At 43.0% G+C, this 57,671-nt stretch carries 47 protein-coding genes and 2 pseudogenes (2 of these 49 cut by a window edge); 36 read left to right on the forward strand and 13 right to left on the reverse strand.

The window, feature by feature from the left end; translation table 11 throughout:
* The 3 genes from BXY41_RS06245 to BXY41_RS06255 form a co-directional block, all read left to right on the forward strand.
* Positions 1–5, forward strand: partial view of a DUF6449 domain-containing protein gene (locus BXY41_RS06245; protein ID WP_104435926.1) — the 3' portion only. Its footprint begins 2,161 nt before the window's first position; 5 of the gene's 2,166 nt are visible here — the last part of the coding sequence; its start codon lies off the left edge, out of view; its stop codon occupies positions 3–5.
* Positions 6–92: 87 nt separating this feature from the next.
* Positions 93–575 (forward strand): zinc ribbon domain-containing protein, encoded by a 483-nt coding sequence (locus tag BXY41_RS06250; protein WP_104435928.1) that lies wholly within the window; start codon positions 93–95, stop codon positions 573–575.
* A gap of 157 nt (positions 576–732) precedes the next feature.
* Entirely contained in the window at positions 733–2,649 is a 1,917-nt protein-coding gene (locus tag BXY41_RS06255; protein WP_104435931.1) for an LTA synthase family protein, read from the forward strand.
* Positions 2,650–2,692: 43 nt separating this feature from the next.
* Here the strand turns inward: BXY41_RS06255 and BXY41_RS06260 are convergent, their stop codons facing one another.
* The gene (locus tag BXY41_RS06260; protein ID WP_104435934.1) at positions 2,693–3,799 is read right to left on the reverse strand and encodes a DUF362 domain-containing protein; all 1,107 of its coding nucleotides are present in this window, start codon (positions 3,797–3,799) and stop codon (positions 2,693–2,695) included.
* Positions 3,800–3,974: 175 nt separating this feature from the next.
* Between BXY41_RS06260 and cls the strand changes: the two genes are divergently transcribed.
* A complete protein-coding gene (gene cls, locus BXY41_RS06265) occupies positions 3,975–5,525 on the forward strand; it encodes a cardiolipin synthase (RefSeq protein ID WP_104436300.1) in 1,551 nt (516 codons plus the stop codon).
* Between the two features lie 50 nt (positions 5,526–5,575).
* On the opposite strand, the gene BXY41_RS06270 is transcribed toward cls, so the two are convergent.
* The 5 genes and pseudogenes from BXY41_RS06270 to BXY41_RS27445 form a co-directional block, all read right to left on the reverse strand.
* The gene (locus BXY41_RS06270; protein WP_104435937.1) at positions 5,576–7,006 is read right to left on the reverse strand and encodes a complement C1q domain-containing protein; all 1,431 of its coding nucleotides are present in this window, start codon (positions 7,004–7,006) and stop codon (positions 5,576–5,578) included.
* A 217-nt stretch (positions 7,007–7,223) separates the two neighbouring features.
* Positions 7,224–7,556 carry a hypothetical protein gene (locus BXY41_RS27430; RefSeq protein WP_242980113.1) on the reverse strand — a complete coding sequence of 111 codons (333 nt, stop codon included), beginning with the start codon at positions 7,554–7,556 and terminating at the stop codon, positions 7,224–7,226.
* Between the two features lie 384 nt (positions 7,557–7,940).
* Positions 7,941–8,531 (reverse strand): annotated as a pseudogene (locus tag BXY41_RS27435) (hypothetical protein); the annotation flags it as partial.
* Between the two features lie 1,607 nt (positions 8,532–10,138).
* Positions 10,139–10,264 carry a hypothetical protein gene (locus tag BXY41_RS27440; protein WP_278321414.1) on the reverse strand — a complete coding sequence of 42 codons (126 nt, stop codon included), beginning with the start codon at positions 10,262–10,264 and terminating at the stop codon, positions 10,139–10,141.
* 123 nt (positions 10,265–10,387) lie between these two features.
* Positions 10,388–10,609: a hypothetical protein gene (locus BXY41_RS27445; RefSeq protein ID WP_242980114.1), complete on the reverse strand. Its 222-nt coding sequence runs from the start codon at positions 10,607–10,609 to the stop codon at positions 10,388–10,390.
* Between BXY41_RS27445 and BXY41_RS27450 the strand changes: the two genes are divergently transcribed.
* Complete coding sequence (locus BXY41_RS27450; protein ID WP_242980115.1) at positions 10,594–12,339, forward strand: hypothetical protein; 1,746 nt, start codon at positions 10,594–10,596, stop codon at positions 12,337–12,339. The genes BXY41_RS27445 and BXY41_RS27450 overlap by 16 nt on opposite strands.
* A gap of 558 nt (positions 12,340–12,897) precedes the next feature.
* Here the strand turns inward: BXY41_RS27450 and BXY41_RS26635 are convergent.
* Both BXY41_RS26635 and BXY41_RS06280 read right to left on the reverse strand, forming a co-directional pair.
* A complete protein-coding gene (locus BXY41_RS26635) occupies positions 12,898–13,053 on the reverse strand; it encodes an OadG-related small transporter subunit (RefSeq protein WP_170072229.1) in 156 nt (51 codons plus the stop codon).
* Between the two features lie 17 nt (positions 13,054–13,070).
* A complete protein-coding gene (locus BXY41_RS06280) occupies positions 13,071–14,219 on the reverse strand; it encodes a sodium ion-translocating decarboxylase subunit beta (protein WP_104435942.1) in 1,149 nt (382 codons plus the stop codon).
* Between the two features lie 445 nt (positions 14,220–14,664).
* On the opposite strand from BXY41_RS06280, the gene BXY41_RS06285 reads away from it, so the two are divergent.
* Positions 14,665–16,797 (forward strand): sodium-translocating pyrophosphatase, encoded by a 2,133-nt coding sequence (locus BXY41_RS06285; RefSeq protein ID WP_278321415.1) that lies wholly within the window; start codon positions 14,665–14,667, stop codon positions 16,795–16,797.
* 60 nt (positions 16,798–16,857) lie between these two features.
* Here the strand turns inward: BXY41_RS06285 and BXY41_RS06290 are convergent, their stop codons facing one another.
* The 3 genes from BXY41_RS06290 to BXY41_RS06300 are packed head-to-tail and all read right to left on the reverse strand — an operon-like array spanning position 16,858 to position 22,130.
* Entirely contained in the window at positions 16,858–18,666 is a 1,809-nt protein-coding gene (locus tag BXY41_RS06290) for a heparinase II/III domain-containing protein (protein WP_104435948.1), read from the reverse strand.
* A 12-nt stretch (positions 18,667–18,678) separates the two neighbouring features.
* Positions 18,679–20,292 carry a response regulator gene (locus BXY41_RS06295; protein WP_104435951.1) on the reverse strand — a complete coding sequence of 538 codons (1,614 nt, stop codon included), beginning with the start codon at positions 20,290–20,292 and terminating at the stop codon, positions 18,679–18,681.
* Positions 20,293–20,297: 5 nt separating this feature from the next.
* Positions 20,298–22,130, reverse strand: a complete 1,833-nt coding sequence (locus tag BXY41_RS06300) for a sensor histidine kinase (RefSeq protein WP_242980066.1) — start codon at positions 22,128–22,130, stop codon at positions 20,298–20,300.
* A 363-nt stretch (positions 22,131–22,493) separates the two neighbouring features.
* On the opposite strand from BXY41_RS06300, the gene BXY41_RS06305 reads away from it, so the two are divergent.
* From BXY41_RS06305 to rlmD, 16 genes are all read left to right on the forward strand, one after another.
* The gene (locus BXY41_RS06305) at positions 22,494–23,843 is read left to right on the forward strand and encodes an ABC transporter substrate-binding protein (protein ID WP_104435955.1); all 1,350 of its coding nucleotides are present in this window, start codon (positions 22,494–22,496) and stop codon (positions 23,841–23,843) included.
* A 130-nt stretch (positions 23,844–23,973) separates the two neighbouring features.
* Complete coding sequence (locus tag BXY41_RS06310) at positions 23,974–25,041, forward strand: carbohydrate ABC transporter permease (RefSeq protein WP_207657055.1); 1,068 nt, start codon at positions 23,974–23,976, stop codon at positions 25,039–25,041.
* Between the two features lie 17 nt (positions 25,042–25,058).
* On the forward strand, positions 25,059–25,895 hold the full coding sequence (locus tag BXY41_RS06315; RefSeq protein WP_104435957.1) for a carbohydrate ABC transporter permease: 837 nt from the start codon (positions 25,059–25,061) through the stop codon (positions 25,893–25,895).
* A 3-nt stretch (positions 25,896–25,898) separates the two neighbouring features.
* Positions 25,899–27,728: a glycoside hydrolase family 2 protein gene (locus BXY41_RS06320; RefSeq protein ID WP_104435960.1), complete on the forward strand. Its 1,830-nt coding sequence runs from the start codon at positions 25,899–25,901 to the stop codon at positions 27,726–27,728.
* Positions 27,700–28,881 carry a glycoside hydrolase family 88 protein gene (locus tag BXY41_RS06325; protein WP_104435963.1) on the forward strand — a complete coding sequence of 394 codons (1,182 nt, stop codon included), beginning with the start codon at positions 27,700–27,702 and terminating at the stop codon, positions 28,879–28,881. Before BXY41_RS06320 ends, BXY41_RS06325 begins: the two co-directional genes overlap by 29 nt.
* A gap of 30 nt (positions 28,882–28,911) precedes the next feature.
* The gene (locus tag BXY41_RS06330; RefSeq protein ID WP_104435965.1) at positions 28,912–30,612 is read left to right on the forward strand and encodes a DUF2264 domain-containing protein; all 1,701 of its coding nucleotides are present in this window, start codon (positions 28,912–28,914) and stop codon (positions 30,610–30,612) included.
* 164 nt (positions 30,613–30,776) lie between these two features.
* Positions 30,777–33,836, forward strand: coding sequence for a beta-galactosidase, LacZ type (lacZ, locus tag BXY41_RS06335; RefSeq protein WP_104435968.1), 3,060 nt, complete (start codon positions 30,777–30,779; stop codon positions 33,834–33,836).
* Between the two features lie 79 nt (positions 33,837–33,915).
* On the forward strand, positions 33,916–34,329 hold the full coding sequence (locus BXY41_RS06340) for a DUF3788 domain-containing protein (protein ID WP_104435971.1): 414 nt from the start codon (positions 33,916–33,918) through the stop codon (positions 34,327–34,329).
* Between the two features lie 26 nt (positions 34,330–34,355).
* Positions 34,356–34,727, forward strand: a complete 372-nt coding sequence (locus BXY41_RS06345) for an MmcQ/YjbR family DNA-binding protein (RefSeq protein WP_104435973.1) — start codon at positions 34,356–34,358, stop codon at positions 34,725–34,727.
* 22 nt (positions 34,728–34,749) lie between these two features.
* Positions 34,750–35,445, forward strand: a complete 696-nt coding sequence (locus tag BXY41_RS06350; protein ID WP_104435975.1) for a DinB family protein — start codon at positions 34,750–34,752, stop codon at positions 35,443–35,445.
* A 402-nt stretch (positions 35,446–35,847) separates the two neighbouring features.
* Positions 35,848–37,575, forward strand: coding sequence for an ABC transporter ATP-binding protein (locus tag BXY41_RS06355; protein WP_104435977.1), 1,728 nt, complete (start codon positions 35,848–35,850; stop codon positions 37,573–37,575).
* Positions 37,566–39,341 carry an ABC transporter ATP-binding protein gene (locus tag BXY41_RS06360; protein ID WP_104435979.1) on the forward strand — a complete coding sequence of 592 codons (1,776 nt, stop codon included), beginning with the start codon at positions 37,566–37,568 and terminating at the stop codon, positions 39,339–39,341. Before BXY41_RS06355 ends, BXY41_RS06360 begins: the two co-directional genes overlap by 10 nt.
* Positions 39,342–39,847: 506 nt before the next feature.
* Entirely contained in the window at positions 39,848–40,705 is an 858-nt protein-coding gene (locus BXY41_RS06365; RefSeq protein ID WP_104435981.1) for a patatin-like phospholipase family protein, read from the forward strand.
* Positions 40,706–40,871: 166 nt separating this feature from the next.
* Positions 40,872–43,160 (forward strand): DNA helicase PcrA, encoded by a 2,289-nt coding sequence (gene pcrA / locus BXY41_RS06370; RefSeq protein ID WP_104436302.1) that lies wholly within the window; start codon positions 40,872–40,874, stop codon positions 43,158–43,160.
* 146 nt (positions 43,161–43,306) lie between these two features.
* Positions 43,307–43,600, forward strand: coding sequence for a DUF4366 domain-containing protein (locus BXY41_RS06375; protein WP_104435983.1), 294 nt, complete (start codon positions 43,307–43,309; stop codon positions 43,598–43,600).
* Between the two features lie 109 nt (positions 43,601–43,709).
* On the forward strand, positions 43,710–45,071 hold the full coding sequence (gene rlmD / locus BXY41_RS06380; RefSeq protein ID WP_185140344.1) for a 23S rRNA (uracil(1939)-C(5))-methyltransferase RlmD: 1,362 nt from the start codon (positions 43,710–43,712) through the stop codon (positions 45,069–45,071).
* A gap of 290 nt (positions 45,072–45,361) precedes the next feature.
* Here the strand turns inward: rlmD and BXY41_RS06385 are convergent, their stop codons facing one another.
* Both BXY41_RS06385 and BXY41_RS06390 read right to left on the reverse strand, forming a co-directional pair.
* The gene (locus BXY41_RS06385) at positions 45,362–45,601 is read right to left on the reverse strand and encodes a CsbD family protein (RefSeq protein ID WP_104435986.1); all 240 of its coding nucleotides are present in this window, start codon (positions 45,599–45,601) and stop codon (positions 45,362–45,364) included.
* A 23-nt stretch (positions 45,602–45,624) separates the two neighbouring features.
* Positions 45,625–45,873, reverse strand: coding sequence for a GlsB/YeaQ/YmgE family stress response membrane protein (locus tag BXY41_RS06390; protein ID WP_104435989.1), 249 nt, complete (start codon positions 45,871–45,873; stop codon positions 45,625–45,627).
* A gap of 567 nt (positions 45,874–46,440) precedes the next feature.
* Between BXY41_RS06390 and BXY41_RS27120 the strand changes: the two genes are divergently transcribed.
* From BXY41_RS27120 to BXY41_RS06460, 14 genes and pseudogenes are all read left to right on the forward strand, one after another.
* Entirely contained in the window at positions 46,441–47,436 is a 996-nt protein-coding gene (locus BXY41_RS27120; protein WP_242980073.1) for a GNAT family N-acetyltransferase, read from the forward strand.
* Positions 47,437–47,439: 3 nt separating this feature from the next.
* The gene (locus BXY41_RS06400) at positions 47,440–48,378 is read left to right on the forward strand and encodes an aminoglycoside phosphotransferase family protein (RefSeq protein WP_104435992.1); all 939 of its coding nucleotides are present in this window, start codon (positions 47,440–47,442) and stop codon (positions 48,376–48,378) included.
* 76 nt (positions 48,379–48,454) lie between these two features.
* Complete coding sequence (locus tag BXY41_RS06405; RefSeq protein WP_104435994.1) at positions 48,455–49,354, forward strand: MerR family transcriptional regulator; 900 nt, start codon at positions 48,455–48,457, stop codon at positions 49,352–49,354.
* A 319-nt stretch (positions 49,355–49,673) separates the two neighbouring features.
* Positions 49,674–49,769 (forward strand): annotated as a pseudogene (locus BXY41_RS06410) (transposase); the annotation flags it as partial.
* Positions 49,770–50,226: 457 nt separating this feature from the next.
* On the forward strand, positions 50,227–50,379 hold the full coding sequence (locus tag BXY41_RS27455; protein WP_104436305.1) for a transposase: 153 nt from the start codon (positions 50,227–50,229) through the stop codon (positions 50,377–50,379).
* Between the two features lie 338 nt (positions 50,380–50,717).
* Entirely contained in the window at positions 50,718–51,260 is a 543-nt protein-coding gene (locus BXY41_RS06420) for a hypothetical protein (RefSeq protein WP_054876213.1), read from the forward strand.
* Between the two features lie 40 nt (positions 51,261–51,300).
* Positions 51,301–51,417 carry a divergent PAP2 family protein gene (locus BXY41_RS06425; RefSeq protein ID WP_104435999.1) on the forward strand — a complete coding sequence of 39 codons (117 nt, stop codon included), beginning with the start codon at positions 51,301–51,303 and terminating at the stop codon, positions 51,415–51,417.
* 33 nt (positions 51,418–51,450) lie between these two features.
* Complete coding sequence (locus BXY41_RS06430; RefSeq protein ID WP_104436001.1) at positions 51,451–52,119, forward strand: response regulator transcription factor; 669 nt, start codon at positions 51,451–51,453, stop codon at positions 52,117–52,119.
* Positions 52,097–53,386: a sensor histidine kinase gene (locus BXY41_RS06435; protein ID WP_104436004.1), complete on the forward strand. Its 1,290-nt coding sequence runs from the start codon at positions 52,097–52,099 to the stop codon at positions 53,384–53,386. The genes BXY41_RS06430 and BXY41_RS06435 overlap by 23 nt, the downstream gene beginning before the upstream one ends.
* A 426-nt stretch (positions 53,387–53,812) precedes the next feature.
* Positions 53,813–54,784: a phosphotransferase enzyme family protein gene (locus BXY41_RS06445; RefSeq protein WP_104436006.1), complete on the forward strand. Its 972-nt coding sequence runs from the start codon at positions 53,813–53,815 to the stop codon at positions 54,782–54,784.
* 188 nt (positions 54,785–54,972) lie between these two features.
* Complete coding sequence (locus BXY41_RS27460) at positions 54,973–55,170, forward strand: DUF5780 domain-containing protein (protein ID WP_432765505.1); 198 nt, start codon at positions 54,973–54,975, stop codon at positions 55,168–55,170.
* A 68-nt stretch (positions 55,171–55,238) separates the two neighbouring features.
* A complete protein-coding gene (locus BXY41_RS06450; RefSeq protein WP_104436007.1) occupies positions 55,239–55,529 on the forward strand; it encodes a cupin domain-containing protein in 291 nt (96 codons plus the stop codon).
* A gap of 75 nt (positions 55,530–55,604) precedes the next feature.
* Positions 55,605–56,651 (forward strand): hypothetical protein, encoded by a 1,047-nt coding sequence (locus BXY41_RS06455; RefSeq protein WP_104436008.1) that lies wholly within the window; start codon positions 55,605–55,607, stop codon positions 56,649–56,651.
* A gap of 335 nt (positions 56,652–56,986) precedes the next feature.
* Positions 56,987–57,671, forward strand: the 5' portion of a protein-coding gene (locus tag BXY41_RS06460) for an AraC family transcriptional regulator (RefSeq protein ID WP_104436009.1). Its footprint extends 167 nt past the window's final position; 685 of the gene's 852 nt are visible here — the first part of the coding sequence; it begins with the start codon at positions 56,987–56,989; its stop codon lies off the right edge, out of view.

Genomic DNA, 57,671 nt, shown 5'->3' on the forward strand with positions numbered 1-57,671 from the left:
CATAAACAGGAACTGTGATAACAGTCTTTCATTGACTTTTTCTTCCAATAAAGTTACAATGGTAGGAGCAAAAGTCAAAGGAGGAATCACGGATGGCATTTTTTGAAGAGCTGGGAAAGACACTTAGTGATACCGGCAAAGAGGTTGCAACGAAGGCGAAAGCACTGACTGAGACGATACAGCTAAAGACACAGATCGGTGCAGAGAAAACCAAGCTGGAAGAAGCTTATGCAGTCATTGGAAAACTGTATTATGAAGACAACAGTGAGCCTAAGGAAGCTTATACCAAAGCTTATGAAGCTGTCAGAGCCAGCCGGGCAAGAATTGCCGCCCTGGAGATTGAATTGACCCAAAGCGAAGGCAGCCGTATCTGTGCGGAGTGCGGAGCAAAGGTTCCCAAAAGCTCTCTGTTTTGCGGCAAGTGCGGGGCACCTGTGAAAGAGGCAGCAGCTGATCCTGATTCAGAAGAGATGGATGAGAAGGAGCAGACTACCTCTGCAGAGGAAGTGAATGCAACTGCCGGCATTAACGCTGTGAATGATGATGTGTTTGAACCTACGGAAGAAAAGGAATGATTATTAAGGGCCGGATTTATTCCGGTCCTTTTTTAGTGTGCCCGCTATAGAAATTTCTTCCTACACGTTGCTAATTTAAAAAAAGGTATGTAAATTTGCCGTAAAATGTGGTAGACTAAACCCGGTTCGCAAATGTGCAAAGAAGATGAGGTATAAAATGAAAGTTTATGTCAGATGGCTTTGGAAGCTTTTAGCTCTTTCTGCAGGTATTAATATAGTGATTGAGCTGGCCAGCCGGAAGTCGCTGTTAAATCTGGGTTCTTATATAGGGAATAGTTTTTTAATCTTTCTGCTTAATACATTAATTATTTTTCTTCCCTTTACAATTATGTTCATTACCAGGCGAAAAGCATTTGCCTGTATTTTAATTACTTTTCTATGGATTTTTATGGGGATTGTAAACGGTATTCTTCTGATCTTCCGTACAACTCCCTTTACAGCAGCCGATCTGCGCCTGGTGAAGTATGCCATAAGCCTTGCTACCGTTTATTTTACCTGGATGCAGATTATCCTCATGGTATCAGGGGGTGTACTTGCATTAATCTTATTAGTGGGAGTCTGGAAAAAAGCACCAGTCAGTCAGGAGAAAACCAGGCTGAGTCATGGGGTGGCAATCATTCTTCTGAGTACTGCACTGGTACTTGGTATTACAACCGGTGCCATGAGGTACGGACTGGTAGCGGTTCATTTTGGCAACATCGGACAAGGCTTTCGATCATACGGATTCCCATACTGTTTTTCCAATTCCGTATTTAATACCGGCATAGCAAAGCCGGAAGGATACGGGTCTGAAACATTGGAAACCATTCAGTCGGAGGAACTGGTGCCTGAAAACACCTATGCAATTACAGAAAACACAAAACCCAATGTAATTTTTATTCAGCTGGAATCGTTCTTTGACCCGTCTTTGTGGAAAAACAATCCGGTAGACTATGATCCCATTCCCTTTTTCCACCAACTGCAAAAAAATTATCCAGGGGGATATTTAAGCGTTCCTTCTGTTGGAGCAGGTACTGCTAATACAGAGTTTGAAAACATAACCGGTATGAATCTGGACTTTTTCGGCCCGGGTGAATATCCATATAAGACAGTACTTAAAAAAACCTCCTGTGAAAGCACTGCTTTTGATTTGAAAAATCTGGGATACACGGCTCATACCATTCACAATAACGAAGCCACTTTTTATGACAGAAACCGGGTATTTGCCCAGCTTGGATTTGATACCTTTACTCCGATTGAATATATGAACAATATTGAGCGGAATCCAACTGGGTGGTGTAAGGATAAAATTTTAACTGGCGAGATTATTAAGACACTGGATTCCACACCAGGACCGGATTATATTTACACCATATCGGTACAGGGTCATGGAAAGTATCCGAATTTCGAATATTACTGCCAGCAGATTAATGAGATGGATCAGTTTATTCGTTCCCTTGTCAATACATTAAGAACCCGAAAAGAACCTATCGTACTGGTGATGTATGGTGATCATCTTCCAGGTTTTGAATGGAGTGAGGATGAGATGAAGAATCACTCCCTGTTTCAGACAGAATATGTTATCTGGAATAACATGAATCTGCCTGTGGTTAAAAAGGATGTGGAGGCTTATCAGCTTTCTTCTCATGTTCTTAATATGCTGAATATTCATGAAGGAACCATGATCCGGTTTCATCAAAAATATTTAAATGGGGAAAATACCAATGAGGAAAGCTATCTGGAGGATATGAAAAATCTGGAGTATGATATTCTTTACGGAGAGCATAAAGTATATGGCGGAGATAGTCCATATCTGAAAACTGATTTAAAGATGGGAATTGATAAAATAAAAATTGATAAAGTGGTTTACAATGATTCAAACCTGCTGATTTACGGTGAGAATTTTACTCCTTATTCGAAAGTATGTCTTGATGGAAAAGAGGTGGACACCACCTATGTGTGGCCTCAGCTGATTATAGCCAAGGATGTTTCTGAAAAAAAGGTCAACAACAGTGAGATTTCAGTCTGGCAGATTGGAAGGGATAAAGTCCCCCTCAGTGAAGATGGAGTCTATCATATGGGGTGGTCTGATTAAAAGAGAAGAGAGAGGTTTTGAGAACCTCTCTCTTTTTGGATCCTTATATTGAAATTAATTCATATTCAGCATTTCCAAGTCCTATTTTCACCCCGTGTTCTATGGAAGATTTCCAGTTTGTAGTAGGGTGGGTATCTTTAAAATGGTCGTGGTGGTGGCTCCCGTGCTTTTCAAGAACGCTCCCTGCCATAACTGGCTGCTTATTTACTGCATCTGCACATGCAACATCCAGCGCCACAGGATCGAAGGAAGCGAACATTCCTACATCCGGAATGATCGGGATGTCATTTTCTGAGTGACAGTCGCAGTAAGGGGAAACATCCATTACAAGGCTGATATGAAAGTTGGGACGATCTTTTAGCACTGCATGTGTATATTCCGCTATTTTACAGTTTAAAATATCGTTTGATTCATCACAATCAGATTCGATGGCATCTACTGGGCAAACGCCAATGCAACGGCCGCAGCTGACACATCTGCTGCTGTTAATCATCGCTTTTTTATTTTCAAATGAAAAAGCATCATGAGCACAATTTTTCTCACAGGCATGACAGCCGATGCATGTCTCTTCGGTTACATGAGGTTTACCCGCATTATGCATCTCCATTTTTCCTGCTCTTGAACCGCATCCCATTCCGATATTTTTCAAAGTCCCTCCAAAACCTGTGCTTTCATGTCCTTTAAAATGCGTGAGAGATATGAAAATATCAGCGTCCATAACTGCCCGTCCGATTTTAGCTTCTTTAATGTATTCTCCGTCCATTGGAACCAGAATTTCATCCGTTCCTTTCAGACCATCGGCAATCAGAACATGGCAGCCAGTGGAAAATGGTGAAAATCCGTTTTCATAGGCAGTATCCAGATGATCCAGGGCATTCTTCCTGCTTCCCACATATAAGGTGTTGCAATCGGTTAAAAATGGTTTTCCGCCAGCTTCTTTAATTAAATCAACCACTACCTTTGCGTAATTAGGGCGTAAAAATGATAAGTTGCCCAGTTCTCCAAAATGGATTTTTACTGCGGCATATTTATTCTGGAAATCAATTTGCTCAGACATACCAGCTGTTTTAATGAGCCGGGCAAGTTTTTGAGGAAGGTTTTCACGGAAAGTGGTATGAAAATTTGTGTAATAAACCTTGGATTTTTCCATAGATGGTCTCCTTTTGATAATTTTTATTATTAAGCATTATACTGTAAATAAAAGGGAATTTCAATAAAACTTATTTGTTCCGTGAGCTGTTTGGCAAATACTTGCAAGATACCTGGTCAGGCGGTATAATATGAACCATGTAAAGAAACAAATTGGCGGAGTGGAGGTACAGAGGATGGGTCGTATCAAAAAGATGCTTAGGATTATCTTTGGAAGGTCTATGTTTGCAGTTATATCACTTATGATACAGATTCTGGTTATAGCAGCAGCATACCGCTTTCTGAGCTTTTATCTGGCGTATTTTTATGGTGCAGTTACATTGCTTAGCGCACTGGTTATTATTTATATCTTAAATAAAGAAGAGAATCCCAGCTTTAAAATGAGCTGGATGATACCTGTAACAGCAGTTCCTGTTTTTGGAACCTTTTTTTATATGCTGGTGGAATTACAGATTATTGAACGGTTTATGGAGAAGAAGTTAAAGTCCAGCATGGATGAGACGGAGTGCTATCTGGAGCAGAATCCCAGGGTTATGGAACGTTTATTAAAAGCCAGCAGGAGAAATGCAAATCTGGCACATTATATAAAAGAATATGGTCATTATCCAACCTATGGAAATACCAACGCACAGTACTATCCTTTGGGAGAAGCAATGTTTGAAGCTATGAAGCGGGAGATCGCTGATGCAAGGAGATTTATCTTTCTGGAATTTTTTATTATTGAAAGAGGGGAAATGTGGGATTCCTTACTGGAACTGCTGGAATCAAAAAGCAGAGAAGGGGTAGAAGTACGGATTATGTATGATGGGATGGGATCATTAACGGTGCTTCCTTATAATTATATTAAAATACTTCAGGAAAAGGGATTGAAGGCGAAAGTATTTTCACCAATCAAACCAGTGATATCCAGTTATCAGAATAACAGGGATCATCGAAAAATTCTTGTAATAGACGGACATACTGCGTTTACAGGCGGTATCAACCTGGCAGATGAATATATCAACAGAAAAGTAAGGTTTGGTCATTGGAAAGATACAGGAATTATGCTCAAGGGGGATGCTGTTACAAGCTTTACCATGATGTTTCTTCAAATGTGGAATATATCTGAGAAGGAACCGGAGAAATATGATCAATATTTAAGAGACCCGGAGTATTTTTACCCCCTGGAACTTAATATGGAGGGATTTGTGATTCCCTATGGAGACAGTCCTCTTGATAAGGAATCGGTTGGAGAAGAGGTTTACTTAGATATCATTAATAATGCCAGGTACTATGTTCATATTATGACTCCCTATCTGATTCTTGATTACGAGATGGTGAAAGCTCTGACATTTGCTGCAAAAAGAGGGGTGGATGTTTCCATTATCCTCCCACATATTCCGGATAAAAAATATGCTTTTCTGCTTGCTAAATCACACTATGGAGAGTTGATCCGGGCAGGCGTTAAAATATGGGAATATACTCCTGGGTTCATGCATGCAAAAGTCTTTACAAGTGATGATACAAAGGCAGCAGTTGGTACAATTAATTTGGACTTTCGAAGCCTGTATCTTCATTTTGAATGCGGAACATATTTGTATCGCAATGAAGTGATCCGGGATGTAGAACGGGATTATCAGGAAACACTGTCTTCGTGCAGAAGAATTGCGTTAGAAGATATACCAAATGATACGTGGTATGAAAGATTTGCGGGGCGGGCACTCAGGCTGTTTGCACCGCTAATGTGATAGAAAAAGCGCCGGTTTTTGCACCGGCGCTTTTTGTGGTTTAAGATCTATTACAATACAGAAACTTCAAGGATTATCATATGAGCGATAACCGGAGTTGTACCGTAGAATACATCCTGACCAGTTGTATTGATGATTTGTACGGTAGCAGGAACTGCACCTACTGTCACCAAAGCGGAACCATTAAGCTGACCAGTAACGATTGGTGAATCTGCAGGAATTCCTCCGCTGCCATTTATCTGAGTTGAGAATTCAACATAAGTGGAAGGTCCGGCACCATCTGTTGAGATCCACCAGGAAACATAATAGATACCTGTGGCTGTAATGGTTGCGACACCTGTAACTGTATTATAAGAAATATTTATACTTTGGTCATTTACAACTGTATTAAAGATGACAGGGCTGCCATTCGCAACAGTTTCTCCTGTAGTTAACAGTACCTCGATACCTCTTAGCTGAGCGCCAGGTCCAGCTGCACCAGTAGGTCCGGTAGGTCCGGTAGGTCCAGTATCTCCGGTAGGTCCGGTAGCACCGGTAGCACCAGTAGCACCAGTAGGTCCGGTAGGTCCGGTAGGTCCGGTAGGTCCAGTATCTCCGGTAGGTCCGGTAGCACCGGTAGCACCAGTAGCACCAGTAGGTCCGGTAGGTCCAGTAGCACCGGTAGCGCCAGTAGCGCCGGTAGGTCCGGTAGGTCCGGTAGCACCAGTAGCGCCAGTAGCACCGGTAGGTCCGGTAGGTCCGGTAGCACCGGTAGCGCCAGTAGCACCGGTAGGTCCGGTAGGTCCGGTAGCACCAGTAGCGCCAGTAGCACCGGTAGGTCCGGTAGGTCCGGTAGCACCAGTAGCACCAGTAGCACCAGTAGCACCAGTAGGTCCGGTAGGTCCGGCAGGTCCGGCAGGTCCGGTAGCGCCAGTAGCACCAGTAGCACCGGTAGGTCCGGTAGCACCAGTAGCACCAGTAGCACCAGTAGCACCAGTAGGTCCGGTAGGTCCGGTAGCGCCAGTAGCACCGGTAGCGCCAGTAGCGCCAGTAGGTCCGGTAGGTCCGGCAGGTCCGGCAGGTCCGGTAGCGCCAGTAGCACCAGTAGCGCCGGTAGCGCCAGTAGGTCCAGTAGCACCGGTAGCGCCAGTAGCGCCAGTAGCGCCGGTAGGTCCGGTAGGTCCGGTAGCGCCAGTAGCGCCAGTAGCACCAGTAGCACCAGTAGGTCCAGTAGGTCCAACTGGTCCCTGAATACCCTGCGGTCCTTGTGGTCCTACAGGACCCTGAGGACCACGTGGTCCGGTAGGTCCATCAGGACCTGGAATTCCTTGAGGTCCAGTAGGTCCGGTTGGACCCTGGAATCCTCTAGGTCCCTGTGGTCCGGTTGGGCCTGGGCAACCTCTTGGTCCCTGTGGTCCCTGTGGTCCGACTGGGCCTACACAGCCCCCGCCGCAACCACCACAACCACAGTGGTTTCTGTCCCAATCTCTACAATTACTCATTATAACTCCCTCCTGTCAAGGTGTAATTTTTTTACTTGTATGATGTCTTGTAGATGTGAATTGTATTATAAAGGGCTTTTTCAATCCTTTATAACATATCATATGTGATTAGTCTCAAGTTTGTTAGAGAAAACTTGATTCTCCATGGACACGATAAATATCTTAACTTGTAAAGTGCCGTATTTTGTTGATAATAGTACTTTTATATCAGATTCTGTTATTGAAATACGATTAAATTAAGATTTCTGTTAATCACACTTGCACTTGTGATATTTGTGGCAGCAGTATAAATTACTCTTAATTGATAGGTTGAAGTAGTAGTGGCTGGAGCAGTATCAACATAAGTGTTAGCAATTGCCGTATTTTGCGTAGCAGCAACTGAACCGCTGAAACTTGAAGTTCTTGTGTCTATTAAAGTTCCATCTCTGTATAATCTTAATTCGGCAGTATAACTGTAATCTGCAGTTGTTACATTCTGCAGATCAATTCCATAGTCAACTTTTACATTATTATCTGTAATAACTGAAGCTGTTGTAGATGCAACCGCCACCTCCGTGGCTAGAGGTGGAAAGACACCTACGGTTCCTGTTGCGTTAGTAAAAGCTAATGCACCACCAGCACCGGTTGGCCCAGTATCGCCGGTCGGTCCGGTCGGTCCGGTATCGCCAGTAGGTCCAGTGGGTCCGGTATCGCCGGTCGGTCCAGTGGGTCCGGTATCGCCGGTGGGTCCAGTCGGTCCAGTATCACCAGTCGGTCCAGTAGGTCCGGTATCGCCGGTCGGTCCAGTGTCGCCGGTAGGTCCAGTAGGTCCGGTATCGCCAGTAGGTCCAGTAGGTCCGGTATCGCCAGTAGGTCCAGTAGGTCCGGTATCGCCAGTAGGTCCAGTGGGTCCGGTATCGCCGGTTGGTCCAGTAGGTCCAGTGGGTCCGGTATCGCCGGTAGGTCCAGTAGGTCCGGTATCGCCAGTCGGTCCAGTGGGTCCGGTATCGCCGGTTGGTCCCGTAGGTCCAGTCGGTCCAGTATCGCCGGTAGGTCCAGTCGGTCCAGTATCACCAGTCGGTCCAGTATCACCCGTAGGCCCGGTATCGCCAGTCGGTCCAGTCGGTCCAGTATCGCCAGTCGGTCCCGTAGGTCCGGTATCGCCGGTAGGACCAGTCGGTCCGGTATCACCCGTAGGTCCAGTATCACCCGTAGGTCCGGTATCGCCAGTCGGTCCCGTAGGTCCGGTATCGCCGGTAGGACCAGTCGGTCCAGTATCACCCGTAGGTCCAGTATCACCCGTAGGCCCGGTATCGCCAGTCGGTCCCGTAGGTCCGGTATCGCCGGTAGGACCCGTAGGTCCAGTATCACCCGTAGGTCCGGTATCGCCGGTAGGACCAGTCGGTCCAGTATCGCCAGTCGGTCCCGTAGGTCCGGTATCGCCGGTAGGACCAGTCGGTCCAGTATCACCCGTAGGTCCAGTATCACCCGTAGGCCCGGTATCGCCGGTAGGACCAGTCGGTCCAGTATCACCCGTCGGTCCGGTATCGCCGGTAGGACCAGTCGGTCCAGTATCACCCGTAGGCCCGGTATCGCCAGTCGGTCCCGTAGGTCCGGTATCGCCGGTAGGACCAGTCGGTCCAGTATCACCCGTAGGTCCGGTATCGCCGGTCGGTCCAGTAGGTCCAGTATCGCCAGTCGGTCCCGTAGGTCCGGTATCGCCGGTAGGACCAGTCGGTCCAGTATCACCCGTAGGTCCAGTATCACCCGTAGGCCCGGTTGCACCAGTCGGTCCAGTATCACCCGTAGGCCCAGTATCGCCAGTCGGTCCAGTCGGTCCAGTATCACCCGTAGGCCCGGTATCGCCGGTAGGACCAGTCGGTCCAGTATCACCCGTAGGCCCGGTATTGCCAGTCGGTCCCGTAGGTCCGGTATCGCCAGTCGGTCCGGTATCGCCGGTAGGACCAGTCGGTCCAGTATCACCCGTAGGTCCAGTATCACCCGTAGGCCCAGTATCGCCAGTCGGTCCAGTAGGTCCAGTATCACCCGTAGGTCCGGTATCGCCAGTCGGTCCAGTAGGTCCAGTATCGCCAGTCGGTCCCGTAGGTCCGGTATCGCCGGTAGGACCAGTCGGTCCAGTATCACCCGTAGGTCCGGTATCACCAGTAGGCCCAGTGTCACCAGTAGGCCCAGTGTCACCAGTCGGTCCAGTAGGTCCGGTATCGCCAGTAGGTCCAGTAGGCCCGGTATCGCCAGTAGGTCCAGTAGGTCCGGTATCGCCAGTAGGTCCAGTCGGTCCGGTATTGCCAGTCGGTCCAGTAGGTCCGGTATCGCCGGTAGGTCCAGTCGGTCCAGTATCGCCAGTAGGTCCAGTAGGTCCGGTATCGCCGGTAGGTCCAGTCGGTCCAGTATCACCCGTAGGTCCAGTATCGCCAGTCGGTCCAGTAGGTCCAGTATCACCCGTAGGCCCGGTTGCACCAGTAGGTCCAGTATCACCCGTAGGCCCAGTATCGCCAGTAGGTCCAGTTGCGCCAGTAGGTCCAGTATCACCCGTCGGTCCGGTATCGCCGGTCGGTCCGGTTGCACCAGTAGGTCCGGTATCGCCAGTAGGCCCAGTGCCACCCGTCGGTCCAGTATCACCCGTAGGTCCAGTGTCACCAGTCGGTCCAGTAGGTCCGGTATCGCCAGTAGGTCCAGTAGGTCCAGTAGATCCAGTAGGTCCGGTATCGCCGGTAGGTCCAGTCGGTCCAGTAGGTCCGGTATCGCCAGTAGGTCCGGTTGCACCAGTAGGTCCGGTATCGCCAGTAGGTCCAGTATCACCCGTAGGCCCGGTATCGCCGGTAGGTCCAGTAGGTCCGGTATCACCAGTAGGTCCAGTGTCACCAGTAGGTCCAGTATCACCCGTAGGTCCGGTATCGCCAGTCGGTCCAGTAGGTCCGGTATCGCCCGTCGGTCCAGTAGGCCCGGTATCGCCAGTCGGTCCAGTAGGTCCGGTATCGCCCGTCGGTCCAGTCGGTCCGGTATTGCCAGTCGGTCCAGTAGGTCCGGTATCACCAGTCGGTCCAGTATCGCCAGTCGGTCCAGTATCACCCGTCGGTCCGGTATCACCCGTCGGTCCAGTATCACCTGTAGGCCCAGTATCGCCGGTCGGTCCTATAGGTCCAGTCGCGCCAGTAGGTCCAGTATCACCAGTCGGTCCAGTATCACCAGTCGGTCCGGTGTCACCAGTAGGTCCAGTATCGCCGGTCGGTCCGGTATCGCCGGTAGGCCCAGTATCACCAGTCGGTCCGGTATCGCCCGTAGGTCCAGTATCGCCAGTGGGTCCGGTAGCGCCGGTAGGCCCGGTATCGCCGGTGGGTCCTCCAGCCGGTCCAGTAGGCCCAGTATCGCCCGTAGGTCCGGTCACACCAGTTGGCCCAGTATCACCCGTAGGTCCGGTATCGCCCGTAGGTCCAGTATCGCCAGTCGGCCCAGTATCACCCGTCGGTCCAGTAACACCAGTCGGTCCGGTATCACCAGTAGGTCCAGTCGCGCCAGTAGGTCCAGTATCACCAGTGGGTCCAGTATCACCAGTGGGTCCGGTAGCCCCGGTCGGTCCAGTATCACCAGTGGGTCCAGCATCACCAGTGGGTCCGTTTGCGCCAGTTGGTCCAGTATCACCCGTAGGCCCGGTTACACCGGTAGGTCCAGTATCACCAGTTGGTCCAGTTGTGCCAGTAGGCCCGGTATTGCCAGTCGGTCCGGTATCGCCGGTAGGTCCAGTATCGCCAGCCGGTCCAGTATCACCAGTGGGTCCAGTAGCGCCAGTCGGTCCGGTTACGCCGGTAGGTCCAGTATCACCAGTCGGTCCAGTTGCACCGGTAGACCCGGTTGCACCAGTGGGTCCAGTATCACCAGTCGGTCCGGTATCGCCAGTCGGTCCAGTTGCACCGGTAGACCCGGTTGCACCAGTGGGTCCAGTATCACCAGTCGGTCCGGTATCGCCAGTCGGTCCGGTTGCCCCGGTCGGCCCAGTCGCGCCAGTTGGTCCGGTTACACCGGTAGGCCCAGTATCACCAGTCGGTCCAGTTGCACCGGTAGACCCGGTTGCACCAGTGGGTCCAGTATCACCAGTGGGTCCAGTATCACCAGTCGGTCCAGTAGCGCCAGTCGGTCCGGTTGCCCCGGTAGGTCCAGTATCACCAGTCGGTCCGGTAGCGCCAGTCGGTCCAGTAGCGCCAGTAGGCCCGGTATCGCCAGTAAGTCCAGTATCACCAGTCGGTCCAGTCGCGCCAGTCGGTCCGGTAGCGCCGGTCGGCCCAGTAGCGCCAGCCGGTCCAGTATCACCAGTCGGCCCAGTAGCGCCAGTAGGTCCGGTTACGCCGGTAGGCCCAGTATCACCAATTGGTCCAGTAGCACCGGTAGACCCGGTTGCACCAGTGGGTCCAGTATCACCAGTCGGTCCGGTAGCGCCAGTGGGTCCAGTTGCGCCGGTCGACCCAGTATCACCAGTCGGTCCGGTATCGCCAGTAGGTCCAGTAGCGCCAGTAGGTCCAGTTGCGCCAGTTGGCCCGGTAGCGCCAGTAAGTCCAGTATCACCAGTCGGCCCAGTCGCGCCAGTGGGTCCGGTAGCGCCGGTCGGCCCAGTATCACCAGTCGGCCCAGTCGCGCCAGTGGGTCCGGTAGCGCCGGTCGGCCCAGTATCACCAGTCGGTCCAGTTGCGCCAGTAGGTCCGGTTGCGCCGGTCGGTCCAGTATCACCAGTAGGTCCGGCTACACCAATAGGTCCAGTTGCGCCAGTAGGTCCAGTTGCGCCAGTAGGTCCAGTTGCGCCAGTAGGTCCAGTTGCGCCAGTAGGTCCGGTTGCGCCGGTCGGCCCAGTATCACCAGTGGGTCCAGTTGCGCCAGTAGGTCCAGTTGCGCCAGTAGGTCCGGTATCACCAGTAGATCCAGTCGCACCAGTCGGTCCAGTAGCCCCGGTAGATCCAGTATCACCAGTAGGTCCAGTAGCCCCGGTCGGTCCAGTCGCACCAGTAGGTCCGGTTACACCAATAGGTCCAGTTGCGCCAGTAGGTCCAGTAGCACCGGTAGATCCAGTATCACCAGTCGGTCCAGTAGCCCCAGTCGGTCCAGCAGCCCCGGTGGGTCCAGTAGCCCCAGTCGATCCGGTAGCCCCGGTCGGTCCGGTAGCCCCAGCAGATCCAGTAGACCCGGTCGGTCCAGTATCTCCAGTAGGTCCAGTAGCCCCGGTCGGTCCAGTAGGTCCCGCCGGCCCGGTCGGTCCAGTAGGTCCCGTCGGCCCAGTAGATCCATCACCTGTAACATTTTCCTGTACTATTACAATAGAACCCAGTAAAGGAACCTGTGGAGAGTAAAACACAGTTGCTGTGCTAATGTTTTCTAACGATAGAGTAACAGGAGCACTGACGACTTCAATAATTCCAGCTCCATATACTTCACCAGTTTTTAACGGAGAATTTCCTCTTAGAAAATCACCTTGTGAGGTAACAAGTGCAAATGAAGTTCCATTTGTAGATTGAGAAGATTGTGTTGCCAGCCACCAGTCAATAGAAAATCTTCCTGTTGCCAGAAAAGTGATGACACCTGTGGCAGGATCGTAAGCTATATTTCCTGAAGTGAAGACAATGCTGTCAAAAAGAACATTATTTCCAGCCTCTATGCTAACGGAATTGTTTAATTCCAATTGGAGAGCAATATCAGCCATAGTTATCCCCCTTGTTTAAATTGAGTTAAATAATGATACTGATTTTAATTAATCAGAAGTATCTATATATAGTATGTTAGCAGACGGATTTAGGGACATACGGCATAGGGATCTGGATACTGCAAACAATTTGTAAACCCGGATGGTATGAACACAAAAAAAGCTCCTCACAGCGTGAGAAGCCTTTTCTTTCAACAGAATAATAGGATCAGTCTTTTTCAGAGTTGTCCTGTTTCAATTTAGATGTATTTGTAATCTTAGAGAGCAGGACTACAATTGCTGTTAAGATTCCAATCACTATAAATATGGAAGCCATACCTTTTCCCATAATCTCTAAAGCGTAAATTATATTTTGTGTATTCATAATAAAGCTCCTTTCATCTAAGCCATATTCTTAAGAATCTGACTAACCAGATTTATAACGACGCCTCCTGCAACAACAGAACCAATCTGGCCTGCTACATTTGCGCTGATCGCATGCATCAGGAGATGATTGGTCGGATCTTCCTTAAGTCCCATTTTTTGAATGACACGGGCTGACATGGGGAAAGCAGAGATTCCTGCAGCGCCAACCATCGGATTGATTTTTTTCTTTAAAAACAGATTCAGGAATTTTGCAAATAAGACGCCGCCGATGGAGTCAAAAACAAATGCAACTAATCCAAGCAGCATAATAAGTAATGTATTCACATTTACAAATGCTTCCGCCTGCATACTAAAAGAAATTGTGATGCCAAGCAGCAAAGTGATGAGATTAGCAAGTGTGGTCTGAGCCGTATCAGATAAACTTCCCAGGCAGCCGCATTCTCTGATTAAATTTCCAAACATAAGGAAGCCTACCAGTGCAACAGACTGAGGTGCGATAAGCCCGGCAACTATGGTAACTATGATTGGAAACAGTATTCTGGTTAATTTTGTTACTGATGCCGGATTATAATCCATCCGGATCATACGTTCTTTTTTGGTAGTAACCAGTCTGATTGCAAAAGGTTGTACAATGGGTACCAGTGCCATATAAGAATATGCAGCAACCGCAATTGCTCCCATATAGTTTGAGTGCATAATTTGGGAAACCAGAATAGAGGTTGGACCATCCGCAGCACCGATAATACCAATTGCTGCAGCATCATTAAGATCAAAGTTAAAGATTACTGCCAGCAATATTGTAAAAAAGATACCAAACTGTGCAGCACCGCCGAATAAGAACATTTTTGGATTGGAAAGCAGTGGTCCGAAATCGATCATTGCTCCGATTCCAATAAACAAAAGAATTGGCAAAGCTTCAGAAGATTCAATGGTAGTCTCAAATAACCACTGGATTATTCCGTTTACATTCCCTACCCCTTCAATCGTCTGGTTTAGTACTCCTGACAAGGGAAGGTTAACGAGAATCGCTCCGAAACCCATAGGCAGCAAAAGTGAAGGTTCAAATCCTTTGACTATGGCAAGATAGATCAGTAATCCACCAATTCCATACATAACCAACTGCTGCCAAGTAATTGCTGTGACACCTGACAATAAAAACTCCATAATGAAAATCCTCCTTAGCTTGGTTTCCTTATTGTGTAAACTGCAACTATATTTAATAAATATAATATAAAATTTATGAAATAACAATAAAAATAAACATTTTTATTTTAAACTATGATCATTATTTGTGTCAATGCGTTCTTGAATTTTTATCTGTTAATTATTCGTTAATATTACAGATAAGTTTTATAATTCAAACGAATGGTTCATATCTAATTATTGTCATAAACTTTTGGAATATAATCCGTATTTAATAACAAAAATAGCGAAAAATATACATAATATACAAATAAATAACATAAAAATAGTTTAAGAACCAGTGCTATATGTGCATTATATCGAATTGTGTGATAGCATTTATTTGCTACTTGAACTTATTGCACTAAAATGCTAGTATTGGAGACAAAGCGAATTTTGCTTAATAAATGAAAGGGAGATGAGCTCTTTGGTACTTAATTTACAGTTTTTTCAGATCTTATCTATTATTATTTCAATGCTTGCTTTTGGCGTAGCATTCTGGCTTTACCGATGGGTTGAAGCACAGCCTTCCTCCAATCAAAGGATAGCAGAAATAAGTAAATTGATTCGCAATGGCGCAAACACATTTCTCACAAAAGAATACAAGACGTTATCACGCTTTTGTCTTGTAGCAGCAGTTGTTATTTTAATATTCCTTCCTTCACCCATATGGAAGGGCAATATTATTGGCAACATCATTATGGCAGTTTCGTATTTGTTCGGCACAGTTTTTTCCGCTATTGCGGGTAAGATTGGTATCAGTATTGCAACAATCGCCAATGTGAAGGCAGCTGAGGCTTCCACAAAGGGGATTAAACAGTCATTTATGTCAGGATTCCGAGGCGGCGCCGTTATGGGAATGGCAGTTGTGGGATCCAGCCTTCTGGGAGTGACCCTGGTTTTGCTTTTGACAAATAATACCACAGCACTTCTGGGATTCAGCTTCGGTGCAAGCTCCATGGCTCTTTTTGCAAAGGCAGGCGGCGGTATCTTTACAAAGACAGCAGATATCAGTGCGGATCTGGTTGGTAAGGTTGAACTTGGAATTCCCGAGGATGATCCCAGAAATCCTGCAGTTATTGCTGATAATGTAGGCGATAACGTAGGAGATGTGGCTGGAATGGGAGCGGATTTATTTGATTCCAATGTGGCTTCCATGGCAGCTGCGCTGGTTATGGCAGTATCCCTGGATGGTGCTTCTAAGGCAGCTGGTCAGACTGCCAACAATGCAGCCATGGTATTTTGCTATGCAGCAGTTGGTCTTCTGGCTTCCATGGTAGGTGTAATGACCGCAAGGATGAAGGAGGGCGGAGATCCCACTTTGGCATTAAACACAAATACATACGTAACAACGGGACTTTACGGTGTGCTGACTGCAGCCGCAACCTGGGCTTTTGGTTTTTCCTGGCGAATCTGGGGGGCCAGCGTGATTGGTCTTTTGGTAGGTGTTGTCATTGGTCTTGCCAGTGATTACTTTACAGATGACAAAAGGCCTCCGGTTCGTGCAGTGGCAAAGGCCTGTGAGTCCGGACCTGCATTTACTATCTTATCCGGAATCAGCTATGGTTTAATGAGCACCCTTCCGTCTATGATCGGAATTGGTGTGTCAGCACTTGCTGCCTACAAGCTTTGCTATCCAATGGGCGGAGGAAGTGTGGAATATGCCATGTTCGGAATCGCTATGGCTGCAGTTGGAATGCTTTCAATTGTAGGCATGATTATATCCAACGATGCGTATGGTCCAATCGTTGACAATGCAAGAGGTCTGGTCGAGATGGGTGATCTTGGCGATAAGGCGCTTGAAATAACCGATTCCCTGGACAGTGCAGGAAATACAGTAAAGGCAGTGACAAAAGGATTTGCCATCGGTGCTGCCGGTCTTACAGTAATCGCTTTGCTGGGAGCATTTATGAGTGAAGTGAACGGTGCGATTGATGAGCTTAATGCTGCTTCGGCAGGAGCGATTATGGATAAGATCACAGGCTTTGACGTGATTAATCCCAATGTATTTTTTGGATTATTAATTGGTGCAGCAATTCCTGCATTGTTTTCAGCCATGCTGATGCTTGGAGTTGACCGGAATGCACAGCGTATGGTTTCTGAAATTCACCGTCAGTTCAGAGAGATTGCCGGATTAAAAGAGGGAAAAGAAGGCGTTGTTCCGGAATACGACAAATGTATAGAAATTGCCACCGACGGCGCAATTAAGGAGCTGGTTCCAGCCGGACTTATGACCATCATTGCAACGTTGTTAGTTGGATTTATCGGAGGCGTACAGTCCATCGGCGGTTTCATTACTGGAAATATTGTCAGCGGATTATTATTCGCATTATTCATGTCCAATTCAGGAGGACTGTGGGATAATACAAAGAAATACATTGAGGCGGGGAATAACGGAGGCAAAAATTCACCGGCTCATAAGGCAGGAGTAGTAGGAGATACAGTAGGAGATCCATTTAAAGATACAGCAGGTCCGTCAATTAATACTCAGATTACGGTTGTATCCCTGGTGGCTTCTCTGACAGCTACTATTTTCCTTACCTTTAATCTGTTTGGATGATAATCATAAAATCAGGGCAGAAATCCTTTTGTATGGATTTCTGCCCCATTTTTTCTCAATCTATTCTATGGTTAATACTAAATCATTGAAATCCATTGATACTAAAACCCGGTAAATATCATGCTTCCAGGTTGTTTTCAGCCGGTCATCTGTTATGGGAAGGCATTCCTTTCTCATATGAGAGCTGCCGGTTACAGTTACTGTTCCAAGATCTCCGATTTTTATCTGATTCCCATCTAATGTTGGTTCCTCATAAAACATAAGGGATAATACCGGCTGTAACCCCTCCCCTTCGTAATGATCCGTTATAACAATCTGTTCGCCCTTTTTCATGACAGCCCTTCGCTCATAAGAATGAATCCGGTTGTCCGGATAAGCGCCGGCAATGTCCATTGAAATGCTGCACACAGCAGAACCAAGCTCATAAGAGACATTTCTGGCAGCAAAAGAAGCTCCGTCTTTCTGGATGATTTCTATATCTCCATCCAGGAAAGAGGGTAGGTTGTGATAACGGGACTGCATGGTCCATATATCATACCTTTCCGGAGAAAATGTCTTTTTGGTGTAGGTTTCCACACCAATATCGATCAGCAGCGGCCTGCCATCTTTATAAATGGTAAAGCTGCCGGTATCGTTGTGATTGTGGCTGTCATTGTTATCGCCTGCTTTGACGGCTAAGTACCGATGGTCATCCCTTGCAAGGAAGATTCCAACACTTTCATACCAGTAATCCTTATGTTTAATAGAAGGAGCTTTGTCAAAGGTAAGCATTTCCGAATATGTGAATACGGTCTGGAGCCGGTAAAATAAATTGTGCTCACTGACATCCAGTGGATCTTCCCCGTTCTGATAATCAGAAGCAGCAAATGCCATCAGTTCCTGGTTCCCTGTCCGTTTGCCAAATAAGAATTCTCTGGCGCCGCAGCGTCCGGCCACAGGAGAGCAGTCTGCAAAATTAACATAATAGATTCCATCAATATGAACGTTTAGAATATATGCTGCAATGTTCTTAACTTTCTTATTTGAGTATATGGTTTGAAAGGAATTATCTGTGATGCCGTTCAGTACCTCCAGACAATTAAACAGACATAATCCCGCATGACGATAATACTGGGCTCCCTCGTCACAGCATCCGTCGTCTCCGTATTCATCAAGAAAGTAATCGATGCTTTGGCATGCTTTCTCAAGAATCTGCTGTTTCCTGTCTTCATCAAGATCTCTTGTAAATGCAGAGAGAAGTACATTCTGTGTACACCATACCGTCCAGTTGTTCATGGGACTTTTGCCATCCCCCATCCACCAGAAATGTTCATTCAGATAAGGCTGAAAGATCCGTTCTTCCAGATTTTTATTGATCATTACCGACAGGAAAGGACTTACCTGAAGAAGCTCCTGCCTCAGAAGATACTCTGCGACAGACAGAACCGCTCCGGTTTCAGCAGCGAATAAATCAATAACAGGCCGGGTTACGTCAGGAAGGATGAACTGGGGTGTATCACGGATATACGAGTTGTGGGCAGGGAGCTGCCACGCATTTTCTTCGCAGATTAAATATAGGCCATTGATGATATCGTCCAGAAACCGCCCTTTATATTCGGCACATTCGGCAAGAACCAGAGAATTTAATACCGTCCTTCTTAAAAACATTTTATCCTGAAAATGACTCCTGTTTCCTGTTCTGGAGAATTCCATGAATTCAGTTGCAGGAAGGGAAGGGTAAGAAAAGCCAAGATATTGCTCCCCGTCCTGAATCAGACGTGATCGTAATTCTTCCGGCAGACCTTCCCAGGAATCCCGGTTTGAGGCAGGAAATAACGGGTTAAAGCTGGTAATGGGTTTCGTTAAATGCTGAAAAATTTCTGTAATCATGATGTGTTCTCCTTATTCTTCTTCCGGATCCATAGTGTTTTGCTGAATAAAGTCCCTGGGAGAGTATCCGGTGACTTTTTTAAATACCTTGCTGAAATAAAAAGCGCTTTCAAAGCCCAACTGGTCGGCTACTTCGTAAATCTTCATATCCTGTTCCAGGAGAAGGGTTTTTGCTTTATTGATTTTGGCCTGGGCGATGTATTCGGAAAATCCCAGGTGGCAGTTCTTTTTAAACAGAATGCTTAAATAATTAGGGCTTAGTCCGAATACACCGGCAACCTCATTTAAAGTGAGCTTTTCGGCGACGTGATTGTGAATATACTTTTGCACGTTTGTAATGACATGAGCCTTATAGGTTTTTCGTTTGGATTTTAAAATATCACACAAACCGTCCCGGAGTACGGTCATCCACTCAACAATCTGTTCCACATTGCTAAACCGGTAAATCGAACGGTAACCATCACTATAAGAAGAGAAAATCTCCGCCATATTTGCCTCTCCATCCGGCAGAAGAGACAATGCCAGATAAAGAATGTTGCAGGCGCCGTCTGCCGCCTGGGAAAAACGCAGCGGGTGAGCTTCAAACAGTTCTATAATTTCTGTTAAGGTGCGGGAGAGTACATCCGTATCAAATTCATTAAATGCCTTTGTAATTTCCCCTTTAAAGACTGAAATATTAAATGCATTCCGAATGGAATCCGTATCGCCGCTATTAAAAAATGCGATGGACTGGGAACGGTTCATCCGTCCAAATGCCTGACGTGCTTCCTGGTAGGATTCGCTGATTTTTAATGGCTGGGAGAAGGGGGACCCCACCCCGGTTAACACCGTTACATTAAAATAATTGTTTACCATTTCCGAAGCATTGAGAAAGGCATTTTTAATGGTATCTTCCTTAAATCCATCTAAGGATTCAAGGTGAAACACAACTGCAAAATGCTTCATATCCAGAGACACCACATAGGCGGGAAGATACCTGGTTATAATTTCCCGGTACATCTGCAGGGTACTGCTATATAGATTCATTAATTTACTGTATTCCATCTGAGTATGGTTGTTTTCTTGTATTTCGCAAAATGCTGCAAAGTAGCAGTGTTCTGCAAAACTCAGCTTTAAATCCTTTGACTGCAGATCAAACTGTTCTTCACTGTCAAATAAATTGTGTAAAAGCCGCATGAAAAATTTTTCATAATAGCTTTGAAGCAGAGGACGGCCTGATTCCTTATACTCGATGGAAACCCGAAGACTTTCTAAACGGGAGAGAGCTTTTTGAACGGATTCCAGTAAGGACTGGGCATTTAACTCCAGCTTGATTAAATAATCCACTGCTTCGTATGACATTGCTTCTTTGATCAGCTGAAATTCTTCATAACTTGTGAGAAATATAAACAGAGGGATTTTCCCGTATTTTTCCCGGCATGCCTTTGCAAGATCCAGACCGTTCATAATAGGCATGCGAATATCCGTAATGACGATTTCCGGCGAATATTCCTCAATTAAATCCAGAGCATTCTGACCATTTACTGCAGTGCCGCAGATTTCAATCCCGTAGTCTGTCCAGTTTAACATGGACTTTATTCCGATCTGAACCAGTGGTTCGTCATCCACGATCAATAATTTTGTCATATATATTACCTTTCTGCCAATTGTTTTTCTGTAAACAGTACGTAAGGCAGCCGAATAGTCATGGTAGTAAATTCACCTTGCCGGCTGGTAATTGTAATTCCGTATTCTGATCCGAAATCATACTGAATCCGCTTGTTTACATTACTAATGCCTACGTGCCGGAAGAACTCCGTTTTGTTATGAGAATCGGTATCTTCCCGAAGTACTTTCTCGATCATTTCCTCCGACATCCCGATTCCGTTATCTGTCACACGGATCATCAGTCCTTTTTCTCCAGCAATTTCTTCCGCTTCGGCTGATACAATGATCCTGCCTGCCGCTCCTTTTGGTTCGATTCCATGAAAGAGAGCGTTTTCAATAATGGGCTGAAGAGAAAACCGGTGAATCTGGCAGTTATAAAGTTCATCGGACTGAATCTGATATTCAATGGTTACACTGCCGCCGTAACGGTACTGCTGTATTAAAAAATAGTCCTTGATAAGATCCAGTTCTTCTCTCAGCGGAATCATGGAAGCAGTTCCTTTGGATACATTCTTTAAAAGCCGGGCCAGGGCAGTTGTCATGTCTGCGATGCCTCCCGCATTCTGAATGGTCGCCATCCACTTAATGGAATTCAGCGTGTTGTAGAGAAAATGAGGATTGATCTGGCTTTGAAGAATCTGATATTCCAGATCCTTTTTCTGTTTTTCATCGGAGACACGTTTTTCCATCAGCGTGATAATATTGCCGGACATGGTATTAATTCCTCTGCCGATCTGACCCAGCTCATGATTCCATTCAATGGTATTGTCTCTGGAAAAATCTCCGGTTGAAATACTGTCTATCTTATTACTCAGCTTATGAATTGGCTCCATAATAAAGCGGTTTAAAAAGAATGCAAGCAGGATGCCCATAGAAACAATAAAAAAGCAGATGCCGATAATCAGCAGTGTATATAAATTCTTTTGCTGTTTAAACTGCTGTTCAGATAAAATCTGAGATATACTCCAGTCGTTGACACCATCTATGGGACGCTCGATCAGAATTCGTTTTTCTCCGCCACTCATGGTTACAGAATGAACCTGGGTGCCTGCCAGGAAAGATTCCTTTCTGGCTGAATTTTCCGAAATCTCATAAGGCTTTTTTGTTTCCACCAGGGTATTGGACTGAAAACGATAGGTCTTATCCCCCATATTAATGAAAAAAAGACTGTCATCTGGAAGGGGATAGGTTGCCAGATAGTCCGTAAACAGTCTGGTTGAAATTTCAACATAAGTCCATCCGATGATCTCCGAATTAAATTTGTCATAGACAGGACGTACAATAGGAATGAATTCTCCCTGAGTGATGGAAGATAATGGGTCATGAATCAGCCCAATCCATAAAAAATCGTCAGCATGAAACAGAGGTTCAAAAAAATCGCTCTTCCTTATGAGTTTGGCAGCATAAGGAGAAGAGGTGCTGACGGAAGAGGTCATATGGAGAAAGTTATTTTCATTATTTGTAGAAACGATTGCACGAATATATTTGTAGGAACGGGTTTTATAATATTCTTCTTTCAGTCGGTTATGAGTGGAAAGAGCCATTGGCCGTAAATTGCTGGAATCATTGGAAGCCGTTGGAAGCTTGTTTACATCTTTAAATGCTTCCAGATAGTCCTGTATGACTCCATTGGAGCAGCACCATTTACTGAAATAAATGATATCCTTCATGTCTGTTGCTATGTTATTGCTCACAACCTGCAGACTGAATTCTGCAGACTGAACCTGATTTCTTCTGAGAAATAACTGAAAGACTGAGAAACAGACTGTGGTTGTAAGGACTGTGATAAGCAGCGTAACGGCTGCTGTCAAAATCATGATTTTGCCTCGGATGGTTTTTGGAATCAGTGTTTTCCACATGATATCAGACAAGTCCTTTCTATAATAGATGTATTGATACCCAACGCTGTCATTTTTTAAGTTAGCTTATTTCCTGTAAAATGTCAATGAAAAGAGCCGTGTTATTTTTATAAAAACAGGTCAATATGTATACAAAAGATAAATTTTACTGTTTATCATAAAATAATACATGTTTTAGTAATACAGAATTAATTTGTGAATAAATAGTGAATATTTTCTTAGATAATTTCCATTCTTAAATCCAATGGAAGCGGGTTATAATAGAGCCATGGTAAATCACAAGGGTTTACTGAAAACAATTTCAAATCAGGAGGGTATACAATGAAAAAAAGAGCACTTAGCCTTGCACTTGCCTGTACCATGGCAGTCACTGCACTTGCAGGCTGCGGCAGCAGTACCAAAGAAACCACAGCTGCATCAACAGAAGCAAGCAAAACAGAGACAAAGGCAGCAGAGACCACTGCATCAGCAGGCGGACAGACAACACTGAAATGGTCTGTTTGGGATATCAGTTCCACGACCTATTATCAGCCTCTGATCGACGCGTTTGAAAAAGCACATCCGGATGTTAAAATCGAGATGGTGGATCTTGGTTCTACCGATTATCAGACAGTTCTTGCAACAGAATTAACTGGCAGCGGTTCTGATTTTGATGTGGTAACAGTAAAGGATGTTCCAGGTTACATGACACTGGTAAACAAAGGTGTTTTAGAGCCTCTGGACAGCTACATCGAATCTTCCAAAGTGGATTTAACTCAGTATAAAGGCCTTACCGATCAGATTAAGGTAGAAAATAAATTATATGAGCTTCCATTCCGTAACGATTTCTGGGTACTGTTCTATAATAAGGACATCTTTGATAAAGCAGGTGTTGCTTACCCGACTAATGATATGACATTTGAACAGTATGATAAGCTGGCAAGAAGCTTAACAGTAGACACACCAGGACAGGAAGTATACGGAGCACATTATCATACATGGAGATCTGCAGTACAGTTATTTGGTGTGCTTGACGGAAAAAATACCATCATTGATGGAAAATATGATTTCTTAAAGCCTTACTATGATATGGTAATTAAAGAGCAGGAAGACGGCGTTTGCCAGGATTATGCTACATTAAAGACCAGCGGACTTCATTACTCAGGCGCATTTGCACAGGGCAACATTGCTATGATGAACATGGGTACCTGGTTTATCTCCACTTTAATGGATAAGATCCGTACAGGTGAATATACAGACTGCAAAAACTGGGGAATCGTGAAATATCCTCATGCAGAAGGCGTAGAGCCAGGTTCTACACTTGCTACCATTACTTCTCTTGCAATTCCTTCCAATGCACCTCATAAAGATCTTGCATGGGAATTCATTAACTTTGTAAGCGGAAAAGACGGAGCAGAGATTCTTGCTTCTACCGGAACCATTCCAGCTGTTATGAACAGCACAGTTGCTGATCTTGTATCCAGTGCAGACGGATTCCCAAAAGCAGATGGAACCAGTGTTGAAGCTTTAAACACTTCCAAGCTGTACTTAGAGATGCCTGTAAATCCAAAGAGCTCTGAGATCGAAACTGTATTAAATGAAGCACATGATGCAATCATGACAGGAAGTATGTCAGTTGATGACGGCATTGCTCAGATGAATGAAAAAATCGGTGCAATTCTTGGCAAATAAAGCAGCGTGGTAACAAAAACAGGCGGGCAGCATATAACGGCCCGCCTTATTTAAAAACTTCTGATTTGATTTTGACGGATAAGAACTGGAAAAGGAGGATAAGCCGTTTTACCGGGCTTTAAGACAGACTATGGCTAAGACAATAACAGAAGCGCAAAAACAGGAAAAAATCGCGGCTTTACATGAGAAACGGAATGCACTCAGTCTTTTGTTAAAAGACGCAAAACGTACTCATGAGCGCGACAGGCTGATTGCGAAAATCGAAACAATAGATGAGAAAATTAAGAAGGTGAGGACCGGAGAGATCCTTACCAGACAGGAAAAAAGAAATTTAGTCGCTTATTCTTTTATCGCTCCCAACTTTATCGGATTTGCCATATTTACGCTGGGACCCATTATCTTTGCGTTTGTACTGGCATTTATGAGCTGGGATGGCAACAGTCCCATGAAATTCGCAGGAATTAAAAACTTTATTGACATGTTTGGCAATGCAAGGTTTCATTCTGCCTTTATCAATACCATTGTATACTGTATCGCCACCGTACCTTTGACGTTAGTCAGTGCACTGGGACTGGCAATCGTTTTAAACCAGAAAATAAAGGGAAGGAATTTCTTCCGTACGGTAGGATTCTTCCCTTACGTAGCATCTCTGGTTGCAGTGGCAGCCGTGTGGAACATGCTTTTCAGTCCTCAGAAAAGCGGACCAGTCAATATGATTTTATATTATCTGGGAGTTCATGCAAAAAGCCTGCCTAAATGGTCGGCAGATCCTCACTGGGTTATGTTTACAATCGTGCTCTTTAGTGTATGGAAGAACATGGGTTACTACATGGTAATTTATCTTGCAGGACTTCAGGGAATCAATGCAGAGCTCTATGAGGCAGCTGGTCTTGACGGCTGTAATTCCTGGCAGCGGTTCCGCTATATTACCTGGCCCCAGCTTCAACCTACTACATTCTTTGTTACAATTATTCTGACCATTAACTGCTTTAAGGTTTACGATATTGTATATATGCTTGCAGGCGGCTCCAACGGTGTTGTAAGTTCCCAGGCTATGGTTTTGGTTTACCACATTTATGAAGAAGCATTCCGTAACTGGAATCTGGGCTATTCCAGTGCAGTTGCAATTGTGCTGTTCTTAATGGTTCTTGCAATCACCCTGGTTCAGTTCCGCGGTGAGAAAAAATATGCAAACTAGAAGAAGGAGGATATAACATGAAAGTAAAAAGCACAAATTATAAAATCAGCAGATCCCTCCTGTATGTGGTTTTGCTCATTCTTACAGCGGCTATGCTGATCCCGTTTGCATGGATGCTGTCAGCATCATTAAAACTTGATAAAGACGTATTTATCTTTCCCATTCAGTGGATTCCCAAAAATCCGCGGTGGATGAATTATGTTGATATCTGGACCAAAATCCCTCTGATGACCTTTGTGGGAAATACCATAAAGATCACTTTGATCGTAACATTTCTCCAGCTTTTAACCAGCAGCTTTGCTGCCTATGCATTTGCAAAGCTGAAATTTAAATACAAAGACACCCTTTTTATGGCGTATATTGCCACCATCGCTGTTCCATGGCAGGTTTACATGGTTCCCCAGTTCATGATGATGAGAAATTTCGGACTGAATGATTCCCATCTGGCGATTATTTTCCTTCAGGCGTTTTCAGCCTTCGGAGTATTCATGATGAGACAGTTCTATCAGGGAATTCCCGATGAATTGTGTGAAGCGGCAAGAATTGATGGTATGTCAGAGTATCAGATTTACTCTAAAATCATGCTTCCCTTGTCAAAACCAGCACTGTCTACACTGACAATCTTTACTTTTGTTAATACCTGGAATGACTTCTTAGGACCGTTAATTTATTTAAAGACGGAATCCAAGAAGACACTTCAGTTAGGACTTAAAATGTTTATCAGCCAGTACAGCTCAGAATTTGGTCTGATTATGGCAGCATCAGTACTTTCCTTAATACCCGTATTAATTGTATTTTTATCCCTTCAGAAATATTTCGTAGAAGGAATTGCAGCTACCGGCGTGAAAGGTTAAACAATGGAAATAATAAAAAATTTCGTGGACAATATTCATAACGGGGATTATAAAAGAAACTACAGAATCCCTGTTATACAAGAGGAAACCCTGATTTTCCCAGGAGGAAGAAGAACCCGGTCTTTAAACGGGGAATGGAACTTTTCTGTGGACCAGTACGATAACTGTTTAAGGGCAAAATGGTTTTTAGAACAGGAAATAAATGACGAAGGGCGCAGTGTCCCTCTTGATTACGCCTTTGACGACTGGGAAAAAATCAAAGTACCAGGAGTATGGAATCTTGCAAAACCGGAATATTTTTATTACGAAGGACCGGCGGTATACAGCCGCCGGTTTTCTTTGGAAGAAGAAAATAAAGGGCGTGTGTTTTTACAGTTTGGTGCCGTTTCCTATGAAGCCAGAATCTTTTTAAATGGAACATTCCTTGGAATCCACAAAGGAGGTTCTACACCGTTTTCCTTAGAAATTACAGCTCATTTAAAGGCTGAAAACAGATTAATTGTGGTGGCGGATAATACCAGAAGAAAAGAACAGATCCCCAGTGAAAATACGGACTGGTTCTTATATGGCGGTATTTACCGGGATGTTTCCCTCCTTTTTGTACCGAATGTCTACATTAAGAATATGAAAGTAAGTCTTGTTAACAGGGAAACCGGAGCGATTGAAGTGAAGGCTCTTATTGAGAGTGAGAAGAAACTGACAGATCATACGTTGACTTTTTTAATTCCGGAACTTAACATAGAAGAAACCGTTCCTGTAAGTGGAGACGGTACCTTTACAAAGATCGTCCATGCACAGAATTTATCCCTTTGGAGTCCTGAGAATCCCAAACGATATGATGTGATTCTGACATTGAAGGAAAAGGGAGAAGCAAAGGATGAGGTGACGGATGTCATCGGCTTACGTACCATAGAGACAAGAGACGGAAAGATATTGTTAAATGGCAGATCCATATTCTTACGGGGAGCCTGTCTCCATGAGGAAACCGAGAACCATGGGAAAGCGGTAACAAAGGAGGATATCCGGGAAGCATTTCAGAGAGCGAAAAAGATGAACTGTAATTTCCTGCGCCTCGCCCATTACCCCCATACCCAGTGGGTTTCTGAGATCGCAGATGAAGAAGGGATTCTACTTTGGGAGGAAATTCCGGTTTACTGGTGGATTGACTTTTCAAACCCGCAGACGCTAAATGATGCAAGAAACCAGCTTTCAGAATTAATCTCCCGGGATTTTAACCGCGCCAGTGTTATTATCTGGTCTGTTGGAAATGAAAATCCGGATACAGACGACAGGTATCACTTTATGAAGTATCTGGCAGAGACAGCCAAAGAAAAGGACCCTTCCCGTCTGATTTCAGCTGCGTGTCTGGTAGATTCCGTAAATTTAAGAATTGCTGACCGTTTGGAGAGCCATTTGGATGTCATCGGTTTTAATGAGTATTATGGCTGGTATGATCCCGATTATGAGAAGCTGACAGAAATTCTAAATGGTTCTAAGCCGGAAAAACCAGTGATAATCAGTGAGTTTGGTGCAGATGGGTACCATTCTGAAAATAAAACCGGTAAGAATGTCCGCGGCTCTGAAGAGGAACAGGAAGAAATCTATAAAAAGCAGGTAGAGATGTTTGGCAAAACAGAGTACATTCAGGGCACAGCGCCCTGGATCCTGTATGATTACCGGACGCCCAAGAGGCTTGGCGCATATCAGAAGGGATACAACATAAAGGGTCTGGTAACTGCGGATAGAAAGAGAGAAAAGCCTGCATTTGAAGTAATGAAGAAGTTTTATGAGGAGGTAAGGGAAAATGAAGGAAACGACGAAAGAATTGTTTGAAAGCAGACCGGAGCTGTCGGCAGACCAGTGCCGCAAAGCTTTGGACTTTGCTGTCAGACAGCTGAAGGATAATTTAGGGGAATTTACCCACTCTTTTAAAAAAGCTTATAGTGAAGACGGCTATTATAAGCCTACTCCCAATGTAAACTGGACCACCGGATTCTGGACTGGTCAGCTTTGGCTGGCGTATGAGTGGAGCAGGGATGACGCATTTGCCAAGGCTGGCAGCATTCAGGCAGAAAGCTTTTTAAAGAGAATTGAAGATAAGGTGGAAGTGGATCATCACGATATGGGATTTCTCTATTCCCCTTCCTGTGTGGCAGCCTATAAGCTGGTAGGAGATGAGACGGGAAAGAAGGCGGCAATCAAGGCAGCAGATCAGCTCATCAGCCGTTTTCAGCCAGTGGGGCAGTTTATTCAGGCATGGGGACCTATGAACCAGCCGGAGAATTACCGTTTTATCATTGACTGTCTTTTAAATCTGCCTCTTCTTTACTGGGCATCCGAAGAAACCAATGATACAAAGTACAGGGATATTGCTGAAAAGCACATTCATACTGCCATTGCCAATGTGATCAGAGAAGATTATTCCACCTGGCATACCTTCTTTATGAATATGGAGACTGGTGAGCCGGATCATGGTGCAACCTGCCAGGGATACCGGGACGGGTCTGCCTGGGCAAGAGGTCAGGCATGGGGAGTATATGGCTGTGCGTTAGCATACCGCTATACGAAACGAGAAGAATATGTAGAAGACTTTAAGCATGTGACTGGTTACTTCTTAGATCATCTCCCCGATGATTTAGTACCTTACTGGGATTTGGAATTTACAGATGGATCTGGGGAGCCAAAGGATTCTTCCTCCGCTTCCATTGCAGCCTGCGGAATGCTTGAAATGGCTAACTATCTGCCGGAAGCAGAAGCGGCTTACTATCGATCCATAGCGAAGAAGATTATGGAATCAGTAGTGTCTGGTTATGCGGTGAAAGAAGGAACCAAATCCAACGGACTGGTTCTTCACAGCACGTATTCCAAGAAATCTCCATACAATACCTGCACTCCCGAAGGTGTGGATGAATGCAACATCTGGGGAGATTATTTCTATTTAGAGGCGCTGATCCGTCTGTCCATAGACTGGAATCCATACTGGTAATAATCAATGATTGAAAAGAGGCGAATGTTCATGAAGCTTGAAACAAAAGAGGACTACAGACAGCTGATGTTTCAGCTGTTAGATCCATTAAAGCCATTATACAGTAACGGTTGTGCAAGACTGCATTTAGGAGACAGCGGTGTTACTTATCCTGCAGTCAGCATGGAAATGGAGGCTTTTTCAAGACCCCTGTGGGCTTTGGTGCCCTTATGGCTTGGAGGAGGAAAAGGCTATGAAGAAATCTATGTAAATGGTTTGAAAAATGGTACCGATCCACTCCATGGCGAATACTGGGGCGGCTTTAACGATTATGATCAGAGGTTTGTGGAGATGGCTGCAATTGCAAGCGGTCTGATCTTTACTCCGGAAAAACTATGGGAACCCTTAGAAGATCGGGAAAAAGACAACCTGGCTAAATGGCTTTACGGAATCAATGAGCACATTATACCGGACTGCAACTGGCAGTTTTTTATGATTCTTGTAAATGTTGCCCTGCAAAAGCTTGGCTATCCATACAGCAAAGAAAAGCTCTTATCAGGTCTTGATAAAATAGAAAGCTATTATATCGGTGACGGCTGGTACCGGGATGGCGGCTCCAGTCAGAAAGACTATTACATTTCTTTTGCCATGCATTATTACGGGCTTTTATACTCCGTAGCAATGGAAGAGGAAGATCCTAAGCGGTGCAGGGAATTTAGAGAACGGGCTAAGATTTTTGCCAGAGATTTTATTTACTGGTTTGATGAAAATGGAGCCGCACTGCCCTTTGGACGAAGTCTTTCTTACCGGTTCGGAGAAGCTGCATTCTGGTCTGCCTACTTATTTGCAGGGCTTGATGATATTTCCCCAGGCGTTGTAAAGGGAATTTTATCCCGTCATTTAAACTGGTGGCTGGATCAGAAAATCTTTGACCGGGACGGTGTTCTGACTATTGGATATGCGTATCCCAATCTGATTATGGCAGAGCGTTACAATGCGCCTGGATCTCCTTATTGGGGAATGAAGACGCTATTGTGTCTGGGACTGCCAGACAGCCATCCGTTCTGGTCTGCAAAAGCGGAACCATTGCCCAGTCTTGACAATATAAAGCTGTTAAAACAGGCGGATATGCTGATGCATCGGATCGGATCGGATGTAATCGCTTATCCAGCAGGTGTTTGTGAAAAATACGGTCATGGCCACGTACCGGAGAAATACTCCAAGTTTGCTTACTCCACCCGTTTTGGTTTCTCAGTCGCTAGGAGTCAGATTGTACTTCATGAAAATGCACCGGATTCTTCCCTTGCATTCGTCATTGATGGGGATGACTATGTCTTTGTAAGAAAATACAGTGACCAGTACGAAGTTTTAGAAGACCGTGTAATCAGTAGCTGGCATCCATTTCCCGGCATTGAGGTTACTACCACCATTGTGCCTCAGGAATATGGTCATTTAAGAATCCATGAGATAGTAAGCCAGTACGACTGTACTGCATACGATTGCGGATTTGCCGTAAAGAAGTTTGCGGAAGAATATGAACAGAAGGCAGCAGGGACAGCTGCTCTTGTATCAAACCGGGAGCAATGCTGTCAGGTAACAGGGGAAGGTCCTTGTGCAACTGGATTTGTTATTGAATCGGATCCTAACACCAACGTGCTATATCCCAATGCAGCGATTCCGTCAGTATCCTACCGGATTAAAAAAGGAGAAACCATTCGGATTGAAACCCAGGTGAAAAGCTCCATCCGCTAGCAGAGCCGGTTTTTACCACAGAGATTTTAAGGGCAAAGAAGATGTGGATCAATAACAGCTTCTTCGCCCTTATTTTTCATCCGGAAATCAAAAAATACAATGGATTCTTTTACCGTTGTCGCTTATAATAAATGTAATGTTCTTAAAAGAAGGAGGGGTTTTTAATGGAAGAAAAAACCGCAAAACTGGAATGGCTTAATGATCCTCAAGTATTTTCTGTAAACAGAATTTCTGCCCATTCCGATCATCAGTATTACGAGACAAAACAAGAGGCTGAAGAAGGTGATATGAGACTGCGCCAGATGCTTAATGGAAGCTGGCAGTTCTCCTTTGCAGAGAAACCGGAAGAACGGGTAAAGGATTTTTATGAGAAAGATTTTAATGCAGATAAATTTGATTCTATTATGGTGCCTGGACATATTGAATTACAGGGATTTGGCAGATGCCAGTATATCAATACCATGTATCCGTGGGATGGAATTTCATATTTAAGACCTCCCTTTACGGATCCGGAAAACAATCCGGTAGGAAGCTATCTTCGGGAATTTGAATTAGAAACTGAATTAAAGAATAAACGTCTCTTTCTTTCGTTTCAGGGGGTGGAAACTGCATTTTACGTATGGCTGAATGGAGTTTTTATCGGTTACTCGGAAGATTCCTTTACTCCGTCAGAATTTGAGATTACTCACGCAGTCTGTGATGGCGTTAACCGTCTTGCAGTGGAGGTTTATAAAAGAAGCAGCGCAAGCTGGATTGAGGATCAGGACTTTTTCCGGTTCTCCGGAATATTCCGTGATGTGTATTTATATGCAGTTCCTTCCTGCCATGTCAGAGACTTATTCGTGCATGCAGATGTTTCTGAAGATTACAAGGATGGACTTTTACGTGCGGAGTTAAGTCTTATGGGAGAAATCAAAGGAAGTGTCAGCGCTGTTTTAAAAGACAGGGAGGGAAAAGACGTTCTGTCCTTCGATGCTCAGACAGCCAAGGCTGATACTGTGTTTACCGGTTGTGTATCGGACGCCCGGTTATGGAATGGAGAGGATCCTTATCTTTATGAATTATGGATTTCCTTATTTGACGAGAATGGTCAGTTAAAAGAGGTAATTCCCCAGAAGCTGGGATTTCGCCGCTTTGAAATGGTGAATAACATTATGTGCCTCAACGGGAAACGAATTGTATTCCGGGGAGTCAACCGCCATGAGTTTAACGTCAGAAGAGGCCGTGCCATTACAAAAGAAGATATGCTGTGGGATATCCGTTTCATGAAACAGCATAACATCAATGCTGTTCGTACCTGCCACTATCCGGACCAGAGTCTGTGGTACAGGCTCTGTGATGAATACGGAATTTACTTAATTGATGAGGCGAATTTAGAAAGCCACGGTTCCTGGCAGAAGATGGGAGACTGTGAGCCTTCCTGGAATGTTCCCGGAAGCCTGCCTGAGTGGAAGGAATGTGTGGTAGACCGGGCAAAATCCATGCTGGAGAGAGACAAAAACCATCCCAGTATTCTGATCTGGTCCTGCGGGAATGAATCCTATGCAGGGGAGGATATTCTGGCCATGTCAGATTTTTTCAGGGAACGGGATCCGGACAGACTGGTTCATTACGAAGGTGTCTGCTGGAACAGGGAGTTTGACCGGACCAGTGATATGGAAAGCCGGATGTACGCAAAACCGGATGAGGTGGAGCGTTATCTGAGTGAGGACCCTAAAAAGCCATTTATTTTGTGTGAATATATGCATGCTATGGGCAATTCCCTTGGCGGTATGAATAAATATACGGATCTGGAAGACCGCTATGAGATGTATCAGGGTGGTTTTATCTGGGACTATATTGACCAGTCTCTGATGAAAAAAGATGCTTACGGAGAAGAGCATATGACATACGGCGGTGATTTTGAAGACCGTCCCACAGATTACAGCTTTTGCGGCGATGGAATTGTTTTCGCAGACCGCACCGCGTCTCCCAAGGCCCAGGAAGTGAAGTACCTTTATCAGGATCTTCGCCTGTTTCCCGATGAAAATGGAGTAAAAATTGAAAACCGCAGACTGTTTGAGAAAACTTCAGACTGTGAATTCATTTATACCGTATTAAAAAATGGGGAACCGATCTATCAGAAGCAGTTTGAGGCTGATGTGGAACCATTAAACAGCGCATATTTCGCGGTTGAAATCCCGGAATGGAACGAGGCAGGAGAGTACGTTCATCAGGTGTCTGCGGTTTTAAAGGAGGACACGTTATGGGCAGATTCTGGTTTTGAAACTGCGTTTGGCGAGATCGTCCGGGAGATTAAGGGGCAGCAGCAGCCTTGCGGTAAAAAGCCATTAAACATCGTTTATGGAGATGTCAATATTGGAGTATCAGGGGAAGGATTCCGAATTCTCTTTTCCAGACAGGAAGGAAGTATTGTTTCCATTGTTTATGACGGAAAAGAGTGGGTCGGAAGACCTCTCATGCCTGTATACTGGAGAGCGACTACTGATAATGATAAGGGTAACCGATTCTCCGTAAAAAGCTCTATGTGGTTTGGTGCAGGCAGATTTCCAGCTTACAGAAATGAAAACTGCAAAGTGGAAGAAGGTGATGGTTGCATTACAGTCACCTATACCTATCAGCTTTCAACGATACCCCAGACGGAAACTCAGGTTATCTATGAGGTAAATTCAACAGGAGCCATTCATGTGAAAGCGGTATATCATGGGAAAGAGGGACTGCCAGAGCTTCCCGCTTTTGGTATGAGACTCATAACTCCGGCTGCTGCAAAACAGTTTACCTGGTATGGCAGAGGACCAGAGGAAAATTACTGTGATCGTAAGGAAGGCGCCAGACTTGGAATCTATAAAGACACTCCGGAAGGAAATGTATCGCCTTATCTGGTTCCCCAGGAATGCGGTAACAGGACAGGTGTACGCTGGCTGAAAGTTTCTGACCGAAAGGGAAATTCCATCGGCTTTAGGTCTGTTAAAGCACCGTTTGAAGCATCCGTTCTCCCCTATACCGCTGAAGAACTGGAAGTTGCCACTCATAATGAAGAACTTCCTGCTCCACGATATACAGTCATCAGCATTTTTGGGGCAATGAGAGGAGTAGGCGGAGATGACAGCTGGGGGGCACCGGTTCATCCAGAATACTGCATTAGTGGAGAAGGGGAACTGGTAACGGAATTTACCATTGAACGAATGAGCATGGAAGAATACGATGAATATCATTTTTCATAAATATGACATACAGCTGTCGTGTTATGGGTGATATAATCTTTTAAACAGGTGACAGAGCAATCAACGAAAGGAGTTACTCATGCTGGAAAGGATCCCGGACCGGGAAGAAATGATCAGTTTGATTGGCGAGGAGGCTTTTCTTGCATGGGAAGCTCTCTGCAGTAAGATTGAAGAATCATATGACATGGACCGCCTTTGCAATAGCGGCGGTAAGGCGTGGAAGTACGAATACAAATACCGCAGAGGGGGGAAGACCCTCTGCGCACTCTATGCAAGAGAGGGCTGTTGTGGTTTCATGGTGATTCTGGGCAAAGCAGAACGGGACAAGTTTGAACTGGAAAGGCAAAACTTCTCCCCCCGGATACTGGAACTGTATGATACTTCAACCACATACCATGATGGAAAATGGATCATGTTCCCTGCGGATGATCTGTCTTTGTTTGATGATTATATGAATCTTCTGCAGATAAAGAGACGTCCTAACAGAAAATAGAGGATTTTGGGAGGTGCTATGATGCTATGAACTATCCGTGGATCGATGGCTTTTTAAAGGAAATGAATGGAGTTACCAGTGATTTTAAAGAGGAATGGAACTGGGACCGGTATATGATTGACGGTAAGATGTTTGCAGCTGTCTGCAGAGATGATCAGGGAAAGGAAAAGCTGATATCCATGAAGCTGGACCCTTTGGAAGGTGATTTTTTAAGGCAGCAGTACAAAGACATCGTACCGGGATATTATATGAACAAGGTTCATTGGAATTCAGTAATGGCAGACGGAGAAGTACCGGAAGATCTGTTAAAGGATATGCTGGAAAAGTCCTATTCTCTTATTTTTGCAAAGCTGCCTAAAAAAAGACAGAAAGAATTGCTGGACGAGAAAACCGTATAACAGAATCCTGTGGGGTGAGATTATGAAATATTTTGGTGAGGGATTAAGTGAAGAGCACAAGGCATTAAATAAGGTGATCCGGAAAAAGCAAAGTACCAAAGATGCGATTAATATTTTTCTGGACATTCATAAACAGCTGCATCGTACGAATATAAAAGATAGAGAAGAAAACGAAACCGACCGCCTGTTTGAAGATCTGGAACCACGGGAATATGCAATTATGCCAGGAAAAGATGATGAGACAATTGCCTGGGTAGTCTGGCATATTGCGAGAATTGAAGATCTGACCATGGGCATTCTGGCTGCAAGAGGAAACCAGCTTTTTGACGAGGACTGGAGCAGAAAAATTAATTCTCCAATAAAGGATACGGGAAATGCATTAACCGATGAGGAGATTATATCTTTCAGCAAACAGGTGAACTGTGAGGAACTGCTTAATTACCGCAGTGCTGTTGGAGAAAAAACCAGGGAAATCGTAAGCCGGTTTACCTATGAAGATATGATTCGGGATGTGAATGAAGCAGACCTTATGAAAATTAAAACAGAAGGCGGCGTAACCCCTCAAAAAGATTCTGAGTGGCTGCTGGAGTTTTGGGGAAACAAGGATGTGGCAGGACTTCTGCTGATGCCGCCAACCCGCCATGTGATGCTGCATCTCAATGACTGCTGTAAATGGAAAGAGAAAATTCGAACCAGAACTAAGTTTTTTCTGGAATAAGTGACTGCAATTTCCTATATTTCATAAAAGTTCAAAATTTGCTTGACAGAATAATAAATTGGCAGTATTCTTATAATTGTATATTAAATACAACAAAATTTAAGTAAAGGAGGCAGGAACTATGATGCGTAATCGTGGAATCAATGGACACAATCAAATAGTTAGAAATATATTACTAAATTCAGTCTGCCTCATGGAAAACTGTCTTTGCGTCTAAGGATGTCAGGGCAAATGCTGCTTCTTGATCGAAGCTTCTTTTTATGAGTCTATCCGCAGTCTGAATGACTGCGGTTATTTTTTTGCTTATTTACCGAAAAAGACCGCACTACGCAGTTTTTTTCGGTTTTTTTACATATATGGGAGAAAAGTCATGAAGTTTTTAAAAGAATAGGAGGAAATGGTATGAAAAATTTGTGGAAGTATGTAAGGAAATATAAGTTTCTTTACGTCCTTGCCCTTGCAGCGATGATTATCAGCATTTTGCTTGATGCATCAGCCCCCCAGATTACAAAACATATTATTGATGATGTAATTGTGGGTGGTGAAACAAAAATTCTTATGAAGCTGCTTTTAGGGCTTTTGGGAATTGGTTTCGGCAGAGCGATATTTCAGTATACAAAGGAATTTATCTTTGACTTTGCAGCTGCAAGGATCGCCTGTGGTTTAAGAAAGGATTTGTTTGATCATATTCAGACATTGTCCGTGGGTTATTTTGACAGCCATAATACGGGAGAGCTGATGGCCCGGATTAAGGATGATGCAGAGCGGATCTGGAATGCCTTTGGTTTTGTGGGAATGCTTGTGTTGGAATGCTCCATTCACACCATCATTGTTCTTGTGTGTATGCTTCGGTTAAGTCCTGTCCTGACACTGATTCCTATCGTCATCATGCCGATTATTGCCTGGTATGCGTTAAAGATGGAAAAAGGGCTGGGTGAGGTTTACGACAAGATCAGCGAACAGACTGCTGAGCTCAATACGGTTGCCCAGGAGAATCTGGCGGGAGTCAGGACAGTTAAGGCATTTGCCAGAGAAGACTATGAAATCAGTAAATTTAAGAAGCACAACAAGCAGTACTATGACTTAAACATGAGTCAGGCAAAGCTGCTGATCCGGTTCCAGCCAAACATCTCATTCCTGTCTAAATTCCTTATGATGTCAGTCATCGTCATCGGCGGAATTCTTGTAATTAAGGGAAAGATGTCCATTGGTGATTTGGGAGCATTTTCCGAATATGCAAACAATATCATCTGGCCCATGGAAATGGTGGGCTGGTTAAGCAATGATCTTGCGGCAGCCTTTGCTTCCAATAAGAAGATTAAAAAGATCATGGAAGAAAAACCGGTGATTGCAGATCCCGACAAACCAGTTCTTCCGGAAGTTGTGAAAGGGGAGCTTACCTTTCAGCATGTAGATTTTGAACTGGATGGAAAAGACATCTTAAATGATATTAATTTCACCCTGGAAAAAGGAAAGACACTGGGAATTATGGGCGTCACCGGTTCTGGAAAGACATCGATTGTCAATCTGATCGAGCGTTTCTATGATGTAACAGCGGGAGAGATTCTGCTTGACGGAATAAACATTAAAGATCTGCCGCTTCCCTTACTGAGAGGACAGATTTCGGTGGTTATGCAGGATGTATTTCTCTTTTCCGACAGCATTTCCGAGAATATCAAAACCGGAAATAAGGATGCTACGGAGTGGGAAAGCGTTCAGCAGGCAGCAATTTCCGCAGAGGCACACAGCTTCATTCAGAAGCTGTCAGAGCAGTATGATACGGTAATCGGGGAAAGAGGCGTAGGCTTATCCGGAGGTCAGAAACAGAGAATCAGTATAGCCAGAGCCATTGCAAAGGAAACGCCTATTTTAATTCTTGATGACTCCACCTCTGCTCTTGATATGGAAACCGAGAGGGAGATCGAATCTCATTTGTCAGAACTGAAAAACAGTTCTAAAATTGTCATTGCCCACAGAATATCAGCTGTGCGCAGAGCGGATGAGATTCTGATTCTGGAAGACGGAAAGATTATCGAGCGTGGAACTCATGAGGAGCTTATGGAGAAACGGGGACAGTATTACAGAACCTATGAGGTTCAGTATGGAGAGGAGGCTGCACTATGTCAGTAAATACCAGCAGAATCGATGAGGAACAGAAAGAGGTATTGAAAAAAGATACCATAATCCGTCTGTTTCGTTATCTGCTTGCTTATAAAAAGAAAATAGTGCTTGTTCTGTTTATTATGGGCGGCACCATTACCATCAGTATGCTGGCTCCTCTATTGATGGAGTATGCGGTAAACGTATGTGTGGCACAAAAGGATATCAATGGACTTTTATATGTGGGAATTGGAGCAATTGGATTATTTCTGCTGTTTTTAGTGGGTACCAAGGTTCGTATGCGTATCATGGCGGAAGTTTCAAACCGTGTGCTTTTAAACATCAGAGAGGAACTATATCAGCATATCCAGTCTCTGGGGTTTGGCTTCTTTGACAGCCGCCCCACAGGAAAAGTACTTGCAAGAATTATTGGTGATGTAAATTCACTAAAAGATGTATTATCGGATAGTGTTACCCAGCTGATTCCGGATTTCATTACGGTGATCTGTGTTCTCAGCATTATGCTGATTAAGAATTACCGTCTGGCGATGGCAGCTTTGCTGACAATTCCCATTCTGGCGGTCGGTATGTTTTTTATTCAGACCAATGTCCATAAAAGATGGCGGGTATACAGAAAGAAAACTTCTAATTTAAATGGCTACGTTCACGAAGACTTATCGGGAATCAGGATTATACAAAGCTATGCTGCTGAGGATGAGACAAAAGAGGTGTTTCATGATCTGGTAGACCAGCATTACCGTTCCTTTATTGATGCGGTAATCGTTGCTGATGCGTTCGGTCCTCTTGTTGAAATAACCTGGGGAATGGGTGGATTTTTGCTTTATTTTATCGGTATAAAAGTGGTGGGAGTGGAACAGATCGGAATTGGTACGTTTCTTGCATTTTCCACATACATCGCCATGTTCTGGAGTCCCATACGTAATCTTGCCAACTTCTATAATAAGCTGACTACCAATATCTCAGCTGCGGAGCGAATCTTTGATATCATAGATACGGAAGTTGAGATTAAGGATGAAGAGAATGCAGTAGAATTAAAGGAGTTAAAGGGTGAGGTACGGTTTGAAGAAGTTTCCTTCGCCTATGGAGATGAGCCGGACCGTCTGATCCTGGATCACGTAAGCTTTTCGGTAAAACCAGGTGAGACTATCGCTCTGGTAGGGCCGACAGGTGCAGGGAAAACGACCATTGTAAACCTGATCAGCCGTTTCTATGAAGTGACTGGCGGAGAGATCTTTATTGACGATCAGGAGATAAGAAGTGTGACATTAAAGAGTTTAAGAAGCCAGATGGGCATTATGACCCAGGACAATTTCCTCTTTTCCGGAACTATTCGGGATAACATTCGTTACGGCCGGTTAAATGCCACCGATGAAGAGATTGAAGAGGCTGCCAAAGCAGTTAACGCCCATGAGTTTATTATGAAGACGGAAAAAGGATATGATACGGAAATCAGTGAACGAGGAGCCGGCCTTTCCATCGGCCAGAGACAGCTTTTAGCCTTTGCAAGAACCATGGTATCAAAGCCCGGCATTCTTATTCTTGATGAGGCGACTTCCAGCATTGATACCCATACGGAACTGCTGGTTCAAAAGGGAATTGAAGTGCTTTTAAAGGAACGGACTTCCTTTATTATCGCCCACAGATTATCCACCATCCGCAAGGCAGACCGGATCTTCGTTATCGATCAGGGTACAATTAGGGAAGCAGGAAGCCATGACGAGTTAATGAAACTGGAAGGTGCTTATTATCAATTGTACCAAAGCCAGTTCGCGTAATGGCTGATTTTATTATGAACTTTTTTAAAAGAGTATAGATGTTCCGGTGGTTCTTGCTGTTCAGGGCAGTTTGGTTTTGAGTCCCTTAGGTGAGGGGCACTGAACAAGACCTATCTGCTACTATGCCTCAAGCAATATAAAAGTAGTTATAAGATTGAAGAAAAGGGGCAGGTGTAGGAAATAAATGCCATCTATGCCACGCAAACTCAGAATGGCGAGGCAAAAATATAGGATCGACTGCTAACCTGCCTAAAACGGGGATAGAGAAGGTCGGAATATCGGAGAGAAGGGGTAGAGGGCTGATAAAGAAGTTATCTATGCCCCTTCTCTTTCTATTGCTGTCAGAAGGAGTTATAAAGATATCATATATTATATAAAAGGGTGATTGTGAACTGTCTCCTGGGGCATGAAATTTGCTTTTTCAACTCTCAAGTTTGCCTGGCGATATCGAAAGGGATTGACCGGACCGGATAAATGAAATAAAATAGTAGGCGAGGTGATTTAAGATGACAGAAGGAGCTTTAGTTCTAGAAGGGGGATCCCTGCGGGGAGTATTTACTGCAGGAGTGTTGGATGTGTTCATGGAACAGGGGATTGAGATGTCCTATGTAAATGGTGTATCGGCCGGTTCCATGTCAGGTATGAGTTATGTCAGCAAGCAGATAGGCAGAACCATAAAAGTGGATTTGGATTATGTCAATGACAAACGTTTTTTAAGTTTCCGGAACTTAGTGGAAAAACGTTCGATCTTTAACTTTGACTTCCTGTTTGGGGAATTAAGCAATACATTGGTTCCCTTTGATTATGACACATTCTATAAGTCTGAACAGATTTTTGAAGTGGTTGCAACCCGTTGTAAGACGGGAAAGCCAGAATATTTTGAAAAGAGCAGATGTGATAATTTCATCGATGCGGTGAAAGCTTCCAGCAGCATTCCCATACTTTCCAGAATGATTACGGTGGAAGGAAAGAAGTACTTAGATGGCGGCTGCTCCATGCCAGTGGCTTATCAAAGAGCGATTGATCTGGGGTATGAAAAGGTTGTGCTGGTTCTCACCAGAGAACCGGGTTATCGGAAACCGCCCCTTGATAAATGGACGAAAAAAGGGTATGAGCGCTATTTCGCACCTCTTCCCAGATTTTTAAAGGCGCTGGAGGACGTTCCGGAGAGATATAACCGGATGCAGGAGGAGATTGACCGTCTGGAAAAAGAGGGCAGAATCTATGTAATCCGTCCGGATCATCACGTGACAGTTCAAAGAACAGAGCAGGACAAAAGGAAACTGGAGGCGCTGTATCAGGAGGGAAGACGGCTGGCACTGGAACATATGGATTCCCTGAAAGCCTATTTGAAGCTGAGCTGAAGCTATGGTGCCTGCGGCATCTCTCTATACCCTGAAAAGCGGGCAGGAACAAGGTGCCTGCGGCATCCCTCTATGCCTGAAAAACGGGCAGGAACAAGGTGCCTGCGGCATCCCTCTATGCCCTAAAAAGCGGGCAGGAACAAGGAAAGGAAAAAGCGTACAATTTATGAGTATTTATGATACATTAAATTCTATGCAGAAAGAGGCGGTACTTCAAACGGAGGGACCGCTTCTTGTGCTGGCAGGAGCGGGCTCTGGTAAAACCAGAGTTCTTACGCACCGGATTGCCTATTTAATAGAAGAAAAGGGTGTGAATCCCTGGAACATACTTGCTATAACATTTACCAATAAAGCTGCAGGAGAAATGAGAGAACGTGTGGATCGTCTGGTAGGATTTGGAGCTGACAGCATCTGGGTTTCCACATTTCATTCTTCCTGTGTGCGTATCTTAAGAAGGCATATAGAAAGTCTTGGATATACTACTAATTTTACCATATACGATTCAGATGACCAGAAGACTCTGATGCGGCATGTATTAAAAAAGCTGGACATAGATCCCAAGGTATACAAAGACCGTGCGATGCTGGGGCTGATTTCCACAGCCAAGAATGAGTTGATAAGTGCGGCGGAGTTTGAACTCAACTCTTCCGGCGATTTCCGCCAGAAGAAAGCAGCTTCTGTGTACAAAGAGTACCAAAGTGAGTTAAAGAAGAACAATGCACTGGACTTTGATGATCTGATTATGAAGACTGTGGAGTTGTTTCAGAATAACCCGGAAGTCTTAAACTACTATCAGGAGCGCTTCCGCTACATTATGGTGGACGAGTATCAGGACACCAATACGGCTCAGTTCCGTTTAATCAGCCTGCTTGCGGGAAAATATAAGAATCTTTGTGTTGTGGGTGATGATGATCAGTCCATTTATAAGTTCCGTGGTGCCAATATTGAGAACATTTTAAACTTTGAAAAATCTTATACTGGCGCAAAGGTAATTAAACTGGAACAGAATTACCGCTCAAGCCAGAATATTTTACAGGCTGCCAACGAGGTGATCCGTCACAACAGAGGCCGAAAGGATAAAACCTTATGGACTTCCAATGAAGAAGGCCCCATGGTTCAGTTTAAGCAGTTTGAAAATGCGACGGAGGAGGCGGATGCCATTGTCCGTGATATATTAAACAGTTCGTCTGATTATCAGGACTGTGCCGTTTTATACCGTACAAATGCCCAGTCCCGTCTGATCGAGGAAAAATGTCTTCAGCATAACGTCCCATACCGTATGGTGGGCGGCGTTAATTTCTATCAGAGAAAAGAGATCAAGGACATTTTAGCTTATTTAAAAACAATCGCAAACGGAAGAGATGACTTATCTGTCTTAAGAGTAATCAATGTCCCTAAAAGGGGAATTGGTACAACCAGTATCGGCAAGGTCCAGGCATTTGCTTCCGAACGTGGATTGGGTATCTACGATGCATTCTGCAGGGTAAAAGCTGTTCCGGGGCTTGGGAAGACAGCGGATAAAGTTCTTGGATTTACGGAAAAGATAGAAGATTTCAGAGACCGGCTGACAGAAGAAACCTATAGTATTCACGAATTGATTGAAGATATCCTTGATGAAACCGGCTATCAGAAAGAACTGGAAGCAGAGGGGGAAATCGAATATCAGACCCGACTGGAGAATATAGAAGAGTTGATCAACAAAGCAGTCAGCTTTGAAGGCGAGCATGAGCATCCGGAATTAAGTGAGTTTCTGGAGGAGGTTGCACTTGTTGCCGATGTAGACCGAATGGATGAATCAGAAAACCGTGTCACGCTGATGACGCTTCACAGCGCCAAGGGACTTGAGTTCCCAAGAGTCTATTTAAGCGGTATGGAAGATGGTTTATTCCCAAGTATGATGTCTATTTCTTCCGATAATAAAGAGGATGTGGAAGAAGAACGGAGACTTTGCTACGTTGGTATTACCAGAGCTCAGAAGTTTCTTATGATGACTGGTGCAAGACAGCGTATGGTAAATGGCGAAACCAGGTATTCTAAGATCAGCCGGTTTGTGGAAGAAATTCCAGCGGAATTATTGGACTCCAGCAGACTGGAGCAAAGACTTTCTTCCAGAGCCCAGTCCGATTTTGACGACAGCGGTCTTCCATGGGGCAATAGCGGGGCAGCAGGACGGACGGCTGGTGTCAGCAGCTTTGGACCAGGCAGCAACGCATATGCCTCAAAAACATCAAAGCCTGCAACGACTCCTGGATTCGGAAAAGCATTTACGATTGAAAAGCCGCTTTCTCTTGGTTACAAAGAGGGAGACCGGGTCAGCCATATCAAATTCGGTATCGGTGAGGTAAAGGAAATCAAAGATGGTGGAAGAGATTTCGAAGTAACGGTTCACTTTGACCAGGCAGGTGTGAAAAAAATGTTTGCTTCATTTGCAAAACTGAAGCTTGTGAGAGAATAATTTAAATTACTTAAAATTTTAAAAAAAACCAAAAACCATAGTAAAAAAGGCAATATAATGGTATAATAACTGCTACAGGCAAAGAGAGAAATCTATGCCGTAAAGGATATGAATGAAAGCAGGGCTCTCAGAAAGGACGTGGAGACATGAACAGATTTGATGCAATGAGCAAAGAAGCTATGAGCAAACTGGAAGATCTTATGAACTCAAGCAGAGTGAATGAATTGCTTCATAAAAGAGAACAGGAAGAAAAGAAGAAAAACTGTATCCTCTGGATACTCGCGATCATAGGCGCAGTAGCGGCAGTAGCTGGAATTGCTTACACCGTATATCGTTTCTTTACTCCGGATTATCTGGAAGATTTTGAAGACGATTTTGATGATGATTTCGACGATGATTTCTTTGAGGATGAGAAGTCGGAAGCTAGTTCCGAAGAATAAAATCTGGCATTAAAAGGAGAGCGTGCCTCAGAAAGTGAGACACGCTCTTTTACATGACAGAATATATAATTTAAATGAAAATTTAAGAGAATAAAAGGAGTCAGCATAAGTGAAAAAGGGTGAGATATATGAAGGTACAATCGGACGGTTTGAATTTCCGGATAAAGGCATGATAGAACTACCGGAAGGAAGAATTGGTGTAAAGCACGCACTTCCCGGACAGAAATTGAAAGTGATGATTAATAAAAAAAGAGGAGGCAAATGCGAAGGCCGGATTCTTGAAGTTTTAGAGAGGTCCCCTCTGGAATACGCAAAAGATCCCTGCCCTCATTTTGGAATCTGCGGGGGCTGCACCTATCAGACTATTCCTTACGAAGAACAGTTAAAGATTAAGGAACAGCAGGTGAAATCCCTGTTAGATGGTGTTGTGACAGGTGATTTTATATTTGAAGGAATTAAACCAAGCCCGACTGAAGATGAATATCGTAATAAGATGGAATTTTCCTTTGGAGATGAATATAAGGATGGTCCTCTTTCCCTGGGCATGCATAAAAGAGGAAGTTTTTATGATGTGGTGACGACGACAGAATGTAAGATTGTGGATACGGATTTTTGTGATATTTTAAAGGCGGCTAAGGATTATTTTGAAGACTTAGGGGTCGGATTTTATAAGAAGATGCAGCATACCGGATATCTGCGTCATCTTCTGGTGCGCAGAGCGGTGAAAACAGGAGAGATTCTGGTTGATCTTGTTACTACGACTCAGGAGGAACTTGATTTAAAGCCTTTTGCTGATGTGCTGCTTAACTTGAAACTGAATGGAAAAATTGTTGGAATTCTCCATACATTAAATGACAGTCTGGCAGATGTGGTAAAGAGTGACCGGACAGATATTTTATATGGACAGGATTATTTTTATGAGGAATTACTGGGACTGAAGTTTAAAATTTCACCGTTTTCTTTCTTTCAGACCAATTCTCTGGGGGCGGAAGTGCTGTATGAAACCACAAGAGGGTATGTAGGAGAAACAAAAGATAAGGTGGTATTTGATTTATATAGCGGTACTGGAACGATTGCCCAGATTATTGCACCTGTTGCAAAAAAAGTGGTGGGTGTGGAGATTGTAGAGGAGGCCGTGGAGGCGGCAAGAGAGAACGCTGCGCGAAACTGCCTGGATAACTGCGAGTTTATCGCGGGGGATGTTTTAAAGGTGATTGATGAACTGGAAGATAAGCCGGATCTTATTATTCTGGATCCGCCCAGAGATGGGATCCATCCCAAGGCGTTGGGGAAGATTATTGATTTCGGGGTAGACAGGCTGGTTTATGTGTCCTGTAAGCCGACGAGTCTGGTGAGAGATTTAGAAGTGCTGCAGATGAGGGGATATGAGGTGGTTAAGGTGTGTTGTGTGGACATGTTTCCTTCGACTGCAAACGTTGAAACTGTATGCTTGCTATCACACATAAAATAAGGATTTTCAATATTTGATATTCTGCAAACTGCGGGCGATGACAACCATTTGGCAACCAAATTTCTGGAGGTTTTCAAATGGAAGTCGCCTTTTCAAAGATATCAATATTACGTGATGAATATAAAAGGAGCCTATGCAAGAGCTCCTTTAGGTCACGGGCGTCTCAAGGTTAATGATTAAAATTAGTTTTTCAGGAACAGTTATTTTTCCAGCTGCACAATTAAATAACCAGGGAGATTTTCAATTGAAATAGTTTCTTGTTCCATAGAGTGTTGATTAACAAGTACTTATTAATTTTTTCTCCTCACTGAATCAATTAAATCATTCGCCTTATCAGCAATTGATTCTTTGATATCCTCACTGATTTGTACAGATTTTCCCATAGTCTCTTCAACCTTGCCTCTGGCTTCTCCGGCAAGATTTTGCAATTTACCACTCAGTTCCATCTGCTCAGAATCCATAGCTTTTCCAATATTTTCTTTGATAGTACCTACAACTTTATCGGTTTTACTTTTAATTGAATCATTCAAAAATTATACCTCCACTCTTTATTTTATTTGTTGATTTTATTAAATATCCACAAAACAATTAATGAGCCTATAAAGGCAACCAAAAGACTCCAAAGATTAAAGCCGGAAATGCCTGTTCCGCCTAGTAAACTCATGATGAATCCTCCGATAAGGCCACCAATAACGCCCACTATAATATTTGCGAAAGCTCCCATCTTTTTATCGTTCCCAGTAACCATGCTGGCGAGCCAACCAGCAATAGCACCAATGATAATCCAACCAATAATTCCCATAATAATCTCCTGACATAATTTATTTTTTAAATATAAAACAAACAACCTATTTAAAGGCTGCCTGGATTTCTTATATGAACAAATATATTAATAAACCGGTAAACGGATTGGGGGCAGCTCTTAAGTTCACAGAGCAATTTTATGAATTACTTCCATAGTAATGCCATTGTATTATTGTTCTATAAAAAAAGAAAAATATTCATTAAAATTGGGATTCTATGAGAAAAATGGAGCTATTTTAGTATATTACAACTAATGGTAAAGGTCCTATATTTTTGAGTAAAATGAAATAAGGGGAAAGGATATATGAAAGAATCTACTGAATTGTTTTAAGAATCGAGATATAATTATTTATGAGTACACAAAATGTGATACGATTTACAGTATTAACAGTTGTACACTATGACCACATAAATGAAGTGCGCCTAAAAGTCGATTTTAGGCACACTTCATTTTACAGTATACTATATTTTTAAATACAAGTCTATACATTTTTTGAAATTATAGTAAAATTATTATGTTGGCAAATGATGGTATGCATATTAATTTAAGAATTGGAGGAATCAAATGAGTGATAAAAATGAAAAAATGGAATTATGGGATATATATACAAAAGAACGATTAAAGACTGGAAAGTTGCAGAAAAGAGGTGAAAAACTGTCTGACGATGAATACCATCTTGTGATTCATGTATGTATTTTTAATAATAAGAATCAGTTGTTAATTCAACAGCGTCAGCCATTTAAAAGCGGATGGCCAAATATGTGGGATTTATCGGTAGGAGGTTCTGCAATTGCTGGAGAGAGTAGTAGTCAAGCGGCTGAAAGAGAGTTAGCAGAAGAATTAGGATTAAAAATGGATCTGTCAGACGTGCTTCCAAAGTTCACGACAACATTTAGAAATGGGTTTGATGATTTTTATATAGTAAAAAATGATGTTGATCTTTCACACATTAAATTACAGAAGGAAGAGGTGCAGGCTGTTAGATGGGCTGATAAAGAGGAAGTACTAAAAATGCAGCAAGAAGGAACCTTTATACCTTATTGGTTTTTAGATAAACTCTTTGAATTAGATAGTTGGTACAATACATTTCGTAATGAAGATTCGGCAATTAAGATTACATATGCGAGCAATGAAAATCTTTCATCATGGATGAGTATGGTTGAAATCGTAAAATGGAATTTCCCGGGATTAGAAACAGAGGAAAAAGTAATTGAATATAAGAATACTGTAAAGAAAAATATAGATAGGGGAACAGCCATATGTGCGTTGTTTGGGAATATGGTTGTAGGTATTCTCTTATTTTCAATAAAGCATAACATGCTTTGTTGTATGGCGGTGCATCCAGAGTTTCGAAGAAAACATATAGCTTCGAAGATGGTTAAGGTTATGCTTGACAGAATGGACAAAAACAGACCGATTGTTGTGGAAACATTTCGAGAAGAAGATGAAAAGGGAACTGCTCCACGGGCTTTTTATAAGAAAGCAGGGTTTGAGGAGGGAGAATTATGCTTTTTTGAAAATGAATATCCAGAACAAAGATTTTATTTAAGGAGATGGTAGTTTATGAATACTAATTTATATATGGATATTCCGGATTACAAATCATGGAAAGAAATTGTGTTAATTGAAAAGGGATATTCGATGGATAAAAAGTATCTTGTAACAACGGATTTAGGAGAGCATTTATTATTACGAATCTCAGATGTAAGTGAATTTGATATAAAGAAAAAAGAGTACGACATAATTCGTAAATTTACAAAATCGGGATTCACAATGTCGGAACCACTTTCCTTTGGAATATGTAATAATGGAAATAGTGTTTACATGATTTTATCTTGGGTGGAAGGAAGAGATTTAGAGGACGAGTTGGGAAAATTGTCAGAGCAACAGCAATATCTTTTGGGAAGACAGGCGGGGAAAATTCTTAAAGAGATTCATAGCATATATGTTCATAAAGAAGATTTACCTCAAAAAACAAAAGTAGATAAAAAATTATTACAGCTTGAGAAATATGAGAATTCCAAGGTAAGAGTTCCAAATGATGAAGATGCAATACGGTTTGTGAAACAAAATATTAATAAAATGTGGAGAAAAGCACCCACATATTTACATGGAGATTATCATCCGGGAAATCTGATTTATGTTCAAAATGAAAAAATAGGAGTTATTGATTTTAATCGTTGGGAAGTCGGAGATCCGTATGAAGAGTTTTATAAGTTAGAAAGCTTTGGGATAGAAGAGAGTATTCCATATTGCGTTGGCCAGATTGATGAGTATTTTAATGATGCCATTCCAACTGACTTTTGGGAAACTCTTGCTGTTTATGTTGCACATGCATCGCTGTATTCTGTCGAGTGGGCCGAAAAATTTGGCAGTGCAGAAATAGAGGGTATGAAAAAAAGGTGTGAAATTGCTTTTAAAAATTATAATAATTTTAAAGAGGTTGTGCCAGCCTGGTACGATCATGCATTACGATTAAAGTATGCAGAAAACATGAAATAGCCAGTATTTTTTATATATTTCTATTGACTTTATAGTTTGTATAGGGTTTACAATCACCTCATAAGGAGGTATATCTATGAACATTAAAGAAGTGGAACAAAGGACAGGAGTATCTGCACAAAATATCAGATTTTATGAAAAAGCAGAGTTGTTTTCAACAAAGCGTAATCCTGATAATGGATATCGGGAATATTCAGAGAATGACGTCAGAATACTAAAAGTAATTAAGATGCTTCGCATGCTTGATATGCCATTAGAACAAATTAAACTGGTTTTGCATGATAAGGAGAACCTGTCAAATTCCTTGGACAAACAACAGCATATATTAGAAAAAAGAATAAGTGATGACAAAAATGCCATTGAGTTTTGCAAGGCATTGAAGAAAAAGCAGATTACTATAGATGAATTAAATGTAGAAGAATATCTGCAAAGTATGGAAAAAGAGCATTTTTTCACTTCATGGATTAAGGATTACAAGGAAGTTATTGATTATGAACATGAGAGAGTCATTACTTTTACTCCAGATGATGCGATAATAAATAGCTATGATTTTGAAAATGTACTTTACAAATATGCAATGGAACGAGATATGGAGATTGAATTCACAAAGAAGGGGATGTATCCAGAATTCACACTCGATGGGATAGAGTATAGTGCTGAACGAAATTACGCAAGAGGGGGAGGGCTTCCGGTAGCAATCGTTAGATGTACAAGAAAAGATATGGCAGAAACAAAAGAAGAATACAAGCATGGTAGAAAAAAATGGTTACGGTTTCTTCATATTTACTTGCCGGGAATTCTTGTTGCGTTATTTATTATCGTTACAAGTGGAAAAAATAGTGTAAGGCAGTTATTCTCTTCAATAGAGGGCTTGATTTTGCTGGGAGTAATTATCATTGTGTGTTTAGCCAATGCTTTTCGTAACTATTATTTTTATTGGAATCGTGACAATAAATATGAGGATAAAGAAAAATAGGCATGAAGACATATGGATTTGACAAATAAGTATTATTTTCAGTGGGATTCCAAGGGGGCGAAGCCCCCCTTGGGACGCGAACTTTGCGTAAAATCTGGTGCGCTATACCTTTGTGAAGAGAGTGCCAGTCGGGAAGGAAATCCGCAACTGGGAAGCGGATTTCTTACCTGGTTTTTTCGTTGTATGAAAGGTAGTTAACCTATGAGGAATATTTTTTTCCTTCCCCCCCATGCTTTTCCAACCACCTCGCCCAAAGTAACATAGTTGTTATAAAAAGAATCATAAAGTACCATTCCACTCTTCATAGCATCAAGTTTAAGCGCAATGTATGCCAGATCATGTACACATGTTAATACGAATTCCACCAAAATACTCAGTATCAGAAATAATAGGATACTTAAAAGGAAGTGCGAGCTGCGAATCAAGATAAAGCCTTGATTCCTCTGGCTAGCAGAAGTTATTCTGTTAGACTTAGTAAGCTGATGAAATATAGCAGGGAAACCCTGCCAGAAAAGAAACTAACCAATCCATCTGTACCGAGTCCTTGGAGCCGAATCGGCAACGACGGGTTTAAGCGTAGGAACGGGAACAGCAGAGCCGGAGCGAAAGCGAAGTGATTGAGCTGGGAAATGTGTATCAGTTGAAGAGGTCGAGGACTTTTCCTTATCCGCAGACTGCATTGTACTTTATCGTAATGGTGAGATTTGTACGACTCTTCCCCAGTCTGAGAACCTGGCGAGGCTTATTTCATTGGAACTTGCCCCAAGCCAGACAAGCCGAAGAATACAAGTTAATATTTTTGAAGCAATCGTTAAGGCACATCATGCACGGGATGGGTCGGTGGAGTATAAAGATCACTAAATAAACGCCAGATTTGGTGTGAGGGTACATTTGGGACACAGAAACGAGATAATAATCTAAGGTATCTTTACAGGCGCGGAATAGAGGCAGCGGAAACACACTGTCTCTTATCGGCGACGGCAATGAACCTGAAACGCCTGATCAGGTGTATAGCATGTAGTTAAAATCAGCTTGGTATCTGCCTATCTGTTTCCAGTTATAGGGGAAAACAAGTATCTCTTTATGTCAAATCTATAAAAATCAGTATTTCACCTGAAAAATATCCACTTTGTCAACAGCCCCAACTTGGCCTGAAGTGGGCAGGGTTTTGGGTGGCTCCCCAACAAGCAGCATTTCGTGACTGTGGCCGCAGTCACATTGCTTGCCGTTTTGCAGAAACATATGGAAACAGAGTTATTCTTCAATGAATTTATAGCAAATTTTCAGAAAAGCTCCCCCTTGTTTCTCATTTTTACTTGTTATGATATAGCTGTAAAAAAACGCGAGAAGTGAGGGAATGCAAGTGGCGAAAATATATATATCACTTATTAAGACAAAATCTCCTATTGGTAGATTGGTTTCTCTTATAAAAAGAGATGAAGTAACACATGCTGCGATTTCATTGGACAAAAACCTGTATTCATTACATGGATTTGGACGTCGGTCTAACTGGATACCAATAATAGCCGGTTTTCGGAAAGAAACATATTCGGCTGGATACTACGGACGACTAAAAACTCTACCCGGTATAGTTTTGGAAATGAATGTAACTGAGGTACAGTACAATAAAGCGGCGAAAATTGTAAGCTGTTTTGCCCGGAACCCAAATAAATACCATTATAGTATAACGAAGCTGATTAGTAATCTTTTCAATATAGAGGTACAGAGCAGTAACAGTTTTATATGTTCGGAATTTGTCGCTTATGTGTTACAAAAAGCCGGTATTATGAATTTCACAACGCCTTTGAATTTGGTGCGGCCACAAGTGTTATTACAAGAGCTAATAAAGTGCCAGGCAATTCCTGTCTACCAAGGGGATATGAAGCAATACGGGGCTACGGCATGAGTTTACTTGCTCTTTACTTGAACTTGTGCAGTAGAAGGTTATGTATGATGCGTGCGGTGTTCGCAGGGCGGCTGGGGAACATGCTAAGCTCTTGAATAAGCTACAATATCTTTTAAACCAATTTCGTAAATGGGCTAAAATAAAGGCCTTTTTGTGAAAAATATATAAGAAAGTATAGAGAGGATGCACTATGAACAAAATTCTATTGATAGAAGATGATGTAGCTATAGCCCGTTATTTAGAATTGGAGCTTAAACATGAAGGGTATGCGCTTGTTATTCAGGACAATGGAAAATCCGGCTTGGATTGTGCTTTAGAAGAAGATTATGATTTGATACTGCTGGATATTCTGTTACCAGAAATGAGCGGATTGGAAGTATTGCGAAAAATTAGAAAAGAAAAAAACACGCCTATTATTATGCTAACGTCTAAAGGGGAAGTGTCCGATAAGGTGGCCGGGTTGGACAGTGGCGCAAATGATTATATTGCAAAGCCTTTCTTCATGGAAGAATTGCTGGCAAGAATAAGAGTTGTTTTCCGAAAAGACGAAACAGATAACATTCTCCAGTATGGGGAGCTGCAACTACATGTTTCTTCCCGGACTGTTACCATAGCCGGAGAGGAAATCCAGCTAACAAAGAGAGAATATGACCTGCTTGTATACCTGCTAAAAAATAAAAACATCGTCCTCTCACGGGAAAAAATCATTGAAAGTGTTTGGGGGTATGATTTTTATGACAATACAAATGTTGTGGACGTATACATCAAAAGTATTCGTCAAAAATTGGAACCCCTCATGCCGGAGAGGATGATACAGACAGTCAGGGGGATAGGATATGTTATCAAAGATAAGATCTAAAATCAATCGGTCCATTGTCGTAAAATCCACTATTACCAATATCGTGCTGTTCGGCCTTATATTTTTAGCGTTAGGCTGTGGAATATATCAAGCGTTTTCCAGCATTATGTTTGAAGGCGCAACTCTTGTATTGGAAGATCATTCACGGGTAATCAGTGATTTTGTTAAGGAAGGGTATAGTGATATAATTCCCTCCTATGCTGAAAATAGCGCCATTGTCGTAACAATGTCGCCAGCGAGCGGAGCATTTGCCCCCTCGGAAGTTGTAATTGACGGTGTGGAGATTATATATCGGTTTACGGTACAAAGCGGACCGGAGAGCTATGAGATCGTTATCACAAAAACATTGGCAAAAGAATGGAAAGCAATCCGGACTATGCTTATTTTTCTGATTGGTGCATCTGTAATTCTTGTTGCATTTATTCTGTTTATTACATCAATCACCACAAGGCGTACAGTAAAACCGATTCACGAAATGATTAACACAATAAATAACGGTGGCTTAGATGTACGTCTTGATGTGGCAAATTCTCAGAATGAATTAAAACTATTAGCTGAAACATTCAATGAACTGCTGGATAGGATTTGGAAAGTTTATAAAAATCAAGAACAGTTTGTTTCAGACGCTTCCCATGAATTGCGAACGCCGTTGCTTGTCATACAGGGATATTCGGACTTGATGGAGCGATGGGGCAAAAATGATGAATCTGTGCAAGCGGAGGCGGTTGCTTCTATTAAGCGGGAAGCGGTATACATGAATAAGCTGGTAGAGCGCCTGCTCTTTCTGGCTAATGCCGACCAAAACCGTCTGAAAATTGATTTTAAAGAAGTAGACCTACCGGAATTACTAGACAGTATCATACATGATTCCATACTTATTGATGATACTCACACCTATAAGCTGGAAACAGAAAATTTTCATATTAGGGCTGACGCTTCTCTTATTAAGCAGTTAATACGCATTCTATTAGATAATAGTGCAAAGTATTCTATCGTAGGCGGAAAGATTAACGTCAGGGCTTATCAAAAAGATAAATATATCTTTATTGAAGTAGAAGATAATGGCCCCGGTGTATCGGAAGAAAATCTTGCACATATTTTTGAACGTTTTTACAAAGCCGACAATTCCCGAACGCGAAAAAAAGGAGGTACGGGTCTTGGCTTATCCATAGCAAGGTGGATTGTAGAGGAACACGGCGGGATAATTCGTGCAAGTAACACATCCGATGGATTGTTGATAACGATTTTATTTCCGCGCATTTCCTAAAGTGCATTAGCCTTAATATGGATAGCGGCTATTGCCGGGATGGCCGCAAAATCAGTGAACGGGGCAAATCCATTCCTGCCGTTTATCAACTCGTTGGTTGTTCCTACCGTAGTTAAATACTAAGATATTATGTCAGGGTCAATATTAGTCAGGGCAGTATCTTCTTAACGCACCATTTCCATCAAGTGTTATTGATAAAGTTATGTTGATTTTAGCCTTGACTTTTTTGGAATAATTGCTGTATAATAAAAATAGAATTTTGAATGGAGGTGAGTAATATTATGAAAACTATTTTATGCATGAAAAACGAAGTAATATTGCTCACTTAATAAATATGGCGAAATAGCACTTCTGTTTATTATTTCAGCAATAAATTTATGCGCTTCTGTTTTTCAGGAGTGCTTTTTATTTTGAAAGGATAAACACATGCTTAAATTAAAACATTTGAATGAGAATTTTGAACTGGTAAAAGAAATCTTGAAGAGGTATTGGGAACACGACACCGTTGGGTTGGACGATATGCTGGGTTATTATCGGATATCCTCCAATGCAATATATCCCTATCGATTCCAAGGAGAGGTATGTTTTCTTCGTCTTGCGCCTGTAGAAGAAAAACTGAAGAAAAATCTATACGGCGAAATGGAGTTCATCCAGTATCTAGCAAAGAACAACTATCCCGCATTGAGGCCCATCTCAAGTAAATCTGGAGATATGTGCTTGGATTTGCATACTCCGTGGGGACGCTATTATGTCACGTCTTTTAGATGCGTAAAGGGAATACAAATTGCAAAGACAGATAAATCCAGTGATATCATGTACGCTTACGGAAAGGCACTGGGAAGGCTTCACACATTGTCATCCGCATATCGTCCGAACGTAAAAAAATGGGATCATGCCGAAGTTTTAGAGTGGATCCATGCCACGCTTTCTGAATACGAAGCCCCAAAATGTACTTTTAAAGAATGGAAGCAAATCAAAGCATCGTTTGATAATTTGTCAATTGACACGGACAATTACGGACTCATACACTACGATTTTGAGTTTGACAATGTATTTTATGATAAGAATTTCTGTTCCGTAATAGATTTTGACGATGGGATGTACCACTGGTATACTATGGATATTGCTCAGGTTTTCGATTGTATAGAGGAGGAATTGAGCAACAGCATGATCGAAGAAGCAAAAATAGAATTCCTAAAAGGATATCGTTCAGAACATTGCCTGACCGAGGAAATGCAAGCGTCTTATTCGCTTATGCAGCGTTTTACAAATCTATACGGTTACGCAAGGTTGATTCGTTGCGTTGCAGACCAATTTGATGTTGAGCCTGACTGGATGTCAGAGCTCAGAATTCAGCTGAAAAGCGAAATGCACAGTAAAGAAGCTAAAATGAATTGATAAATAAAAGTAAGCCTGTGGATTTTATCAATCCGCGGGCTTGCTTTTATTATAGATACACAAAATAAAGCAATCATAGGTTGCATATATTCAACTACAGGTTTATTTATTTTATTACATAATTAGGATAAAATTAGTGCAGACACATTAGTGGAGGTTCAAATGATCTTTTCTGAAAACTCGCTCTTATTCGTAGGAGTAAAGGACATGCACAGCCGAACAATGTAGCATACGCACTATATCAGATAAAAGAAATATCATTTGAGGACGAAAGCGTATGGAATAATTCAGAATATAGTAATTGGCTGGAAACATATAAAGGAAAAACGGTGGAAGTTTTGGTGTTGGAAAGCTTTTATCCGAGTAAATATAAAATCATGCAATGATAAGGCATAACGTGCAATTCTTGATGCGCTCTGCGCTCTTAATAAACTAATAATACGGAGGTACATTTATGCAGGTGGTTAATTTAATCGATGAAGTCAATAAGAATTCGGAACTATATGTCTACAAAAAAATAGGACTATTAAACGAACATGTTCTTAGTGTTGTGCAAGTAGAAAATCGTACATTAGACTTTCATGTGCATGAGCATTCGGATAAATTGTTTTACGTCATCGAGGGTAGCTTTTATTTAGAAACCGAGGAGCAGAAAATGAAAGTCAACGCGTTGACTAAGTTCTTAATGATTGAGCTGTCCGGTACCCTAAATAAAGAGAATAGCGGTGACTTATATGAGGACTAGCTCCTCTTGCTTTAGATTGTATCGTAACCGAGTACCTGTTGAACTTCATATCTTTTTCTGTAGAAGAGGTTAGAGATGATTTTTGAGAATTTAGAACAAAGAATAGCGCAGGCTTATATCCATTTGCTTCCACCGTTTGTTCCTGATGATCATGGGAGCGTAAGTGTGGGTGAACAAGAACAGTTCTATATTATGATAAAGAAGCTATATCAGTTAGCTTTTGACGAGCCATTGCTTTTTGTCACATCCCTTTATGAGGATGATGCTTATCCCGGGTTTATTAAATCTTCTTATGGCAAGCCTGAATTGCAGGTTAATATGAGAAAATTCAGTAAAACGATAGATATCCTGCTGCAAAATATGTTTCTCATGGGCCAGGGTTCTCCGGTGAAATGGAATAAGAGAGAAAAAGCAATCCTCTCTAGGCTTGGCATTAACGATTTTGCAAATCTACCTGCCGCCTGGATTTGGCTGTCAACCCGTCCTGACAGTAACTTAACCGAGTTTTCATTTTGCTTATTCGATAAAGAGTACCCGTACACTTCCGACATCTATGCATATCTGCTTGGGGAAGAGGCATTTCGCAAACTTGAAAACTGGATGATTGGACAAGGATATAGAAGATTTGATAATTACAACATCACGGCCAGTGACTGCAAGCTGTCCTTGACTTACGCAAACCCTGTGTGGAGCAAAGATCGTCCAACCGGCGGATTTGAATATAAAATCAGGCATACAGGCATATCGGCACGATATGACTCCTGTTTTGAAAATCCTGTTGTTTTTGGTTTGTGCATACCAAATGGCTTGAAAACATACTTGAAGGCTTTTGATTCAGCAAGTACCAATATAAAAAACTTTATCATAAAGCACACGAAAAAATGTGACGGATGTAGATATTGTGTGCAGACCGATCAAACAGGCGCACGCTCACTTGCCGTAATCAAGGTTGTTCATGAAGGCGAAGAGTATGACTTATGCCCTTATTTTCCAGGTTATGGTTATCGTTGGCACAGTATCAACAACGAACTGGCTGAACAGTTGATAGAAATGCTGGGTTTTATGGACAAGCTTTACAAGCATTCAAATAACCGCTGTAAGAATGTAATGACGAACGACTAAGGGAGATAAAATCGCCCAACTATGAGCTATGGGATGAACTTAGAGAACAGAAAGAGAGCTATTTTATCCATTTTTTTATGCTCCCTGTGCTTTATTCCTTACATTGCCTTTATGCTGTTCACCAAATAAATCACAAGCTATTTGCCATTTCAATCTGTTTGGACAACACAGGATGTATTATCAAGCGGATTCCCGGTAAATGTTGTTGGAATGCTTTTTAAAAAGAAACACTTGAAAAATAATTGCAGTTTTGACGCTGTACCTCTCTTATTCCGATATGATAAAGAGAGGATATTCAGCTTTATAACAAATATAATGACATAAGGAGTTAAGATATGGAATGGATAGAGAGATTAAACAGTGCAATTAACTATATAGAGGAACATCTTACGGATGAAATTGATTTTGATGAAATATCTAAGATCACGCTTTGTTCATCTTATCACTTTCAAAGAATGTTTGCATATATGGCAGATGTCCCGTTATCGGAATATATTAGGCGAAGAAAAATGTCAAGAGCTGCAGCAGACCTACAGGATGCTAGTAATAAAGTGATAGATGTTTCTTTAAAATATGGTTATGATTCACCTACGGCCTTTAACAGAGCTTTTCAGCGAATACATGGTATCGCTCCTTCAGAAGCGAGAGGAGGTCTGCATAGTTTGAAAGCATATCCTCCCATCAGCTTCAAAATATCAATTAAAGGAGATTGTGTGATGGATTATCGTATTGAGAAGAAAGAGGCATTTAGAATTGTTGGATTATCAATTCCATTAGAAAAAGAAATTGAGAAAAACTTTGAAGTCGTTCCGGCCATGTGGGGACAGGCTGCTCAAAATGGTATGATAGAAAAGTTGGCGAACATGATGGACGGAGAGGTTAAGGGACTATTAGGTGTCAGCTCATGTAATGAGGAATCCGACTGGAAATATTATATAGCAGTAGCAAGTAATCAGGAGGCAGAAACAGGCTTGGAAGAATTCATGGTGCCGGAAGCGACTTGGGCAATTTTTAGAGGGA

The organism is Lacrimispora xylanisolvens (genome assembly GCF_002934545.1).
GTDB classification, from domain to species: domain Bacteria; phylum Bacillota; class Clostridia; order Lachnospirales; family Lachnospiraceae; genus Lacrimispora; species Lacrimispora xylanisolvens.

What these genes read in the sequence shown, in the direction of transcription:
- BXY41_RS06425 (WP_104435999.1), top strand. Translation starts at nt 51,301, where the DNA reads ATGTATGATGCGTGCGGTGTTCGCAGGGCGGCTGGGGAACATGCTAAG.
- BXY41_RS06310 (WP_207657055.1), top strand. Translation starts at nt 23,974, where the DNA reads ATGGCTAAGACAATAACAGAAGCGCAAAAACAGGAAAAAATCGCGGCT.
- cls (WP_104436300.1), top strand. Translation starts at nt 3,975, where the DNA reads ATGGGTCGTATCAAAAAGATGCTTAGGATTATCTTTGGAAGGTCTATG.
- BXY41_RS06365 (WP_104435981.1), top strand. Translation starts at nt 39,848, where the DNA reads ATGACAGAAGGAGCTTTAGTTCTAGAAGGGGGATCCCTGCGGGGAGTA.
- BXY41_RS06305 (WP_104435955.1), top strand. Translation starts at nt 22,494, where the DNA reads ATGAAAAAAAGAGCACTTAGCCTTGCACTTGCCTGTACCATGGCAGTC.
- lacZ (WP_104435968.1), top strand. Translation starts at nt 30,777, where the DNA reads ATGGAAGAAAAAACCGCAAAACTGGAATGGCTTAATGATCCTCAAGTA.
- BXY41_RS06390 (WP_104435989.1), bottom strand. Translation starts at nt 45,873, where the DNA reads ATGGGAATTATTGGTTGGATTATCATTGGTGCTATTGCTGGTTGGCTC.
- BXY41_RS06455 (WP_104436008.1), top strand. Translation starts at nt 55,605, where the DNA reads ATGATTTTTGAGAATTTAGAACAAAGAATAGCGCAGGCTTATATCCAT.
- BXY41_RS06355 (WP_104435977.1), top strand. Translation starts at nt 35,848, where the DNA reads ATGAAAAATTTGTGGAAGTATGTAAGGAAATATAAGTTTCTTTACGTC.
- BXY41_RS06350 (WP_104435975.1), top strand. Translation starts at nt 34,750, where the DNA reads ATGAAATATTTTGGTGAGGGATTAAGTGAAGAGCACAAGGCATTAAAT.
- BXY41_RS27120 (WP_242980073.1), top strand. Translation starts at nt 46,441, where the DNA reads ATGAGTGATAAAAATGAAAAAATGGAATTATGGGATATATATACAAAA.
- BXY41_RS06300 (WP_242980066.1), bottom strand. Translation starts at nt 22,130, where the DNA reads ATGATTTTGACAGCAGCCGTTACGCTGCTTATCACAGTCCTTACAACC.
- BXY41_RS26635 (WP_170072229.1), bottom strand. Translation starts at nt 13,053, where the DNA reads ATGAATACACAAAATATAATTTACGCTTTAGAGATTATGGGAAAAGGT.
- BXY41_RS06250 (WP_104435928.1), top strand. Translation starts at nt 93, where the DNA reads ATGGCATTTTTTGAAGAGCTGGGAAAGACACTTAGTGATACCGGCAAA.
- BXY41_RS06255 (WP_104435931.1), top strand. Translation starts at nt 733, where the DNA reads ATGAAAGTTTATGTCAGATGGCTTTGGAAGCTTTTAGCTCTTTCTGCA.
- BXY41_RS06295 (WP_104435951.1), bottom strand. Translation starts at nt 20,292, where the DNA reads ATGACAAAATTATTGATCGTGGATGACGAACCACTGGTTCAGATCGGA.
- BXY41_RS06330 (WP_104435965.1), top strand. Translation starts at nt 28,912, where the DNA reads ATGAAGCTTGAAACAAAAGAGGACTACAGACAGCTGATGTTTCAGCTG.
- BXY41_RS06375 (WP_104435983.1), top strand. Translation starts at nt 43,307, where the DNA reads ATGAACAGATTTGATGCAATGAGCAAAGAAGCTATGAGCAAACTGGAA.
- BXY41_RS06430 (WP_104436001.1), top strand. Translation starts at nt 51,451, where the DNA reads ATGAACAAAATTCTATTGATAGAAGATGATGTAGCTATAGCCCGTTAT.
- BXY41_RS06345 (WP_104435973.1), top strand. Translation starts at nt 34,356, where the DNA reads ATGAACTATCCGTGGATCGATGGCTTTTTAAAGGAAATGAATGGAGTT.
- BXY41_RS06340 (WP_104435971.1), top strand. Translation starts at nt 33,916, where the DNA reads ATGCTGGAAAGGATCCCGGACCGGGAAGAAATGATCAGTTTGATTGGC.
- BXY41_RS06260 (WP_104435934.1), bottom strand. Translation starts at nt 3,799, where the DNA reads ATGGAAAAATCCAAGGTTTATTACACAAATTTTCATACCACTTTCCGT.
- BXY41_RS06280 (WP_104435942.1), bottom strand. Translation starts at nt 14,219, where the DNA reads ATGGAGTTTTTATTGTCAGGTGTCACAGCAATTACTTGGCAGCAGTTG.
- BXY41_RS06320 (WP_104435960.1), top strand. Translation starts at nt 25,899, where the DNA reads ATGGAAATAATAAAAAATTTCGTGGACAATATTCATAACGGGGATTAT.
- BXY41_RS06315 (WP_104435957.1), top strand. Translation starts at nt 25,059, where the DNA reads ATGAAAGTAAAAAGCACAAATTATAAAATCAGCAGATCCCTCCTGTAT.
- BXY41_RS06290 (WP_104435948.1), bottom strand. Translation starts at nt 18,666, where the DNA reads ATGATTACAGAAATTTTTCAGCATTTAACGAAACCCATTACCAGCTTT.
- BXY41_RS06400 (WP_104435992.1), top strand. Translation starts at nt 47,440, where the DNA reads ATGAATACTAATTTATATATGGATATTCCGGATTACAAATCATGGAAA.
- BXY41_RS06435 (WP_104436004.1), top strand. Translation starts at nt 52,097, where the DNA reads ATGTTATCAAAGATAAGATCTAAAATCAATCGGTCCATTGTCGTAAAA.
- BXY41_RS06325 (WP_104435963.1), top strand. Translation starts at nt 27,700, where the DNA reads ATGAAGGAAACGACGAAAGAATTGTTTGAAAGCAGACCGGAGCTGTCG.
- BXY41_RS06450 (WP_104436007.1), top strand. Translation starts at nt 55,239, where the DNA reads ATGCAGGTGGTTAATTTAATCGATGAAGTCAATAAGAATTCGGAACTA.
- BXY41_RS06270 (WP_104435937.1), bottom strand. Translation starts at nt 7,006, where the DNA reads ATGAGTAATTGTAGAGATTGGGACAGAAACCACTGTGGTTGTGGTGGT.
- pcrA (WP_104436302.1), top strand. Translation starts at nt 40,872, where the DNA reads ATGAGTATTTATGATACATTAAATTCTATGCAGAAAGAGGCGGTACTT.
- BXY41_RS06405 (WP_104435994.1), top strand. Translation starts at nt 48,455, where the DNA reads ATGAACATTAAAGAAGTGGAACAAAGGACAGGAGTATCTGCACAAAAT.
- BXY41_RS06360 (WP_104435979.1), top strand. Translation starts at nt 37,566, where the DNA reads ATGTCAGTAAATACCAGCAGAATCGATGAGGAACAGAAAGAGGTATTG.
- BXY41_RS06445 (WP_104436006.1), top strand. Translation starts at nt 53,813, where the DNA reads ATGCTTAAATTAAAACATTTGAATGAGAATTTTGAACTGGTAAAAGAA.